Genomic DNA, 57,671 nt, shown 5'->3' on the forward strand with positions numbered 1-57,671 from the left:
CGCGCCGGGCGCGGACGGAAAATGTCATCGCCCGGCTCGATCGCTGCGCCCGTCATGGCACAGCGGCCCGACACACGCGCACGCGCAGAAACCCATAGCTGCTCGCGATAACAGCATTTCGTAGGATCACGCCAATCGAGCACGACGGTCAGTGCACTTGGCCGATCGATCACCGTCACGCACGGTTCCCACGTTGCAGCGTTACTCTCGACCGCCCTGCGGCGCAGAGGTTGATCGATGGGCTCTTCAATCGTGCACGATGGATCCGGACGCAAGGACAGAAGATTGATTGTCCGGGTCCACGGATCGACGAGGTTTGCGTCTAGCAGCATCTACGCCTCCATTCGACACTTGCATTCCCATGTCGGCGGAGTCACGAAGCGTGCGCCGCTGACACAGATTCCCCTTCAAACGAGGCCGCGCGTTGTCGCGGAGATGGTCCGCTATGGTCGTGGCTGGCGGATCACATGCGATACAGGCTGCAGGCGGGCTGTTTCAGGTGCACGGCTCGCAGCGAACGCGGCCCATTCAAGATATCGCCGCGTAGCGAGTGATGCCAGACCTACAAAGGGTTGCACCTCGTGAGGAAAATCGCCGGACCTTATACTTTTGGTTAGTGTGTCTTGACGGCGTGGCTCGCGACAGGCAAGAGAATCAGGTGCGGCGTGCCCGCGGATTCACGCCCAGCACCTGAGCGTGGCGAACCAGTTCGACCACCGATCGCACGCCCATCTTGCGCATCACCTGGCCGCGATGCAGCTTGATCGTGATTTCGCTGAGGTGCATTTCATCGGCGATCTGTTTGTTGAGCAGCCCTGCAAGCACGAACTCGAGGACATCGCGCTCTTTCGGCGTCAACGAATCGTAGCGACCACGCAGCTCGGCAATGGAGGACTCGAATGCCAGACGCTCGGCATCGCGACGCAGCGCCTGAGTCACAGCGTCGAGCATGTCCTGCTCGCGGAAAGGCTTGGAGAAGAAATCCATCGCGCCCGCTTTCATCGCCTTGACGGACATCTCGACGTCAGGAAACCCTGTGATGAAAAGAATCGGAATGTGAGGCGCGAGGCTGGCGATAGACTGCTGGAAAGCGAGTCCGCTTTCGCTGCGCAGCCGCACATCGAGGATCAGGCAACTTGGAATGCTTTCCCGACGAAACGCAATGAATTCGACGGGCGAGCTAAATGCCTCGACGCGATGTCCCACCGAGCGCAACAGACTGCCCAACGACTCTCTCACATCTTCATCGTCGTCGATGATGTATACGATCGACGGCGTCAGCGAACCGTCGCCATCAGCCGAAGTCGATTTCCCGGTGGTCGTCATTACGCTTTCCCTCTCACGCAATTCTTCGTCCAATTATCCGCTCGATGCGAGCGTTGCGCCGGGTGGCCCAGAATACGACCCTTTCCATTGTAAGGACCGGCTTCGTGGACTGTCCCTGCTCTGTCAGTACTCAGGCGATGTGTTTGCCAGCAATACCCATTACATCTTGGGCTGCGTGGTCTTACATAAAGCAGACGTATTTTTATACCAACGTATGGTTACTGCACTGAAGGTGACCCATTATTCTAGAACGATAACAGTTCACAACCCACAGGGTCGCCGTGCGTTCCACCTGTGGAACCCGTCCGAGGGAATCCCGTGACGCCCACCTCCGTTGTTTCGATAGTAGAAGATGACGAATCGGTTCGGGAGGCGATCGAGAATCTCATTCGCTCCATTGGGTGGGATGTTGCCTCTTTCGATTGCGCCGATGCATTTCTTCGCTCCGGTATCGCGCGAAACACGCGATTGCTGATCTCGGACGTCACCATGCCGGGCATGTCCGGCATTGAGATGCACGCGCAACTCGCTTCCGGAGGCATCGCGCCTCCAACGATTTTCATCACGGGATATCCGAACGTTCAGGACGAGGCCGTTGCGCTTGCCAACGGTGCGATTGCGTACCTGGAAAAGCCGCTCGATTCGAACGTGATACTCGCCAGAATCCAGCAGGCGGTAGGTAAGCCCTAGCTTGCTTGCGCACGCGCGTCACGCGCAACGATTGTTCGCCCGACACGGCAGCGCGCGTCGCGATGCGCTGTCAAAAACCACTAGCGCGCTAATGTACCCGCTTTACGCCTCCGCGTGATGACATCGAGGCTGCTCGCGTCAAAATCTATACGACGGTATAGGGTTCTGACGTCGACTTAAGGCGACGCCATACCCCGGTACTATTTTCTCGCAGCAGCCTGTCGCGCTAGTGTGTTGCCATCGAGAGCACTTGCATTCAGGGCTGACGTACACCTTTCCCTCTCGAAGATCCTTCGACCCCGACGGCTTCAAGGCGGAAAGTCGATCTCTGAAAACTGGCGGCACAAATCCTTGAGCGACGCCGTACTTTCTTGCGACGCGCACACGCTCCTCTTGCAATGATCGTGTGACGTTCCAAAGTACAGGCGCGCCTGGTTAAAGGTGATTTCGATGGATGCCAATGCGCTCGATCTGTCACGGCTGCAGTTCGCCTTCACAGTCTCTTTCCATATCATGTTTCCGGCACTCAGCATCGGGTTGGCCAGCTTTCTGGCTGTGCTCGAAGGCTGCTATCTGAAAACAGGAAAACCGCATTACAAGGAACTGTGTATCTACTGGTCCAGGATCTTCGCCGTTGGTTTTGGCATGGGCGTGGTGTCCGGCGTCGTCATGGCTTATGAGTTCGGAACCAACTGGTCCGGGTTCTCCAGTTTCGCAGGGCCGATCACCGGTCCGCTTCTGACGTACGAGGTGATGACCGCCTTTTTCCTCGAAGCAGGGTTTCTCGGAATCATGCTGTTCGGCTGGCAAAAGGTCGGACCCAAAGCCCATTTCGCCGCCACGTTACTGGTCGCGATCGGCACGCTGATTTCAACCTTCTGGATATTGTCGTCGAATAGCTGGATGCAAACGCCGCAAGGCTTTTCCATCGAGCACGGTCACGTCGTGCCGGTCGACTGGTTTGCTGTCGTATTCAATCCGTCTTTCCCGTATCGACTGGCGCATATGACGATGGCCGCGTTTATCGTCGCCGCACTGATCGTCGCAGCAACGGGCGGCTGGCATCTGCTGCACGGACGCCGCGATCCCGAAGTCAAAACCATGTACTCGATGGCGCTGTGGTTACTGCTGTTTCTTGCGCCCATTCAGGCATTTGTCGGCGATCAGCACGGGCTGAACACGCGTCATTACCAACCTGCAAAGATCGCCGCTATTGAAGGGCTGTGGGAGACCGAGAAGGGCGGCACCGCGCTGAACCTCATTGGTTTTCCCGACATGCAGGCGGAGGAAACCCGCTACGCAATCAAAATACCGCATCTGGGCAGCCTGATTCTCATGCACAGCTGGAATGGCGAGATTCGAGGACTGAAGGAGTTTCCCAAGGAAGATCGCCCGAATTCATCGCTGATCTTCTGGACTTTTCGCATCATGGCAGGTCTCGGCGTCTTGATGATATTGACTGCAATCGTCGGCGTCATCTTGCGCAGAGGCGGCAAGCTTTTCGAATTCCGGCCCTACCAATGGCTCACGGTGCTGATGGGACCGACGGGCATCATCTCGCTGATTGCAGGCTGGATCACCACGGAGGCCGGCCGCCAGCCATGGGTCGTCTACGGTGTGCTTCGAACGAAGGATGCCGTTTCGCCGGTGACAGCGCAAAGTGCCGGCGTGTCCCTGCTTGTGTTCGTGATGGTCTACTTTCTCGTATTCGGCACGGGCATCTACTACATCATGAAGCTCATCCACGCCGGACCAGGACAGACAGACCATGGCGCGCCAACGCCCGTGCACGTCGATCCCGCAGAAGCCAGCGGACGGCGTCCGCTCGCCGCTGCAACGGAATAGTTCGCCGCAGTCCACTTCAATCACGCATCCCGGAGCCTGGCATGGACGTTACCGTGGTATGGGCCGCCATCATTGCACTCGGCCTCTTTATGTACATCGCGCTCGACGGGTTCGATCTGGGCATCGGCATGATCTTTCCGTTCTTTCCAGTCGACAGCGAACGAGACATGATGATGCACAGCATCGCGCCCGTCTGGGACGGCAATGAAACCTGGCTGGTACTGGGAGGCGCAGCGTTGTTTGCGGCCTTTCCAATGGTCTATTCGGTCGCGCTATCCGGACTTTATCTGCCGATTACCTTCATGCTGGTGTGCCTGATCTTTCGCGGCGTATCGTTCGAAGTACGCGGCAAGGCCAATCGCACGAAGAACGTGTGGAGCCTTGCATTCATCTGCGGTTCGGCCGGTGCCGCCTTCTTTCAGGGCGTGATTCTGGGTGCCTATCTCCACGGCATTCCCGTGACGAACGGTGTTTTTTCTGGCGATCCATTCTTCTGGGTGACACCATTCAGCTTCTTCACAGGCATGGGTTTGATGGTTACCTACGCGCTGCAGGGAGCGACTTATCTGGTGCTCAAAACAGATGGGGAATTTCAGGAACGTCTGCGTGCGCTGGTATGGCCGCTGACGCTCGCGTTGCTGGGATTTATCGTGGCCGTCAGCATCTGGACACCGCTGACGGACGCGCAGGTTGCCGCGCGCTGGTTCGATTCATCGTTTCGCTACAGGCTGTATCCCGTGCCGTTTCTCGTAGCGATCACAACGGCACTGATGTATATCGCGGTCAAACGCGGCTCGGATCTCGCGCCGTTCGTGTTGTGCCTGGTTCTTATCCTGCTGGGTTACATCGGCCTTCTGATCAGCATATGGCCTTATGCGATACCCAATAGCGTCACGCTTTGGGACGCTGCGTCGCCTCGTCCGAGTCAGCTGTTCGCACTGGTGGGTGCGGTGATCATCATCCCGATCATCGTGGTGTATACGACTGCTGGTTATTGGGTTTTCCGCGGCAAGCTCGAAGCGGGCAGCCAATACCATTGAAGGAGATCCGTCATGTCCATTCCAACTTCCGATTCTGAGTCCACGACGGTCGGCAAACGCATGATGTGGTTTGTCATTCTGTGGCTGGTGGGCTTCGTTGGAACCATGCTGCTTGCCATGCCGTTCCACTTCCTCGTTGCAGCAGCGATGCGCCATTAAAGCCGTTGCGCTCGGGCAGCAAACCTCAAATGCGAAAAGCCGGCGGACTGTTGCGCCGCCGGCTTCGAGTCAGTCACTACACATCATATGCCTCGCGCGAGTGCATTCTCCGATCTGCCGTGTTTCGCCCGCCACCGGTGAGGCGTGTCGTCGACGTGACGCCGGAACACCGTCGTGAAATGCGCCTGAGTACGGAATCCGACGCTGAATGCGATATCGGCAACCGTCGATCTGGTGGTCGCAAGCAATGTCTTCGCATGTTCGACCCGTCTGCGCAGAATGAACGTATGCGGAGAAGTCCCCGTCGCGGCCCTGAAACGTGCCGCAAAGTGCATCGGCGAGAGTCCGACTGCGCCGCCTAGTTCCGCCAGAGTCAGACTTCCGTCGATCCGCTGGTCGATGAAATCGATCGCGATCTTGACGCGCCATGCTTCGAGCGGTGACACGGATGAAGCGCGGGCCGGCTTGATCGATGCGCGTGCAACGATGTTCTCCAGCAATCTGGCGAGGATAGACATCGTGATGCCGTCAGCGTAAAGCGAACTTGTCGAAGCACGGCCGTGCAAAGCACGCAAAAGTGTGCCTGTGAGCTTGATAACGACGGAATCCCGAACATGCAACGGCGCCGCGGCGAACAGCGAAGTGATATTCGGCGCCTCTCCGTCGTCGAGCCACTCCGTCAGCCAGTGCGCGGGTACGTAGACATGCAGGAAGTCGGCTGGCGTGTGAAACGTGCCGCTCACCTCAACACCGGATGGCAAAACAAGCGCCGCCCCGCGATCGAGCACGCCGTCATAGAAAGGCTTGTCGTTCGACACGACCGTGACAACCGATTGCCGCAAACAGAGGGCAACGAGCATGTGCTGGGGGTCGACCGTCGTGTTCCAGATTCGCGGTGCTTCACTCGTCCATCTCGACGCGACGAAAGAGTCTGCCTTGTGAATCGACTGACGGTCGATTTGCAGTTCAGCGCCCAGAATGGCTTTTTGCCGGTCGCCGGCCTGTTCGAGGCATGGATTTCGTGTGACAAGTCCGGACGGGTAAGAAGCGACCTTGGTAGGCTCGGTGTATAGACCGATAGCAAGTGATTCGTGCATGGATCTTCCCTCTGTTTCCGCTCAGAAGTAGCGCGAGGACACTCTGTGCCGAGTGACGCAGAGCTGTTTTCGTACACACCCGAACGCTTGGCGGTAAAGCCGGGGGTACGTACAAAAGATAGCGTCACCAGAGGAAGGCGAATAGTCTACGGCGGTATGGAACTGCCCTGGCGATCCCTCCAGACCCTAAACGAAAGTATGGGTAGAGAAAAAATCGTGTGTGTCGCGGAATCAGCTGGCGTAAGGTTATGAGGGGTCACTTGCCACGCCGCAGTGCAAGCAACCCGTGAGCGGGACATTACGACGAAGATTGCGCGAACCGTTGAAAGTCTGTGTAGCCTTCTGCTCCGCCGCCATAGTACGTTTCGACTGCTGCATCTGTCAGCGGCAATTCGTGGCGCAGCCTTTCCACCAGATCGGGATTCCCAATAAATGGTCTTCCGAACGCGATCATATCGGCGTAGCCCGACGTCACGGCTTCCATTGCCAGCGCGCGGTCGTAGCTGTTGTTAGCAATGTACTTACCGCCGAAGGACGCATGCAGTGCCTTGAAATCGAAATCTCCCGCTGCGTTCTTGCCGCGCGTTTGCCCTTCCACGCAATGCAGCCATGCGAGACCGAGCTTCCCAACGCGTTCCGCCAGAAATCCATAGGTTGCCTGTGGATCACTGTCCAGCGGCGTATCGCCGACAGCCCGCGTAATCGGCGACAGGCGTACGCCGACACGATCGGCGTTCCAGACGCCGGCCACGGCTTCGATAACTTCAATGGCAAGCCGCGTGCGGTTTTCGATCGAGCCGCCATAACGGTCGGTACGCCTGTTCGTGCTGTCGCGAATGAATTGCTCCAGCAGATAACAGTTGGCGGCATGCACTTCAACGCCGTCGAATCCTGCCGCCTTCGCATTGCTCGCAGCACGCCGATAGTCTTCGATGATGCCGGGTATCTCTCCCAGCTCCAGCGCGCGAGGCATTGAAGGCCGCGCGGGGCCGTCTACCGTAAAGACTTCGTCGTCCGCCTGAACGGCCGACGGCGCGACGGGCGCGGCACCGTCCTTTTGCAGGCTGACGTGCGACATGCGTCCAACGTGCCACAACTGAAGCACGATACGGCCGCCTGCTTCATGTACGGCCTGCGTGACAGCTGACCACGCGGCCACCTGCGGCTCTGTATAGATACCCGGCGTGAACGCGTAGCCGCGCGCCTGCTGCGAGATGTTCGTGGCCTCGCTGACGATGAGTCCCGCCGACGCACGTTGCCGATAGTACTCGACCGCGAGCGCCGACTGCACGCCATCCATCCCGGCGCGCGAGCGGGTCAATGGCGCCATCGCGATGCGATTCGCGACGGGAATGGCGCCAATCGACGTCGGAGAAAAAAGGCCACCGTGATCCATATCGACACTCCTTCGGTTACGTAAGAGGTTGGGGAAACTTATAACACCCGGCTCTCACGCAGCACTCCAAGCGGTTCAGATAGAAAAATTCCACGTTGAAGTGACAACGTATGTGGCCCGACGCAGCGGCGTGTCTCCTCCAGTGAGCGAACACCGTGTTTTTCGAAAGATCGTGCGTTCGCAGAATACGCGTCAGCCGATATCGGGGACGATATACGGGAGCGCGAGAGTGTCCCCAACAATGCCGTGTGACACCGGTTTAGGAAACATCCATGGATAGCCTGACACGACGGCAGTTCCTGAAGATTTCGGCTGCGACACTCGCCAGTTCGAGCGTCGCATTGTTGGGCTTTTCTCCAGGTGCCGCGATAGCGGAAGTTCGTCAATACAAGCTGAGTCGTACCACTGAAGTACGAAACACCTGCACGTATTGCTCGGTTGGATGCGGCATCCTGATGTACGCATTGGGCGACAACGCGAAGAACGCGAAAGGCAGCATCATTCACATCGAGGGCGATCCCGATCATCCCGTCAATCGCGGCACCTTGTGCCCGAAAGGCGCCAGCCTTCTCGACATCATTCACAGCGAATCGCGTCTCACGATCCCCGAATATCGCGCGCCCGGGTCGGACAAATGGACGCCCATCTCATGGGACCACGCATTCGATCGCATCGCGAAACTGCTCAAAGCAGATCGCGACGCGAACTTCGTTCATCAAACCCCCGAGGGAAAGACAGTCAACCGTTGGGTGACGACAGGTTTTCTCGCTGCATCCGCCGCGAGTAACGAAGCCGGGTACCTGACGCACAAGGTGGTCCGCAGTCTGGGAATGCTCGCATTCGATAATCAGGCCCGTGTCTGACACGGCCCGACGGTGGCAGGTCTTGCCCCGACGTTTGGCCGCGGTTCGATGACAAACCATTGGGTCGATATCCGCAATGCCGATGTGATCCTCGTGATGGGCGGCAATGCAGCCGAGGCGCATCCTTGCGGCTTCAAATGGGTCGTCGAGGCGAAAGCGCATCGTGGCGCGCGCCTGATCGTGGTCGACCCGCGCTTCACGCGCACGGCGTCGGTCGCTGATTACTATGCGCCGATCCGCACGGGTACGGACATCGCATTTCTGGGCGGCGTCATCAACTATCTACTGACCACCGGCAAAATCCAGCATGAGTACGTCCGCAATTACACGGACTTCAGTTTCATTGTCCGGAGTGACTTCGAGTTCAACGACGGTCTTTACTCCGGCTATAACGCAGAGAAGCGCGCCTACGACAAAAGTACCTGGGACTACGAGTACGGCGAAGACGGTTACGTCAAGACGGATGCAACGCTCTCCAATCCGCGTTGCGTCTACCAGCTGATGAAGACGCACTTCTCCAGATACACGCCGGAAATGGTGGAGAAAATCTGCGGCACACCGAAAGAGAAGTTTCTGCACGTCTGCGAGGTGCTCGCCAGTACGGCCACGCCCAATCGCGCGGGGACGCTCCTCTATGCACTTGGATGGACACACCATTCGATCGGCGCACAGATCATCCGCACGGGCGCGATGGTGCAGTTACTGTTGGGGAACATCGGGATCGCGGGCGGCGGTGTCAACGCGCTACGCGGACACTCCAATATCCAGGGGCTGACAGACCTCGGGCTATTGAGCGAAATGCTTCCGGGATACATGGTGCTTCCCACGGAAAACGACCAGGACTACGAAGCCTACATCCGCAAGCACACGCTCAAGCCATTGCGTCCTAACCAGCTCAGCTTCTATCAGAACTACCCCGCCTTCTTCGTGAGCATGATGAAGTCATGGTGGGGCGATGCGGCGACGAAGGAAAACAATTGGGCTTACGACTATCTTCCGAAACCCGACAAGACCTATGACGTCATCCAGAACGTCGAACTGATGGTACAGGGCAAGATGACGGGCTATGTCTGCCAGGGCTTCAACATGATCGCTTCAGCGCCGAACAAGGCGAAAGTCTTCGACGGGTTGAGCAAGCTCAAGTGGCTCGTGATCATGGACCCGCTGGCGACCGAGACATCCGAGTTCTGGAAGAACTATGGTGAGTTCAACGATGCCGATCCGTCGAAGATACAGACCGAAGTGTTCCGGCTTCCGACCACGTGTTTTGCCGAAGAAAATGGCTCGGTGGTAAGTTCTTCGCGTGTGCTGCAATGGCACTGGAAAGGCGCCGAGCCGCCCGGTGAAGCACTCAGCGACGCCGAGATCATGTCGAATATCTTCACAAGGATGCGTGAGATGTATCGCACGCAAGGCGGTGCATATCCGGATCCGATACTCAAGCTCAGTTGGCCGTATGTCGATCCTGAAAGCCCCACGCCTGAAGAACTGGCGAAAGAGTACAACGGCTCGGTAGTCAGCGATATCGTCGATCCGAACAGAAAAACAGTACTGAAAGCGGGACAACAGCTCTCAGGTTTTTCGCAGCTTCGCGACGACGGAAGTACCGCAAGCGGTTGCTGGATCTTCTGCGGCTCGTGGACGGAAGAAGGCAACATGATGGCTCGCCGGGACAACAGCGATCCGACGAGCATCGGACAAAGTCTGGGATGGGCGTGGGCATGGCCTGAAAATCGCCGCATCCTGTATAACCGCGCGTCGTGCGATATCAACGGGCAGCCGTTCGATCCTTCGCGAAAGATCATCCGTTGGGACGGCAAGAAATGGGATGGCGCCGACATTCCGGACTACAAGGAAAACGAAGCGCCTTCTCTCGGGATGGGTCCGTTCATCATGAACCCCGAAGGCGTAGCGCGCTTCTTCGCCCGGACACTGATGAACGAGGGACCGTTTCCCGAACACTATGAGCCCTTTGAAACACCGCTTGGGTTCAATCCGTTGCATCCGGATCGGCCGGATGTAACCAGCAATCCTGCTGCGAGAGTGTTTCCCAATGATCGCGCGAATTTCGGCTCGGCCCGAGAGTTTCCCCACACGGCGACGACCTATCGCCTCACTGAGCATTTCCATTTCTGGACCAAGAATGCGCGGCTAAACGCCATTGTTCAACCCGCGCAGTTCGTCGAGATCAGTGAAGAGCTTGCGAAGCAGATTGGCGTCGTTGCCGGTGATCGCGTGAAGGTTTCGTCGAAGCGTGGATACATCATCGCCAATGCCGTGGTCACGAAGCGGATCAAGCCGCTCATTGTCGACGGCAGGAAAGTCGAGACGGTTGGTGTTCCATTGCACTGGGGATACAAAGGTGTCGCGAAGCTCGGATATCTGGCCAATACGCTGACGCCATCGGTCGGCGATGCGAACACGCAGACGCCCGAGTTCAAATCATTTCTCGTGAAAGTCGAAAAAGTCTGAGGGCGAACCATGGCTTTGCAATCGCTGGATATCAAGCGTCTGTCGGCCACGACAGTGCTACCGCCGGGTGACCGGAATCCGGTCACGGGCACGGTCGCGAAACTCATCGACGTGTCCAAATGCATTGGTTGCAAAGCATGCCAGACCGCGTGCATGGAATGGAACGATCTGAGAGACGAAGTCGGCGACAACATTGGCGTCTATGACAATCCACGCGACCTGACCGAGCATTCATGGACCGTGATGCGCTTTACGGAATATGTGAATCCGAAAGGCGATCTCGAATGGCTGATCCGCAAAGACGGATGCATGCATTGCGCCGATCCCGGCTGTCTGAAAGCATGCCCGTCTCCAGGTGCGATCGTTCAGTACACCAATGGAATCGTGGACTTTCATGAAGAGAACTGCATCGGCTGCGGATACTGCATCGCCGGTTGCCCGTTCAATATTCCGCGTCTGTCGAAGACGGAACATCGCGTGTACAAATGCACGCTGTGTTCCGACCGCGTTTCCGTTGGCCAGGAGCCGGCGTGCGCGAAGACATGCCCAACTGGCGCGATCATGTTTGGCACGAAAGAAGATATGAAGGCGCAAGCCGCCGATCGTATCCGGGATCTCAAAGACAGAGGTTTCGACCAGGCCGGTCTGTATGATCCGCAAGCAGTGGGCGGTACACACGTGATGTACGTGCTGCATCATGCGGATCAGCCGTCGCTCTATCACGGTTTGCCGGACAAGCCGCGCATCAACCCGATGGTCGTTCTATGGAAAGGGATCGGCAAACCGATGGCGCTGGCCATCCTTTTCCTGACCATCATCACGACCTTTTTCCATTACATCAGGATAGGCCCCAACAAGGTTCACCCTGCTGACGAGGAGGCCGCCCGCGCCGACATGGAAGTGTACAAGGAGGATAGCGATGAGCGAGGACGGTAAGTGGACTCACGACAATCTGATCGAGCGCTACAACGCAAACGAAAGAACGATCCACTGGATCACCGCGATAAGCTTCGTATTATTGGCGCTCTCCGGACTGGCGCTGTTTCATCCCGCGATGTTCTGGCTATCGAATCTGTTCGGCGGCGGACAATGGCTGCGGATCCTGCATCCGTTCATCGGCCTTGTGATGTTTTCTTCGTTTGCGTGCCTTGCACTGCGCTACTGGCATCACAACCTGATCGAAATGAATGACATTCGATGGCTCATGCATATCCTCGACATTCTCAACAATCGCGAGGAAGGCGTGCCGGAAGTCGGGCGCTACAATGCCGGCCAGAAAATGCTCTTCTGGACACTGCTGCCCTGCATGATCGTGTTGTTGCTATCCGGAATCGCGATCTGGAGACGCTACTTCTCAGGTTATCTTCCAATCGACGTTGTCAGGCTTGGTGCACTTGCGCATGCAGCCGCGGCCTTTGTGCTGATTGCGGCTATCCTGGTTCACATTTACGCGGGAATCTGGATTCAGGGAACGCTGGGCGCGATGCTTCACGGTTATGTCACGCCGGGCTGGGCGAGAAAGCATCATCCACGCTGGTTCCGCTCGCTATTGAAATCCAGGAATACACACTAGCCGACGGGCTCGACCATGTTCTTACGCAACTGCCAACCAACAGGCAGTTGCGTAACAGGCAGCTCAGGTGCCGGCTTGATCGGCTACATCCACGCCGTGCACGACGACAGCGGTACGCTCCGCAAGCTCGCCGATACGGGACAGGTAGTTCTGGAAGTGTGGCGTTGCCCGATGCGAGACGATGGCGTCATCGCTTTTGTAAAGCTCATCGAGCACGAAACGGCCACGGTTATCACCGTCCTGCCACAGATCGTAGCGAAGGTTGCCAGCCTCAGCGCGAGAGAGCGGCACCATGCCGCGCAGCAGCGTTTCCAGTTCGCTTTCGCGCCCCTCTTTAGCGGTCAATATCGCGACGATCTTTACGGTTGTGGTCACGTGTCTTTCTCCTTGGAAGCAGTGAATGTTTAGCCCGATTGAGCCGGAATGCCCGGACCTGGCGCTTCCCTATTTGTAGCATACGTAGCATACGAGCGGCGTTCAGCGAGAACGCCATGAATCTGCGCCACGACAGCCGCGCCTTCGCCCACCGCGGCGGACACTCGCTTGATCGATTCCGCGCGCACGTCACCAATCGCGAAGACACCGTCGACGCTTGTTTCGAGGGTATGCGCGCCCGCGTTATAACCGCCGCGTGCTTCTGCTCCCGTCAGCACAAAGCCTTTGGCATCGGTCCGTACTCCGCAGCCCTTCAACCATCGGGTGTTGGGTTCGGCGCCCGTGAAAAGGAAAAGATGCCTGACAGAAAATGAAAGTGGTCCGCCCGGTCCTCTGCAACTGATCTCCGACAACCCAACGGCATCGTCCGACAGGGAGAGAACTTGCGTATCCGTATAGAGCGTGACGTTCGGGAGTCGCGCGATCCGGTCGATCAGATACTGCGACATATGTTCAGCGAGACTATGTCCACGTATGAGCAGATGCACGCGCTCCGCATGGGACGCGAGATACACGACGCCCTGCCCCGCCGAGTTTCCACCGCCAACCACGACGATCTCCAGACCTCTGCACAGCTTTGCCTCCACCGGCGAGGTCCCGAAGAAAACGCCGCGCCCCGTAAGCCGCTCGAGTCCTTCAATGACCGGCTTCACGTATGCCGCGCCCGATGCAATGACCACGGTGTGCGATGCGACGCGCTTTCCATTTTCAAGTTCGACTTCGAGGGGCGTGCACTCGCATCTGAGGATGTTGATGCGCGTCGGAATCGAAATGTGCACGCCGAATTTCTGGACCTGCACAAAGGCGCGTCCCGTTAGCGCCTGCCCGGAAATGCCGGCGGGAAACCCCAGATAGTTCTCGATCCGTGCACTCGTGCCCGCTTGCCCGCCCGGTCCCCAGCTGTCGAAGATAGCGACTGACAATCCTTCAGATGCTGCATACACTGCCGCCGCCAGTCCTGCGGGGCCGGCACCGACGATCACGGTGTCGTACACATGCGCGGGATCGAATTCGGGTAACCAGCCGAGCGCGGTCGCGACGCGGTTCTCATCGGGCGCGCGCAACACGGTCCCGTCCGGACAGATCACGATTGGGAAGTCGCTGGGTGTCGCCGAAATGCGTTGAAGCAGTGCCACCGTTTCGGGGTCGTCGCGTCTGTCGATCAACGAATAGGGATAGGAGTTTCTTCTCAGCAAATCCTGCAAGGCGATCAGTCGCGCGTCGGTCGAATCGCCGATCAGTACGGGACCGCTGCCCTTCTCGATCAATCCCACACGGCGAAGAATCAGCGCACGCATGATCTTTTCGCCGAGCTCGGCTTCCATCACGAGCAACCTGCGCAGATCCGCCGATTCGATCACGATGGCCGTCGTGTCTTCGACGACGAGGCCATCCCCCAGACACGGATGACCGAACAGTTGCGCGATCTCACCAAGAAACTGCCCCGGCCGATACTCGAAGACACGATGCACCCTGCCGACGGCATCACGTCGGGTCACCTTGACGAGTCCCTTCAACATGACGACGAGCCCGGGGCTCGGATGCCCCATGGTGAACATCACATCTCCCGCCGACCAGCGAACCTCCTTGCCGAAGGCGCGCGTCCGGTCGATTTCCCGCTCTGGAATAAACGGGAACATCTGATCCTTCCGGTTCGTGATCACGGAGACGGCAACATCCGATTCGATCACATTGACGAAACTCAGGTTGGGATCGTTTAGCGCTTCATTCTGCGAGCTACGATCGCTATCCATGGGCAAGTCTCCAGAGCCGGCGTTGGTCAGTCAGCTAACACTACTGAAATCACGTGATGCATGCCGATATCAGTGCTCGCTCGCAATGCAGTGCGAATTGGGAACACGATGCGCCACAAGAGGCTAAAAGGTCAGATCGTGAATGCGGCGCACACCATCCAATAGCCACTGAAGGAACGAATTCTCGGATTGCGTAGCAGGCGTAGGCGCACCGATCTTGTCGAGCATGCGTTGACGGCGCGACAGCAACTGGCACATCGCCTTTGCGACGTCGGGATTCTTCTTCAGGATCGGTGTCAGGTCTTCTTTCTTTAGCGTGTAGATTGCCGACGGCGTGAGCGTGGTGATCTTCACGCGAGCGGGCAATCCGGCAAGCAGCCCGCCCTCGCCTACTGCTTCGCCGGGACCCAGCCGCGCCACTTCGACTTGCACACTTCCCTCTTTGGCCACGGCGCAAAGCACACCTGAATCGATGATGGTGAGACTGTCGGGCACCGATTCCGGCGTGATCAGCACTTCGCCCGCCTCGCAGTCACGGCGCGCAAGACGCGGAGCGAGCTGCGCGATTTCGTCCGGCGTCAGCACCGCGAACATATCGACGCGCTGCAACAGCCTGATGCGCGCATCGTCCCGTCCGGGAAGCGCGCTTGCCGTATAGGGCACGCCCAGCGACCTGAGGTCGACGCCCGCTGCTGCGAGGTGCCGGTGACAAAGGTCGTACAGTTCGTTCGATACCGTGCGCTTTTTGCTCATGTCGTCGACATAGGCAGTTGCTTCGTATTGAAACGACTCCGTGCCAACAGACTTCACTTGCGCGTACGGTGCCGGGTCCGCGAGTACCGCACGCACACTTTTCAGCGCGTGGTCGAGAGCCTCCAAAACGACTTTCGGTCGTGCCTCAGGCGTGACTTCGAGCATGACAGTCACACCGTGAAGCGCGGTCGGGCGACTGCTGTTGACGATCTTCGTCTTCGCGGCGACGGCGTTCGGCACGATCACGACTGCACCTTGCGAGGTCAGCAGATGGGTGGCGCGCCAGTTCATTTCCATGACCTTGCCTTCTACACCATCGATGTTCACCCAGTTACCTACCTCATACGGTTCGGTTGTGTTGATCACGATGCCGGCGAAGACATCGCTAAGTGTGCTTTGGATGGCCAGACCGACGACGAGCGCAAGCGCGCCGGAAGTGGCAACCAGCCCGCGTATCGGCAGTTCAAGTACGAAACCGAGCGAAGCGACGATCGCGGCGAGAAATGCCAGCGCGCCGAACACGTCCTCGAACAGGCGCTGGCGACGCCATGTTTTGGGAAGGAGCAGCGTATCCAGCATCTTGCTGAGCAAACGCGCACCTGTTAGCCACCAGACGATTTCGAGCAACTGGCCCAGCATGTGCCGCGCCCAGGAATCGGCAAACGGGGCCTGCCTGAACGGACTCAGGTTCGATGCGAAGAGGAGCGCGCTGAAAGCCGCATAGATGCACAGTCGCACGGTCAGCCTCGCAACTTCGTTGCGAGGCATCACGCAACACCACACGAGGACGTCGAGCGCGACCAGTAGAAAGCCAAAGAGCAACGGGTTGTTCACGCAGGCTCCGGTACAGGCTGGACAAATCGGTGAATTGACGAGAGCCGGAAGTTGCGGCGGTCGGTCGGCGTCCGGGGAGAATCGTGATCGATTCCGCGTGGCTGCGTTTTTGGCAGTGCGGGTTGGGAAATCGGGTGGATTTGGGAAAAGGGGTTTCGGGGTGGGTTCGTGTTCAGTTGATGTGAATCGGCTTACACGGTTTCGAAGTGTGCGAGTCACACATGTGATCAACGCTCTGCTCTTCCTGTCGATGCTTTCCCGTGATCGTCAGCATTCTCTTTCTGACTTTTGGCTAGCGATACTTCGGCGATGAAATTCAAGGTCTGAATGCAATGAGCCGCATCCATTACTCTCAATAGCTCGCGTAGATTTGAAGTACAGAATACGTAACGTTTACTACGCCATAGTCTTGTTGCTTCACATCTAGACTCGATATCGCTTGCTTGAGGGCAGTTTTGGTTGCATACGGCCATTTTCGTGTGAAACATTCTCGAAAATTGCGATAAAACCCTTTTTAAACATAAACTTAAGCGATCTGCGATTCTTCGCTCAATGTTTCACGCGAGCGGATTACCGCGCAATTTGTCAGCAGTCGGAGCGGAGGCTCGGGCGATTTGCGTAACTCGACATTTTGAGAGCGGCGTTAGCGAAAACGCGTCCCGTAACACGATTATTGTGTTGCCCGGATTGAGGGGGTCGGCGCATGACCGACATTTGTGACGACAATCGTGCAGGCTATGTAGGGAGCCGATCGTTGTACACGGACATGGTTGACACTTGCAATTGGTCAAAAGGGCTTGAAGCTGTGATGCTTTAAGACAGCAGAGATGTCAGTGAATGCGGCGACGATTTCGTCTGCATGGTCGATCAGTTTCCACGGACGCGCCACGATGTCGCCCTGTTCCGCCCTCGCACTGGGTTGGCGTCAAGGGCCAGCGGTCGAACTACATCGGTGGGATCCCGTGGTCCTCTACGCAAATTGGGGCGAGATCATGTCCTCGGCTTTCGTTGCGTGCATTTCAAGTCGCTCCCACCCGGTTGTCAGGAGCGGCTCTTCAAATCGGGAGGCGGTCGTTTGGCTGTTGACCAGTGCTTCGTATTCACAGCACATCATCGCGCGAAGCGCCTGGCTGCGGGCTATCGCGCAATGGTTCATATGCCTTCGGGCGAACGGTTTGCCACGACCTGCGACTTCGCGAGGTCAACGCCGGAAACGTCCCAGCATGACTGCCTCTCCGTGCGAACATGAAGTCGAGTCCATTAGGCGATGTAGGCATGCTACGTCCGGGCGAATCTTCCCCAATTCGTTAGTGAAGGCCAGCGGCTTAGGTCCGTGGTACTGGTGCGGCATGTGTTCCCGATGCACACCAGCAGGCATCGCAGAAGTAGGATCGTCAGCGACAGATGCAAATCAACGCCCATCCGCGAGTCTAGTCTGTTGCTGCAAATCGGCTCCCGTCGCTTGCCCTGAACAAGTCCATGAATGCGGCGGCGGAATGATCGGTTCGGCCATACGATTTGATGGTCATGCGACGGATCACCCCAGCTTTGTCGGTCTGCGCAATGTGGTTCACTGTAGATGGTCCGACCGCGCGGAAGGCAAAGTTCGGAGAGGCGGTGATCTCATACGCTGACGCGAGCGCTCGAATGTACGGTCGTCGTCGATCAGCAAGCGAGACCAGATAGCGATTTGTCGATACGGCGATTGGTCTCAGGATGGCGACTTCGCGTCCGGAGTGGACGGTCTTCTACAGGACACGTTGCGCCCGTTAGACTTCAGAAGATCGTTGTCGAAAGTCAGATGCGATGAAGGGATCCGCTCGCAGTTTCTCCGGATATCCCCGATTTCAATCCGCGATTCGAACCCGCACCTCACGCTAGCGATATCCGGTCAGCGTATTCCCACAGTCGACTTTCGCTCATTCCATTTCGGCTCCCCATAAAGCCACTTAGAAGCCTCGAAGGCAAATGAGCGACCGTCTTTGATAAATTCGCCGGCGGTAGATGCCACGGTCTAAGCGTCTGTTTGGACGCGAGCCGTCGGTTGAAATGGCGATTCAAGGGAAAGGTTGGCGCGCATAACGGTGTCCGGCGGCAAACGTGCCAAGACCCAGTTGATTGCGCTAATTGCGTTGGTGACAGCAGATTCGGATTAGGCGCTTGGCTGGAAGCGGGTCTGGGGCGGAACAGCAAAACATCTTCGACGGAAACACATACGTTCCCTGAGAACGAAATCCGACACAGCACCCAGTGGTCACGAGACAGCATTCACCATGACATGCAGTGTCACCAATGGTGACACTGCACATATTCTCGACCGGCCGTCCTGATCAGTTTCCCTCGGCGCCGATCTCAGAACGCGGCCGTCTCTCGGACGGTATACCGCGTGCTTATGTAGTGCATAGCCAGACGACCTCGCCCGACGGAGGTGTCACCAATGGTGACACTACTATGAGCCTCGACTATCCCCACCGACAGAGATGCCGCACGACACCTAATCGCTCATACGCCCATAACACCCCCCATCAACCCAAACGCCGTACAACACACGCGGTGTAACCAATGGTGACACCGTCCGCCGGAGTCGCTCAGCAACGCATTGCCCAATGCAGACTCACAAAACAAAAAGGCCCGCATTCAGCGGGCCTTGGCGACATCGAGAGCGCTCAGTTGGAATGTGGCTGAGCAGAAAACAGATCCCCAATCATTTGGCGAATCTTGCGCTCCTGCTCATCGGTCAGCATATCGACCTTGATCCGGACGGTGAAGCTATTCGCGTCCTTCGTGATGTTGCCCGCTTGAGCCTTACCCGAAAAAAACTTATCGATGCTACGCCCAGCGTTAGTCGCACCTCCCGGAGTGCTAACCAGACTGGCGATCGCCGCGCCAAATTTTCCTTGCTGAAGACTACCGTTCACCACCTGCGGCCAAAGCTCTTTCGCAGCATCGACAGCCGCCTGTCCGTGCTTCTTCAGCACCACGCCGACATCATTGGCTGCGTGACTACCAAGCAACGTCGGCTGCAGATCAAGATCATGCTTAATGAAATCCGGCAGACCTTCAAACGAAAGAAACCGGTAAAGACCTTGCCGCGACATGCCAAGCGCCTCGGCGAGCCGCGTGCGATTCGGGAAATCCTTTTCTGTTTGACGAATCGAAACTGAGATCTCATAGTCGGACAGATCATCGCGGCTGACATTCTCCACCAGCGCGAGAACCGCCATGTCATGGTCGGAACATTCGATCACCACCGTCCTGATGGTGTCGATGCCGACCATCTTGTGCGCACGCCATCTCCGCTCCCCGGCCACGATCTGATAACCAGTGTCGGAGCGTCGCACAACAATCGGCTGCATGAGGCCAACCTCACGGATCGACGCCGCGAGTTCGGACAGTTTGGCCTCGTTGAATACGCGCCTCGGCTGCCAAGGATTGGGGACAATCTCTCCGACCGAGAGCTGCGACGGCGTACCGGAAGATTCCAGCTCCCGAACACGAAGTTGAGCAGCAGCGAGCGCGCCAGCCATCCCGGGAGCCGTTTCGGTGCGGCCCGCGCGACGGCTCGCGTCCGGGCGTCGTTCGTCTGTCGCTTTGATGCCAGCCGTTTTGGCAAGAAGTTGTTCTCGAAGATTGCTCACTGTGCCGGCCTCCACTGTTTGACGAACTGGTCATCGACCCATCGGCAGTAATCCATCAGCGGCTGCCTGACTCTGGCGAGGGATTTTGCCTGGCTATGCGTGCTGCTGATATCGAACACGGTCGTGAATGCGAGCGCGCCGGAACTCATGACCGAACTCGCCGGGACTTCATACTGCGACAGCCAGTGACGATACGCGCCGTGCGCCCACGTTCGTACGACTGGCGTGGCCGCAGTCGGTCCGTAATTGACTCGAGTCAGAAGGACGGACACGAAGTCATATTTCTTGTCCGCTTCGAAACGGATGAACGATTTCGCGACGTCTGAAAACAGTCGCCAGAACGACAGCGAACTGAAGAAGTCGAGATTCTCAGGGACCATCGGCATGATCATCGCGTCCGCGGCCATCAACGCATTCAGGTTGAGGTAGGAGAGCGAAGGCGACGTGTCGAGAATGATGTAGTCATAGTGTCGACGCAGTGGCTCCAGGCCCTCGCGCAACACCGTCCAGAACTTGAACCCCGGCACCTTCATCTGCATTGCGGGCAGGTGGTATTCGGCACCCACCAGTTCGGTGTGCGCGGGAATAATATCCAGACCGTCCCAATAAGTCGTCTGCACCTTGGACAGCAATCCACCGTCGATCTTCTGGTCATATACAAAGGGGAGAACGGTATCCTCCGGAAACACTTCCTTCTCGGCATACAACCCGCACAGTTCCGACAACGATGCCTGTGGATCCAGATCGACAACCAGTACTTTTCGCCCACGAAGACTCAGGCCTTGTGCAAGACACATCGTCGTCGTGGTTTTCGCCGAGCCGCCCTTCAGTTGGGAAGTGATGATGATCTTTCCGCTGAAATCATCGCTAGGGCCATCGACGAGGGGAGTCTGAAAAATGTCAGAAACCCGCTGCACCCACGTTCTCGCTTCTGCAAGCGTAAACATGCGACTCCGGCTACGCCCCGTCCCGGTCGACTGACCTTCCGGCAATACGCCGTCGCTTTTTGATACGAGATAATGGACCTGTTGACGCGTAAGCCCGCACAGCTCGGCAATCTCGCCGGTAGTCAACATCGGAGGGGTCTTGCGCGGCCGCGGTGCGAGGATCTGATCGCGGAGTTCTGTCGCGTAATCGGTCACGACGTCAGCGAAATCGCTGATTTGCGATAACGTGACCGTTAGATCGATTGGCATCGGTTGACTGACATTCGCCATTTAGAAGTTTTTCCTGAAAAATTCGGCTAAACGTAGAATACAGGAAAAATGGCAAAAGCTGGTTCCAGCGAAGGTGTTTTCTGCGTTTTCCGCTGCAAGTTCTTGATATTACGTCACATCAGAGCACGACGCCCAGGTCCAATTGCCCACTCGCTGCGATTTGACGCGAAAATCGACGGCCAAAATCTCTCACCTGCCAGTGGAAGTGCGCTTTTGAACAGGTCGCGATCTCCCAAGCATTCCCGGAACGGCGCTCGGTCATCCGCCGTTTCGATCCCAGATTTCACACCGACTACGGTAAACGGTGAGAGTTATTGTCACTGCAACACCAGTCCATTCCCTTGCCTGCGTTCAAGCGACAGAATCTCTCACCGTCAGGGCTCAGTGCCTCAGACCTGCCTCAGGCAGCTAACCCTTTAACAGCGACTCCGAAATTGAAAACGGATCCTCTTTTCAAAGCATGGCGACAACATCTCTCACCTTTGAAGCCACGGAATCTCGTTAACGACGGTTTGTAGGTGTTGAAGTAAACAAAAACAACGAACCAACTAACAAACAGAATGATGCAGCATTCTTTAGAATCAATACGTTAGTGCGCAAAGGTGAGACTTGATGACGCAAAGGTGAGATCCGTTGTCCGTCTAAGGTGAGAGTTGGTGGCGACATAGGGGAGATTCGTTGTATCTCAAGGTGAGAACGCCGCCCAACCCCGGACGAAAGGTGAGAGTTGATGTCGATACCTGTGGATAACACCGCCGATCCTCTCTGCAAGTGCGTTACAGCCCGCGAAAATCCTGCAATGGTGAGAGATGATGTCCCAAAGGTGAGAGCCATTGTCGAGCGCGTATCTCCGTCAGCGCCGAAGGTGAGAGGAGATCTTTGACATCTCACCTTCATGTGCTACATTCTGCGGAAAAATTTAGGGCGGGAAATTTGCGATAGCCATGAACAGCAGTCTCGAACGAAGAGTAACGCCGCTTCAGTACGCGCTGGATCTGTTCATCGAGAACGCTCCCGCCAAAACGGCCATTGATGCCGTTGAGTCTTCGCAAGACATCGGCTACCAGAAGAACAGAATATTCGCCCGCATCATCGGGCTCGGACTGTCAGCGCGCCGATTCGTCGATGCCGCGTATTTCATCGTCGCGCAGGAACCGGAGGTGACCGACACCTACGAAGTGTCCTTGAGCCTGTTCAAATGGCTCATGCGCTACGAGAGCCACAATAAAAAGCATTTCTCCAGCGTCATTCGCAGCGTGAAGTCTTCGATGCTCGAGGTAACGAGCGGCCCGGTCGTTGCCGTCGACGCGAAGGGCCGTCTGGTCGAAGACGCCTCCGAAGCGACGGAGGAGGACGAGGACGACGACAGCGCGTTTGAAGACGATGACGATAACGTCGGTGCACTCATCTCGGACGAGGAGGGTGACTGGCTCGAATTGATCGGTCGCGTGAGCGTGCGTAACGGGCGCATTCGCTTTCGTGTGCCCGTCGAACTGCAACGGCTCATCAAGGATCCGGAGAACTCGTACTGGACGAGTCTGCTGATCACGTCGAAATTCAAGCTCATCTACGCACGTGCAATTTACGACCACATCCAGCCTGAGGTCTCACACGGCAGAACAGACTGGATCTCGTTGGATCTCGTACGAAGCCTGCCTGGAAAATCGTGGGCGAACTCGGCGGAGTTCAAATACTTCAAGCGGGACTATCTGGAGCCGGCCATCAGGCAGATCAACGATCTGTCCGATATCGAGGTGTCTTACGAAACGCGCGCCAGCACGCCCGGTTCACGAAAGAAGGATCAGATCCGGTTCAAGCTCAAGCGAAAGGAAGAGGCGGGCGCGGCCGATGCCGACATGCTGGCTTCCGCGCCGCTCTATCTGTCGCTCTACAAGGAGTTTGGGTTGACCGACAAGCAGTTCGCCGAGATTCGCGCGAACCGTCATGTCTGGTCGGATGCCCGTATCGAGCAGGCGATCGACTATGTGCGCTGGCGGATCGCCAAGGGCGATCACATCCGGCGCGCATCCGCCTATCTGATGAATGCTTTGGCGGAGAACTACCGCGTCTCGGATGCGGACCGGCAAGTGTCGCTATTGCAGTCCCAACAGACGCAAGCGGCGAACGCGAAGCAGGCCGCGCAGACCGAACGGCAAAATGCCGTCGCCGCCAGCATGGCCGCGGCCGAAGCCGCGGCAGAGCAACGGCGCGACCACGAAATGCGCACGGCACGCGAATTCTTCGAAACCGCGGAGAAGAAAACTCGCGAAGAACTGGTGCGCAAATTTATCGCGTCGAGCACGATTGGCGTCAGAGCGATGCAACGCCAAGGTTTGACGGCCGCCGACGTGAACGAGTCGAATATCCTGCAGCGGGCCAGCATTGCGACGACCTTTGCGTCCTTCGTCGCGGCCGAGTTGCGAAAGGCTGCCCGCGGTCGGGCGAAATGATGCGAGTGCGCGTCTGCACGCTCATGGATCGGCACGACGACGCTACAGCGACGTCATAGGCAAACTGTCGAGCAGCGCTCGCGCCTCTTTCAGATCGGACGTGGCGAAGCCCTCGGTGAATTTTTCGTAGACAGCCAGCAACAGCGACTTCGCCTGCTTCGCTTTACCTTGCCGATGTTTCAGACGTGCAAGGCCCGTCGCAGCACGCAGCTCGAACGACAGCGCTGCCTGGCACCGCGCCAGTTCAATCGCCTGCATGTACAACGCCTCGGACACGCCTTGCGAATCGAGTGCGTCGGCCGCGCCGAGTATCTCGCCTTTGATGCGTAACAACTCCGGCAGGCACCACAATTCGTCGTGAGCATTCGACCACGCCAGCGCGGTCTCGATGGCAGCCTTCGCGTCCGCATCTCGTCCAAAGCGCAGCAAACCGCGCGCATACATGCCCGCGTACATCGGATAGCGCAGCCCGATATGTTCGTGTTCGAGTTGCGCCAACGCCTCGGCCAGCACACATAACCCTTGCGGATCGCTTTGATCGAGCAGCAACGCACCTTTGAGGCAACGCGCCATCGCGTCGAAAAGAACGAGACCGTGCGTCGCGACGTTGTCCTGCAACGCGATGAGTGCCTCTTCGGCTGCATCGATGTCGCCCGTGTATAGCCCGATCGGAATGGACGCGAACACGAGCACGTAGCCGACCGTCAACGCGTGGCCGCTTGCCTGTGCGTCGTTTCGCGCCTTCAGCGCGGTACGCAGTGCGCGCTCGGGAAAACCTTGCAGCCACAGGATGCTGGACAGCAGCGTACGCGATCCATCGCATCCGTCGACGTGGTTGTGCGACAGTTGAGAGCGCTGACGAGGCATGACCTGCCTGTCGAGAATGCTTTCGAGATGTTGCCGGGCTTCGTCCTGTCTGCCGATGTGGTGCCACGCAAACGCAGTCAGCCGGTTGCAGTCTGAAATGGCAACCGTATTGTTCGATGCGTTCGCGATCAGCCGGAACTTCTTCAGGAGTTCATCGGCGGCTCGCAGCTTGCCCGCGTACACGAGGCCGCAGCAGGCCGCGAACAGCGAGCGCAGCTGATACTCCCTGTCGCCGAGCTGTTCCGCCAGTGCGAGCGCGGTGGTCCACGCGGCGTCGACCTGGGAGACCATGCCGCGCGTGTACATCGCCGAAGCGGCGAGGGCGGTATTGAGCTTCATCCGCTGGTTATCGGCCGCGGGCGCGCCGGCCTCGATTCTGGCGAGCGCATGCTCGACGCGGCTTCTGCATTCCTCCAGCGACGAGAGCCGCACCCAGGCGGGAATCGCCGATACCGTGAGCGCAATGCCAAGCGACTCGTCGCCGCGCTCGGAAAATGCCCAGTTCAACGCAGACCGGAGATCGTCGATCGCCGCGATGTGTTCGTCCAGCCAGCGCGTATCGGGAGGTGTGCTCCAATACGCTTCGATGCGCGCGTACACGCCGCGACAATGCTCGGCATGGCGACGCGCGAGCATGTCGGCTTCATCGGCATCCGCGAGCTTGCGCCGCGCATAGGCGCGTGTCGTATCGAGCAGCCGATAGCGCACCGTATCGCTGCCGACATCCGCCGACAGCATCGACTTCGCCACGAGACTGGCAATCGCATCGATGACGCTGGCCTGCGGCAGGTTGTCGTCGGCGACGACGGCAGCCGCCGGGCCGAGGGCAAAGGCACCCGGGAAGATGCCAAGGCGGCGCAGCACGACCCGTTCGATGTCGGGCAGCAACTGATGGCTCCAGTCGAGTGTCGCGAGCAAGGTCTTTTGCCGTGCGGGAGCGGTGCGGCGTCCTTGCGCGAGCGTGAAGAAGCGGTCGTCGAGCAGATCGAGCAGTTCGCGCACGCCGAATGCGTTCAGCCGGGTGGCCGCGAGCTCGATCGCGAGCGCGATCCCATCCAGCCGCCGGCAGATCAGGGCCACCACGGGCGCGTCTTCATCCGATAGAACGAAGTCGCCGCAGGCGGCAACCGCCCGCTCCAGAAAGAGTTCGACTGCGGGATAGCGAAGCGCTTCGTCCACCGTCAGACTGGCCGAATCCGCGGGACTGTCGAGCGGTTCCAGCCGGTAAATGTGCTCGCCCGCCGCGCGCAGCGGCTCGCGGCTCGTCGCAAGCACATGCATCTGCGGGGAGGCCGAGGTCATGTGCTCCGCCATCACTGCTGCGGCTTCGATGACGTGCTCGCAACTGTCGAGCACGACGAGCTGCCGGCGATTTCTCAGCCGGAAGTAGTTGGCGAGCGCAGACGGGATGTCGTTCGAGTGCACAGTAAGGCCAATCGCATTGGCGACCGCATGCGGCACGAAGCTCGCGTCGGTGAGCCGGGACAGGTTGACGAACCAGACGTCGTACTCTTGTGCCTCGACCATCGCATGCGCGACGGCGAGCGCCACGGTCGTCTTGCCGATACCGCCGGGACCCGCAACCGTCAATAGCCGGATGCGCGACAGCCGTTCGAACAGATCATGGATCGTCGCCGCGCGCCCGATGGGTCGCACCAGCGCCACGGGTACATTGTGTGAAGCCTGCGGATCCATGTTGGCAGGCGGCGTTGCGTAGCACGACAGCACTTCGCGTTCGACGGGCGCGACGAACTGATAACCGCGGCCGACCACGGTTGCCACGAAGCGCTGATCCTGAGGGCCTTCGCCCAGCGCTTTACGCAGCGCCGCAATGTGAACCTTGAGATTGCTTTCCTCGACCACGGTTTGCGGCCATGCCCGCGCCATCAACTCCTGCTTGCTGATCAGTTCGCCGCGCCGCTCGACGAGCGCCGTCAACAGATCGAGTGCACGACTGCCGACGGGCACGCGTGCGTCTCCGTCCAGCAGAATCTGCTGTGACGGAATGAGCCGAAACGAGCCGAACAGGTAAGCCAGCCCTGCCGTGTCGATCGGATCAGTCACAAAGCCTGGTCTGTAGCCGCCCGGCAATGTATGCATGATTCGAGGCTGCTCCAGCCGACGACGGCGCACTGGCCGTCGTGTGCATGGTTCCTGTGTCGTGCCCAGACAATCATCTTTCACCTCACAGTTCCGTCATTCTCAAGGGCCGATGCAGCGCGACGTCGGGCGGCTTGCTCCAGCGTGCGGCCGTTGTTGTCTCGTTCGATGTGCGCTCAGACGGGCCGCGTCGAACCTCGCAAGATGACGTCGCAGCGGAGGCTCGTGGTGCTGAACGGCGTTTCCCGCGCGGTTCGAAGCCTTCGTTCGAGTACGTCGGCAATCGTCTGTGCGACGCCGTGGATAGGCTGGGCGACGACGGTGATGCTGGGCTCGTACAGCCCGAATAACGGCGGGTCGTCGAATGAGATAAGCGACACCTTTTCCGGCACGCGGATCTTCGCGTCCTTGAAGCAACGCAACGCGCCGAGCGCCATCACATAGTTCGCGCAGAAGATCGCGGTGGGCGGTTCCGGCAGCGACATCAGATGGCGCGTCGCGTCGTAGCCGCCGAGAATCGACCAGTGCCCGGGTCCGACGTAACGTGGATCGACCTCGATTCCGCGCTCGGCCAGTGCATCGCAATAGCCGAGATAGCGTTCGTTCGCCGCGCTGTCGACCAGTTCACCCGACACCATGCCCACGCGCCGATGCCCGATATCGAGCAGATGCCGCACCGCGTGCATCGACGCTTCCCGGTTGTTCACGAATACCCGGTCGGCTTTCAGACCGGCGAGGTCGTTATCGTAGAGAACCAGTGGGACACCGTCGTTGATCAGCTGGTCGACGCGGTCGAACAGGCGATCCACACCCGACATCACCAGCGCGTCGATGCGCTGCGTGGAGAAGTAATCGAGACTTTCTTCCATTAGCCGCGTGTCGCCGCCGTGGCAGTAGATGAGCAGTGCGCGACCGTCACGCCGCAGCGCGCGCGACAGATGTTCGAGCATGGCGCCGTGAAACTCGTCGAACGACGGCGCGAGCAGACCCACGACGTGCGTGACATCCGTTTTCATCGCAACGGCGGCCGCGTTGCGCTTGAAGTGCAGCGCCCGAATCGCTTCCTCGATCTGTTCGCGATTGGCGCGCCGGATCGGAAAGCCATTCAGATAACGCGACACCGTGCCGATCGCGACGTTCGCCCGTTTGGCGACGTCGACGATCGTCGGAGCGCGCGATTTACCGGCATCGTTTGAAGTATCGTCGTTCATAAGGCGCATCAGTCATTGCGGGAAGAGTGTTCGGACTCGAATGCCACGGCGGTATGAATGCGCATCCGGGGCACTGTGACCTGCACCGCGCCGTCCGCGGTGAGCGTCCATTCAAGCGCTTCACCCGACAGCGCGTCGTACGAGCGGGTTGGCGGATGCGGGAGGCGCACCGTCGCCGAAATGGGACCGATCGCCGGGATGTCCTCGATGATCTCCATCACGCGAGTCGCGCCACCATCGACCGGCATGGCCTGTCCCCGCAATTGTGGGGCGCCGTAGAGCAGATGCAGGACATGCCGCTGCTTGTCGGGCTGATGGGTCAACGTGACCCGGCCCGATGATGGAAGGTCCGTTCTGACAGTGGTTTGGGGCATTAATCGGCTGATCATCGCGTCGACGATGTAACGGTAGATCGGCTGTCCGATCGCGCGATAGAGCCGGAAGATCGGATAGGCCACATAGCCCATGCCGTGATGAAGCGACGCGGCGATACCCAGCGGTTGCGCGTCGATGTCATTCGGCGCATGCGCATGCGAACTGAAATGCCGATACGTGCGGTTGAAATAGGGCGCACGAATATTGCCGAGCACTTCGGCGCCGCGGGTACCGACGAGCAGCGCGTCATCGTAGAACACGACGGGACTCGTGGGGATGCGCGTGTCGAGGCCCGCATTCATTTCCACGTAGCTCGGCCAGAATCCCGTCGATTCCGCCTCGACGCTGAGGCCGAAGTCGAGCGCAAATCCGTTGTTGCCGTTGCTGCCGTTGCGTCCGGAATGCCACGACGCGAGCAGCTTGCCGCCACCGGCGACGTACGACTCAAGCCTCCGTGCAAGCGCATCGTCGACGGGAATGTCATCGGGCAGAACCAGCAGCCGGTAGTCTTCGAAACGCGCGCTGGCGTCGATGACATCGAACGGGCGATGCAATTCGAGAAGCATCTGGACCGCGCCATCGTCGCTGGGATGATTGCGACCCACGCCCGGATGCATGTGCTCCGCCGACAGAATGGCGATCTCGGACACCTGTTTCGCGCCTTCGAGAAAAGGCTCGAGTTTCGCGATGCGCGCATAGGCGGGCGCGATGCGTTCATAGGTATCGTGGTCGATGGCTCCGCCGGGATGCAGTGCGTCGCCGATAAGGCATCGGGAACCGAGCGCCGCCATCTGCGCGCATTCGTATTCGAGCGCGTCGGCATGCTTGAAGCCGCCGAACTCGCCCCAGCTCGAATGAAACTTGCCCGTGTGGGCCATGTACTCCAGACCGAGCGTCGCGGCGTAACGCGCGCTCGTCGGCAGATGGTTGTAGCCCCAGCCGCCCGTCGGCAGGCTTTCGAGTTCGAGGTGCGTGTAGTCCCTGTAACGTTCAGGCCCGCTCTTCGCGATGTGCCCCGCGTTATAGAACATACGCAGATGCGGGAACTCGGCGAAGAGGGCCGTGCTTGTTTCACCGCGAAACTGCGCGAGCACCGCTTCATCGTTCTGATGGCGATCGTGTGCGTTCTCGGGATCGAGACCGAGCGCGAGCATCCTGTCGATGCAGTTCGTGCACACGCAATCGTTCGCCATGACGATATCGAAGAACAGGCCCGGAATGTCGTAGCGGGTTGCGACTTCGCGTGCCTGATCGAGAATCAGCTTGCGCAGCGGGGCGTGGCTCAGGCAGAGCGTATGCCAGGCCGGACTGAGTTGCTTCGCGCTCGACCTGTCTGCGTCGCTGTCGTGAACGAACGCGTTGGTCGCGCTGAGCACGCGCCACTCCGGATGTTCGCGCGCCGTCTGCTCATCCCATTGCACGGTGAGGTAGACGGGGCTTTCGATGTCGGCATTTTTCAAGGCCTCGATCATGTCGCCCAGCAGGTCGGGCCGGCTGAGATGCGGATGAACATGACCCACTGTCGTCGGATAGTACGACCAGCCGTGGTGGCACTTGGCAAACACCGTGATCGAATCGACGTGCGCTTTCTTCAGCGTGGCGGCAAAGTCCACAGGATCGAAGTGCGCGCCAACACCAGGTATGTGCTCGGACGTGTGAAAGTCGAGATGAATCTGGCGGTAGCGCAGCGGTTTCGCGTGACGGGCCATGTTGTTATTCCTTGCTTGCGCTGCGGCTCAGCGCACCACTGGCGAACTGGCGTTGAAACACAATGAACACCACGAGCGGCACGATCGCGGTGATGATGGCCGCCACGGCGCGCAGATTCCAGTTCGCGTCGAACGTTCCGGCGATGCGCGCGAACGCGACGGGAAGCGGTATCTGCGAGCGCAGATAGAGCAGGGGAAGCAGAAGCGAATTCCAGGTCCACAGAAACTGCAGGATGCCGATGGCAAAAACCGGCGCGAGGGTGTTGGGCAACACGACGTAGCCAAACATCGCGAGAGGTCCGCAACCGTCGATGCGCGCGGCCTCGATCAGTTCGCGCGGAAATTGCTCGAGGAAGTTCTTCACCACCACGATCGACCACGCAAACGAGAGGCCGATATACGGGATCAGCACGGCGAGCATGTTGTCGATCAACCCCCATTCCCGCCAGAGCTGGAACAGCGGAATGATGACTACCTGCTGCGGCAGCACGAATGCGTTGACGATGATGATCAGAATGGTTCGGCGCAACGGGAAGCGCAAAAAGTGAAACGCGTACGCGGCGGCGGGCGTCAGCAACATCGTCGCGAGCGTGGCGATTCCAGCGAGTTTCAGCGATACCCAGCACGCGTTCAGCAACGGATAGTGCGTCCACACCGACCGCCATGCGTCGAATGTCAGCGTGACTTTGCTGGCGGTCCACCAGCCGAGTACCGCTTCGTCGACGGGACGAAGCGACGTGATCACGATGCCGATGATGGGCACGATCCAGACGATGGCGATAATGCTGACGAGCGCGGTTGCCCAACGCGAAGAGGCGTGTTTCATTTCGCCTCCGCCGTGCGTTTGAGGATCGCCGGGATCGACACGATCAGAACCGCAATCAGCAGAATGATCGTGGCGGCCGCGCCGTAGCCGAGCTTGAATTGCGTCATCGACTCGCGGTACATGAAGAAGCCAAGCGTCTCGGTCGAACGGACCGGTCCACCATTCGTCATGACGTAGATGGTGTCGAATGCACGCAGGCTGCCAAGCAGATTGATGAAGGTCGCGATGCGCACACCCGGCAGCGACAACGGCAGCACGATGTAACGCAAGATCGACAGACCGCGCGCGCCGTCGATACGGGCCGCGTCCAGAATCGCGCCAGGAATGGACTGCGTGGCGGCGAAGCACAGCATCAGCGGCAAGCCGACTTGCGCCCACGAGTAGGCGACAACGAGCGCACCGAGTGCCGTCGATTGATCGCCGAGCCACGCATGCGTGAAGTGACCCAGGCCGATTGCGGTCAGCCCCGCATTGAGCAATCCACCCGAATCGGGCCGGAAGATACCGAGCCAGATAAACCCCGTCACCGTTTCGGAGATGCCGTAAGCGGAGAAGATCAACACGCGCGGGATCAGCGTTGCTTTGGGCGCCAGCGAGCAAAGCAGCGCAAGCATCCAGCCGATGCCCACCGACAGGGCCGTCGTCGAGATCGTCCAGACGAATGTAGTCGAAAGCGCCTGCCTGAAGTTGCTGTCGTGGAATAGCTGCACGTAGTTGCGCAAGCCGACGAAGTGCGCGGCGCCGAGTCCGCGAATATCGAAGAAGCTCAGGCGAATCGTATCGACGAGCGGATAGGCGACAGCCAGACCGAAGAGAACCAGCACGGGCGCAATGAGCAGATACGCGGCGCGCACCTCATGCCACTGGAACGCGCGCCTGCGCGCCGGCGCACGTCCCGCGCTTCCGAGTCCATGCGCCGTCGAGCCATCGGCCTGCGATGCGCTCCGTGCGTAGCTGATGAACTGCGCGCAGCGATTGTCGTGCTCGTTCATTGCGTTCATGTTCCCTGGGCTCGCAATACATACGGCGATTACGCGTTGTCTCCTGCGAGTGGCAGAAGGCGTCCCTGACTATCTGTACGAATCCTTTGCCTTTGCTTCGACGGCGGCGAGCACCCTGTCGATGTTCGCGTCGCTCGGGTCCTGAAGGAAATGCTGGAGTTGCACGCGATATTCGTCGACAAGATCGCCCGGCAGCAGATCGCCGAGCACGAACTGTGTTCTGGACGATTTGACGGCATGGGAGGACGCAGTCGCAACGGGGCTGAGCAGTGCGTTATCAGCCTTGCTGGAAGGCGACACGAGACCGTTTCGGGCTTCGATCGCGGCGGCTTCGGCGCCTGTCATCCACGTCATGAACTGGTTGGCGGCAGTCGCGTTGGAACCGGACTTGAGCGCGAGGAATTCCTTGGTATCGACGCTCGTTGTGTCGTCGTGACCGAACCCCATCGACGGGAACTGGAACAGCGCGTAGTCCACGCCTTCCTTCATACCGTAATCGCTTTTGGCACGGTTGTTGACCCACATGCCGATCATGTCGTAACCGTGCGTGCCGCTCTTGAGCACTTCGTCGGCGGCGTTGTCCCACTCCGTGGCGAGCATCCGGTTGGGATCGTCGCAGCAGTTTGCCTTGAGCATCTCGGCGTACATCTGGAGCGCCATCTTGACGACGGGATCGGTCCACGCGATCTTGTGCGCCGCGAGCTTCGATGACGCTTCGACGCCGCCCACGCGCAGCAACATCGTCTCGAACCACTCTGCGTGAGCCCACGTTTTGCCGGCAATCGCGATCGGCGTAACGCCGACGGCGCGCAGCTTGCCGAATGTGCCGAGAAATTCTCCCCATGTTTTCGGCGGCGTGCCGATGCCGGCTTTTTTCATCACGTCGGTGCGATAGAAGATGCCGCTGCGATCGCCGAATGTGTAGGTGACGCCATACGTCACGCCCTTGTACTGCCCGAGGCGCTTCCATTCGTCGTCAAGATTGTCGCTCCACCTGTATTCATTCCACTCGGTGTCCAGCGGTCGAAGCATCCCCGCGTCGACGAGTTCGGCACGGAACGCGGGCCATGTGTTGATCAGCAGATCGGCTTTTTCTCCGCTCATGAGTGCGGCGCGAATGGCGCCGCGAGCATCGCCTTGCACGGTCAGACTGATTTCGCGGATCTTGATGGTGGGATGGCTTTTCTGAAAAGCGGATTCCATCGCGCGGATCGTGTCGCCTTCAGCGCCGGATAGCCAGTCAATGATGACGAGTTCGTTGCTCGCGGCAATCGCGGCGGAGGGAAGCAGAATGGAGAAGATGGCGGAGAATACAGCCCCGGGCGTGAGACGTCGGCATACGACGAACGGCACAGAGCTCACGCATGCCATCACGCATCTCCAGTGAATACGGTGAATCGCCAGGTGATCATTTCAATTTAATTGAAACGTTATCAACTGGACAAGGAAGGGTTTACCCTCCACGTCTATTGATGTGAAGATACGTGCAACACGAGGCTGAATTCGTATGTTCTGGCGCTTGATCGGGAAACTGCGCGAAAGCTCGCGTCGCTTATAACTCGACGGCAAATGAGTGCGTTTCCTTTCGCTTGCCCGGTGCGAAGTACCAGAGAGCGGCAAACACCTGAACGGCAATCAGACCAAACCAGACGTACTGATGAGCCGCAACAGGGTAGTGCCCATTGGTGACGGACCAGTGATTCAGTGCAGCGCCGATCGTGATCTGCGTGACGAAGATACCGACAAAGATAACCAGCGTGAAAGCGGTGTTCACGCGGCCGATCAACCGTGCGGGAAAGTGTTCGGCAAGAACCGCGTAGGTCAGGATGCCTGTGCCGCCCAACGCACCATAAGCCGCCCACAACATCACATCGGGAAGCGCAACGCGCGTGGCGAGTAGCGTCTCGACTACGACGAATGCCGCCATCGTCACACCCGAGAAACGCTGCACGCTAAGGCCACGCCGCTCGAGTGCGCGCGCGAGCGCACCAAAGCAGACGTTACCGACGATGAAAGTACCGCCGAGCACTGAAATGAGCGTACCGATCCGGGAAGCGCCATTCGTCATCGCCGACGACGTCATGTCGCGCAGGAAGACGCCGACCCAAAGCGATTGCATCGCATAGAACGCCGCTTGCGTGAGTGCGGAGAACGTCGCCAGTTTCCAGAACGCGTGGCTGCGCAAGACATGGAACGTGCCTTTGAACTGTTCGAACAGGCTTGCCTTCGATGCCGTGGCTTCCGTGGCAGGCGCGCCGAACCAGATGATGAGCGCGACACACGCGGTCAGCGCGGAAAGACCCATACTCACCGTTCGCCAGTGCGCGAGCGTCAGCAACAGCGACAGCGGCTCGCCGACCACCACGCCACCCAAGCCGCCGATCGCCATCACGATGCCGTTGACGAGCGTGAGTTGCGATACGGGAAAGTGATGCGCCGTCGCCTTGAACGCACCGCCAAGACATATCGACGCGCCAATGCCGATCAGCAGACGGCCGATCATCAAACCCGTCATGCCGGTCGACAGCGCAAACAGCAGCGATCCAGCCGCCGCGAACAGCAATACGCCCGCCGTCACGCGACGCGCGCCATAACGGTCAAGCAACACGCCCGCAGGAATCTGCGCGCCCGCGAAGCCGAGAAAATAGATGCTCGTGAGTGTGCCGAGATCGGTCGCTGTCAATCCTATTTCACGCGACAGGAACGGCGCGAAGCCTAGATTGACGCCCCGGAACAGAAACGAAATAAAGTAGCCGAGCGCGAAGACGGCCAGCACGCGCAATCTGAGGATACTCATACACTGCAGGAATCAGACGGAAATAGTCGTTGAAGCACCGATTATTTCGGATGAGAAGGGTACGAAGCCAGCGAGAGATTTGCGACGCGACTGTGAGTATAATTTGACGTCATGCCGCGCAACATTCCACCCCTGCAGGCGCTGCGAGCACTCGAAGCCGCAGCCCGGCGGCGCAGTTTCAGCCGGGCCGCGGAAGAGTTGCATTTGACGCACAGCGCAATCAGTCATCATTTACGCGGGCTCGAAGCCGAGCTTGGCGTTGAATTGTTCAAGCGCGTCGGCAGCCAGATGATCCCCACCGCGGCAGGCGCGCAGCTTGCGGACCGCGTGCGCCGCAGTCTGGATGACTTGCGCGATGCGCTCGACGCCACGCGGCCCGGAATCAACCGCGTAACGCGCCTCGAAGTCAGCGTAATGGCGGACTTTGCTTCGCTGTGGCTCATTCCCCGTCTCGGCGATTTCCACGAACGTCATCCCGACGTCGATCTGTCGCTGCACATGCATGCCGACGTTTCGCCGCCCGATCCGTATCCATTCGACGTCGGCATCTGGCATCGACGTGTCGATGAACCGGGTTTCCAGATTCGCAAGCTCCTCGATGACCAGGTTGTCGCCGTGTGCAGTCCGGGCCTGCTCGCGCGCTATCCGAAGTTCCGTCTGGAAAAGCTCGCAACCATGCCGCTACTGCGCTTCTCGCGGCGAGGCTGGCGAGACTTCTTCGATGCGGCGGGCGTGTCCGGCGACGAGCCCGTGCGCGGACCCGTGTTCGACGATGCCGGTTTGTTGCTGCAAGCGACGCTTGCCGGTCAGGGTGTGGCGACGGCGCGGCTGCAACTTGCGCGAGCCTTCATCGAGCGTGGCGAACTGGTGCAATTGGGCCAGGTGCGTATTCCTGCCGCGCTCGAGTATTTCTTCACCTGGCGCGACGGACATCCACGCGAAGATGTCATTGCACAGTTTTATCGATGGGTGAGGGCAGAACTGGCGAAGTAGACAGCTCGGCCGGCTGCGATATCGGTGTACCGCAGCCGGCGCTCCAACAACAGACGCTCAGGCAAGATCGAAGCGATCGAGATTCATCACCTTCACCCACGCTCCAATGAAATCGCGCACGAATTTTTCGTTCGCGTCCTCGCTTGCATACACTTCGCACAACGCGCGCAGTTGCGCATGCGAACCGAACACCAGATCGACGCGTGTGGCCGTCCATTTCAGTTCGCCCGACTGGCGATCGCGCCCTTCGTACACGTCATCGCCGGATGAACGCGGCGTCCATACCGTGCCGATGTCGAGCAGGTTGCGGAAGAAGTCACTGGTCAGCGCCTGTGGCCGATCGGTGAACACGCCATGCGAATCGCTGCCGGTATGAACATCCAGCACGCGTAGTCCACCGATCAGCACCGTCATCTCGGGCGCCGTCAACGTCAACAACTGCGCGCGATCAATCAGCAGATGCTCAGCAGGCACGCTGCATTTGCGTGTGATGAAGTTGCGAAAGCCATCGGCGAACGGTTCGAGCGCGCCGACGGACTCGACGTCGGTCTGCGCCTGCGATGCATCCATGCGGCCCGGCACGAAGGGCACGGTAACGCCGTGCCCGGCTGCCTGCGCCGCTTGCTCGATACCAACGCCACCCGCGAGCACGATCAGGTCGGCCAGCGACACTTTCTTCCCGTCCGTCTGTGCGCCGTTGAATCCGGCCTGGATACCTTCGAATGTTTCGAGCGCTTGTGCGAGCACGGCCGGCTCATTGACCGCCCAGTCTTTCTGCGGTGCAAGACGAATCCGCGCGCCGTTTGCGCCGCCGCGCTTGTCAGAGCCGCGGAACGTCGCAGCCGATGCCCACGCCGTCGAGACCAGCTGCGCAACAGACAAACCCGAAGCGGCAATCCTGTTCTTCAGAGTTCCGATATCGGCTTCGTCGATCAGCGGATGATGGACATGTGGAATCGGATCCTGCCAGATCAATTCTTCAGCCGGCACTTCCGGGCCCAGATAACGCGCGCGTGGACCCATGTCGCGATGAGTCAGCTTGAACCATGCGCGGGCAAAGGCATCGGCGAATGCATCGGGGTTCTGCATGAAGTGTCGAGAGATCTTCTCGTAGACGGGATCGAAGCGCAGCGAGAGATCGGTCGTTAGCATGGTTGGCAACAGCTTCTTCGACGGATCATGCGCGTGAGGAACCGTTGCGTCCGCACCTTTCGCGACCCATTGATGCGCGCCCGCCGGGCTGCGCGTCAGTTCCCATTCGTAGCCGAACAGATTCAGGAAAAAGCCCATGCCCCATTGAATGGGCGTATTGCTCCATGTGACTTCCAGTCCGCTCGAAATGGTATCGGCGCCTGCGCCCGTGCCAAAGGTGTTCTTCCAGCCGAGCCCCTGGTTTTCCAGCGCAGCGGCTTCCGGTTCGGGGCCGACATGGCTGGCGGGCGCCGCACCGTGCGTCTTGCCGAATGCATGGCCGCCCGCGATCAGCGCGACGGTTTCTTCGTCGTTCATCGCCATGCGGCCGAAGGTTTCGCGTATGTCGTGCGCTGCGGCGACAGGATCCGGATTACCGTCGGGCCCTTCCGGGTTCACGTAGATCAAGCCCATTTGCACGGCGGCAAGTGGATTTTCCAGATGCCGTTCGCCGACTTTGGCGTATCGGACATCATCGCCCAGCCAGGTCTTTTCGTTGCCCCAATACACATCCTGGTCCGGCTCCCACGTGTCCTCGCGGCCGCCTCCATAACCGAACGTCTTGAAGCCCATGGTTTCGAGCGCAACGTTGCCAGTGAGAATCAGCAAGTCCGCCCAGGATATCTTCTGCCCGTACTTTTGCTTGACCGGCCAGAGCAGGCGACGAGCCTTGTCCAGATTGACGTTGTCCGGCCAGCTGTTGAGCGGCGCAAACCGTTGTTGTCCGCGTCCGCCGCCGCCTCGTCCATCGCCGATGCGGTAGGTGCCCGCGCCATGCCAGGCCATGCGGATGAAGAAGGGCCCGTAGTGCCCGAAGTCCGCAGGCCACCATGCCTGCGAAGTCGTCATCAGCGCGGCAAGGTCTTTCTTGACCGCCGACAGGTCCAGGCTCCTGAATGCGTCCGCGTAATTGAACGCTTTATCCAGCGGACTGGATTTGCTGGAATGCTGACTGAGCAGATCCAGTCTCAGCTGGTTGGGCCACCAGTCGCGAATGGACGTGCCGACGCCGGCTGTATGAGTGAAGGGGCATCCTGCATCGGTTGACATGCACTATCTCCTTGGAAAGACCATCCGTCTGCGCATCCGATGAACTTCATCGCTCGTGAGTCGCTTCAACGAGGCATTGCCATGCGACGGGAGTGTCTGCCTTGCTTGCGTGGTTGCATTGGCAATCGCTCGTCTTGAGCAGACGACCGTGCGCGGGTTCTTCATTCGGTGATTGCGCGCTTTGCGTCGCCAACGCGCAGGCTTCTATTCGACTCGCACCGGCACCGTGATAGGTCGTGACCGTGTAGGCATGAACGGGAGCAAAAGAACATGCAAGCGCTAGCGCCAGGCCTAAGGCAATACTGGACAACTTCATGTTGGCCTCTCCAGGATGCAGTCGATACGGAGTGTCCACAAGCTTAGGGCAATTGCCTGAAGCAGTCTGTCTCGCGGCATGTTCGTAGCGGTTTGCAATGCGTTTTGAACAACGCGAATTCGCGCTTCGGTTATCGGATTGCATCGCTATTTCGCAATCGAACGCGCACCGGAACCTTTCGACTGAATTGCACTAAGTTGCGTGAAGCGGGTTCTTCAATGCCTCGGGTACTTGTGTGGGTGTTCGGGGAACCCGACTGTCAACAACGCACGGAAGTGCTTCACGCATCAGCACAGGAAAGGACACGCATATGAAAGCAGCGCGCATGCATGAATATGGAAAGCCCCTCGTCCTGGAGGATATTCCCGTTCCTGATATCAAGGCCGATGAGATTCTGGTGGAGGTGAGAGCGTGTGGAATGTGCCGCTCCGACGTTCAACTCATCGACGGGTATTTCCGGAAATACGCGGATATTCCGACGCCCATCACACTCGGTCATGAGATCACGGGCGTGATCAGCAAGATTGGCAGCATCGTGCCCGAGGCAGCTGGTTTCCACGAAGGCGACCACGTGGTCGTCGCTCCTGGATGGGGCGATGGTATCTGTCGTCATTGCCAGATCGGCAACACGCATATTTGCCCTAATGTCCGTTGGCCAGGGTTCGGGCCTGTGGGCGGATTCGCGGAGTTTCTGCCTGTTCCCGCTCGCTATCTGATCAAGGTGGATAAGCGCCTGCCTTTCGAAACGCTCGCGCCGCTCACGGATGCGGGGCTGACACCTTATCGCGGCATCAAGAAGCTGCGTGATGGCGGCGCTTTGGGTCCGGACCGGATCATGGGCGTGTTCGGCGTGGGCGGCCTCGGCGGCTATGCGGTCCAGTACGCGAAGATTCTCGGCGCAGGCGCAAAGGTCGTTGCGTTCGCTCGCAATTCGGAGAAGCTCGAAATCGCGAAAGAGTACGGCGCCGATCATATCGTCAACGTCAAGGGCAAGTCGTCGGCGGATATCGGCAACGAACTGAACAAGCTGGTGGGTCGTCACGATCTCGATGCCGTCATCGACTGCGCGGGTGCAGAACAGATGGTGCAACTGGCAATGAGTCTGCTGTCGATCAGCGGCCATTATGTCGACGTTGGCCTCGTCGGCGATCGCATCGATGTTCCGCTCTTTCCGCGCGTGTCGCGCGAACAGACCGTGCAGGGATCGTTCTGGGGCAACAACACCGACCTGACCGAAGTCATGGCGCTTGCAGCGGAAGACAAGATCCGCCATACCGTCAAGACGTTCAGGTTCGAGGAACTCAATGACTATATCGACCGGTTGAGAGTGGGCGAGATCGTCGGCCGGGCGGTGATGAAGTTCTGACTGGCGACGCATGTTCCGCAGCGGTGCCGTTCAACATGCATGATGAACGGCGACGAATGTTGTCGTAGCGGCATATGATGTTGCTAATGGCTGACTGCTCCTTCATAGGAGGCTTCCATGTGCCGCTTTCTTCCCGTTGTCGCTGCTTTTTGTTGCGTGTTATCGCTGCCCGCGTTGGCGCAAACAGGTGCTTCGCCCGCTTCTGCCGCGACTTCTCAAACCCGTACGGCCGAAACAAAAAAGTCGGACAAAACCCTGGCTCGCGACGTTCGTCGCGCTCTTGGGAATACGCACGACTTGAATGCACAAGGCATTCGCGTTACGGCCCGAAACGGGTTTATCACGCTGAGTGGAACGGTCCGCACGGCGGATGAGATGAACGCAGCGGAGCAGGTGGCGCGAAGCGTTCGCGGCGTACAGTCGGTCACGAACAGACTGACGCTGTTCCGGGGCGAAAACGGTTAATCACCGTTGCGCGAAGTCGCCCGGCTGCAACTCGATATTCGATGCAGGCCGCGCGGGCAGTTTGCGCTCGGCGATGGCGCGGATGCGATCATAACCGTCGCTGAAGGCCTTCAGGATACGCGTCTCGCTGGCGCGTGGTTCCAGCATCCGCTGCAATCTGCCGCTCAATCAGCCATTGCCGCCATGAAATAACGCGAGCTTGTTCGTCACAGAAGTCACGCCCTGAACCGATCTGGTGATGTCTTCCGCTTGCTGGATCTGCTCGCCGCTCTTGACCGAGCCGCTGAGTGTCACTGCGCCGCCGCGCGCCCGCACGAACACGCCTGATACGTCGAAGCCTTGTGCCCTTGCCAATGCGCGACGCACGGACTTGCCGAGCGCGCGATCGGCGGGCGTGGCTTTCTTCGACGCGTGGGTGGGTTGGGCGTTGGTCGTATCGCTGGCCTGTGCGTGACATGCAATCGACACAGTCATCGACATGCCTACCAGCAAGGCACGCAGCAAGTTTCTGTTCATCTCGACCTCCGCTTCGGTTAGACGGAGCAGCACGCCGGTTCGCATCGAACCTTTCCCACCGACTCGTAACAGTCAAATCGGAAGACGGTGCAGCATCATGTTGTGCATGATTGTCTGGGTGCCGTGTCGTATGGTCTTTTCCGATAGCACGTTATTTGTAATCGCTAACGGTTCTGTTCGTCAGCTTCGACTGTCATTCACGCTTCGCCCGTCTGCTTGCCAGTTAGTGCGTCGATTAGCAGGCGAGCGCCAGGCGAGAGAGGCGCACCCTTGCGTGTAACCAGTTCATAAGGCTCGCTTCGTGAAGCGAGCGTGAGCGGAAGGCTGCGGGTCATGCGCTGACGGGAAAAGAACTGCGCGACGTCGATCGACACCAGCGCTACGAACGACGGATTGTTCTGCAACAGCGTCAGCGTGGCGAAAATCGAGGTCGTTTCCAGCAGATGCAGCGGGAAGCGAATGCCGGCATCGCGAAACTCGCGCTCCAGCAGCAGTCGCATCGGCATGTTCGCGCGATACACCACCCAGCGATATTCAGCGAGTTGCTTGAGTGTCACTTTCTTCGCCGTTCCCAGCGGATGCTGAACGTTGGCGATGACGGCCAGTGTCTCGTCCTGCAGCTTGATGCTCTCGTAAAGGTCCGGCGTCTGACTGATGGTCGTGCGGCAAATGGCCAGGTCGAGCCTGCCGGCATCGATCTGGCTCAATAGCGTCGCGCTCGTGTCTTCGACGATCTCCACGGACATTTCCGGGTGCCGCTCGACGAGTGCCGTGATGGCTTCCGTCAGCAACGGCACGGCGCCCATGATGACGCCCACCGCCACGCGACCTCCATGCCCGCGCAGGATACCAACGATCTCTTCGCGCAGATGCGCGACATCGGTGTGAATCAGCCTTGCGTAGCGGATCACGCAGTGCCCGACCTCATTGGGCTCCAGGCCTCGGTTCGTGCGGTTGAACAGCGCCGTGCCGAACGTGGTTTCGATTTCCTGCAGCGCCTTGCTGGCGCCGGGCTGTGTGAGCGCCACCTGCTTCGCCGCTTTGAGCAGCGACCCGTGATCGCCCAGCGCAATCAGCAATCTCAACTGCTTGAGATGCAGGCGCGACACGATGGAATTCAGCGATGGTGTCATTCTGAGTTGAGGAAAAGCTATATCAGTATCAAATGCTCTCAATTTCGGCGAAAGGCGAACCTACCTATACTCAGTCGCAACAGGCCTTTCTTTGGGCGCCATTGCGGAATCTGCGAGATGTCTTCGTGAGTCGATTCGCTCCGCTGCAATCGTTTCAACTATAACGGAATCTCATTTCCATGTCTCTCATCACCTATATCACGCATATTCAGTTCGAGTCCGGCGCCGTGCGCCTGCTGAAACAGGAATGTGAACGCATTGGTATCCGGCGTCCGTTGATCGTGACGGACAAGGGCATCAAGGCTGCGGGCATCGTCGATACCGTGCTGGGCGCGCTGGGAGACGGCGTGCCCGTCGCCCTGTACGACGGTACGCCGCCGAACCCCAATGAAGGTGCAGTGCGCGAGGCGGTCGCCGCCTATCACAGCGGCGATTGCGATGGAATCATCGCGGTGGGCGGCGGTTCGTCGATCGATCTCGCGAAGGGTGTCGCCGTTTGCGCCACGCATGATGGTCCGCTGAAGAGCTTCGCCGTGATCGAAGGCGGGGCGGCGCGTATCACCGCGAAGACGGCGCCCGTGATTGCTGTGCCCACGACAGCGGGAACGGGCAGCGAAGTAGGCCGGGGCGCGATCCTGATTCTCGACGACGGTCGCAAGGTCGGCGTGATTTCGCCGTTCGTGGTGCCGAAAGCAGCGATCTGCGATCCGGATCTCACGCTGGGTTTGCCGCCCGTTCTGACGGCTGCCACGGGAATGGATGCGATTGCGCACTGCCTGGAAACCTTCATGTCGCCGGCCTTCAATCCGCCGGCCGATGGCATCGCGCTCGACGGTTTGTGGCGCGCGTGGGCGCATATCGAGCGCGCAACGCGCCAGTCGGACGACCGCGTCGCGCGCATGAACATGATGAGCGCGTCGATGCAGGGCGCGCTGGCATTCCAGAAGGGCCTTGGATGCGTGCACAGCCTGAGTCATTCGCTGGGCGGCATCAATCCGCGTCTTCATCACGGCACGCTCAATGCGATCTTCTTGCCGGCCGTGATCGAGTTCAACAGGGAATCGGACTCGATGCGCGACGAGAACAAGCTCGAACGCATCGCGCAGGCGATTGGTGCCGGCAGCGGCGCTGAAGTGGCTGCGTCGCTGAAGGCCATGACACAGCGTCTTGGTTTGCCGACGCACCTCGAAGCGCTTGGCGTGACGCGCGATATGTTCCCCGCGATCATCCAGGGCGCGCTGAAGGATCACAGCCACAAGACGAATCCGCGCATTGCGTCCGAGGACGACTACCGCGCGATGCTGGAGGCGTCGTTCTGATGCGTGGCCGCATGTGACGGAAATGCGGCCCCAGCGATGTCGGCGGACTGACATGCCCGCGAGTTATACCGCTATCGATTTTCGTCAATTCTTTTCACGGGCTCCCGAGCGTATGCTCGCGAGCGCGACGAATTCAGCATCTCACAGGCCACACAGATGGCCGTCGACAAAAAGCAAACGGAGACATTTTCATGCAAGCAAGCAAAAAGCTTCGACGCATTCAACGCGTTTCGATTTTCTTTCTGACATTGGCCGGCTGTATCAACTATCTCGACCGGAGTGCGCTTTCCGTCGCAAATAGCATGATCCGGGGCGAGATGGGACTGACGGCATCGCAAATGGGCATGCTGCTGTCCGCGTTTTCGCTGGCATACGCGTTTTGCCAGTTGCCTGTCGGCGTGATGCTCGACCGGCTCGGCGCACGGCTCATGCTTGGCGCGGGCATGTTCGCGTGGTCCGTCGCGCAACTGTGCGCGGGCTTTGTCGGCAATATCCAACAGTTCTTTATCGCGCGGGTGTGTCTGGGCATTGGCGAAGCACCGCAATTTCCGGCTGGCGCGAAAGTGATCGGCGAATGGTTTGCGGTGCGGGATCGCGGCACGCCGACAGGCATCTTCGTCGCGTCGAGCACCATCGGGCCCGCGCTTGCGCCGCCCATTCTCACGGGTCTGATGCTCGCGCTCGGCTGGCGTCAGATGTTCATCGCAACCGGCGTGCTGGGTATGTTCGTCGCGCTCGGCTGGTATGTCGCCTATCGCAACCGCAATGAGGTGCAGCTCACGCGTGAAGAGGACGCGTATCTTGATCAGGACAGCGCCGAACAGACGAATGCGAAGCCGTTGAACGCCGCACAGTGGCGCAACCTGTTCAGCCAGCGCACGACGTGGGGCATGCTGTTCGGCTTCATGGGCGTGATCTATATGGTGTGGCTCTATCTGACGTGGCTTCCCGCGTATCTCGAACATGAACGCGGTATGAGCGTTGCGCGTACTGGTTGGGTCGTGTCGATTCCGTATTTCGTCGGCACCATCGGCATGCTGTGCAGCGGTTATATCGCGGACAAGCTGTATCGCCGTGGCATGGCGCCCATCACGAGCCGCAAATGGCCGATCACGGTTGGTCTCGTCGGCGCGGCGCTGTTCACGGTGCCGGCTGCGCTGACGCCGTCTGCGTCGCTTGCAGTGGTCTATATCTCGCTGGCGATGTTCTTCATCAATCTGGCTTCGGGCGGCGCGTGGTCGCTTGTCAGCATCGCGGCGCCGCGACACGTGGTCGCTTCGCTGGGCGGGATCCAGAACTTCGGCGGCTTTCTCGCAGGTTCGGCTGCGCCCGTGATTACGGGTGTCGTGGTGGACCGCACGCATTCTTTCGTGAATGCACTGATTGTCAGTGCCGTCGTCGCGTTGCTTTCCGCGCTTGCTTATCTTTTCATGGTGCGTCGTCCCATTGCCATCGAAGAAAGCCCGGCCGATTTCACGACTGCATCGCTTTCTCCGGCCCGGCAAGCGGAATGACGCGCGGATCACCGCACGCATTAGGGCCAGTTTCGTTCTTGGTCAGTATTAGGGATTGACATGCCGCTTATCACCTGTGTTGAAGATTTGCGCGTGCTTGCGAAAAGGCGCGTACCCAAGGCGTTTTACGACTATGTCGACAGTGGATCGTATTCGGAGTCCACGTATCGCGAGAACAGCGCGGCCTTCCGGGCGCTGAAGCTGCAGCAACGCGTTGCGGTCAATGTCGAACGCCGCAGTACGGCGAGCACGATGGTCGGCCACGATGTGGCAATGCCCGTCGCCATTGCGCCGACGGGACTCGCCGGCATGCAATGGGCCAACGGCGAAATTCTCGGCGCACGAGCGGCACAACACTTCGGCGTGCCGTTCACGCTGTCGACGGTGAGCATCTGTTCGATTGAAGACATTGCGCGCGAAACCACGGTGCCGTTCTGGTTTCAGCTCTACGTGATGCGTGATCGCGGCTTCAATGCGTCGCTGATCGAACGGGCGAAACGCGCGGGCTGCTCGGCGCTCGTCGTCACGTTGGACTTGCAGATCAACGGTCAACGGCACAAGGACATCAAGAACGGCATGACCGTGCCGCCGCGCCTGACGATGAGCAACGTGCTCGACTTTGCTTCGAAGCCGGGCTGGATGCTGCGCGCGATGTCCGGTGCGAAGACCTTCGGCAACCTCGCGGGTCACATCAAGGGTGGCGACGATGTGATCGCGATCAGCAAATGGGTCGCATCGCAATTCGATCCGACGCTGAGCTGGGACGATATCGCCGCGATCAGGCAACAGTGGGACGGCAAGCTGATCCTCAAAGGCATTCTGAGCGCCGAGGACGCACGCGTGGCGGCATCGGTCGGTGCGGACGCGATCGTCGTGAGCAATCACGGCGGACGGCAACTGGACGGCGCACCGTCGACGGTCGACGCATTGCCCGCGATCGTCGAAGCGGTTGACGATGACGTGGAAGTCTGGATGGACGGCGGCATTCGCAGCGGCCAGGACGTCATGAAGGCACTGGCGCTCGGCGCCAAAGGCACGATGGTCGGCCGCGCGTTCATGTATGCGCTCGGCGCGATGGGCGAAGCGGGCGTCACGCGGATGCTGCAGATCCTGCAAAGCGAGCTCGACGTCAGCATGGCGCTATCCGGCGTACGGCAGATCGGCGAGATCGGTCGACACAATCTTTTTCAGGGCGGATCGAACCCATCGCCGCGGCACGCGCGCGTTGCATTCGAACCCGCTATTCCTGCATTGAACTAGTTGGAGGAAACACACATGAATCTGGACATTGAAGGCCGCTGGGCACTCGTGTGCGCGGCGAGCAAGGGACTCGGCAAAGCCAGCGCGAAGGCGCTCGTGCAGGAAGGCGTGAACGTCGTGATTACGGCGCGCGGACGCGAAGCGCTCGAGGCGACTGCGCAGGAACTCAGGCAATGCAATGCCGCTGTACAGGTGATCGCCGTGGCAGGCGACATCACGACGAACGAAGGCCGCGCGCAGGCGCTCGCGGCGGCGCCTCGCATCGACATTCTCGTGAACAACGCGGGCGGTCCGCCGCCAGGCGACTTCCGCACGTGGTCGCGCGAGGACTGGATCGCCGCGCTCGACGCTAACATGCTGACGGCCATCGAACTGATCAAGGCAACCGTCGACGGCATGACGGAACGCGGCTTCGGCCGGATCGTGAACATCACGTCTGGCGCGGTCAAGGCGCCTATCGATGTGCTCGGGCTGTCCAATGGCGCGCGCTCCGGACTTACGGGCTTCATCGCGGGTATTGCGCGGCAGAAGCGCATTGCGGAACGCAACGTGACGATCAACAACCTGCTGCCGGGACTGTTCGACACCGACCGTCTGCGGCAATCGACGGACGCGGCGGCCAAAGCACAAGGCAAGAGCTACGACGACGCAAGAGAAGCAAAGCGCGTGTCGATTCCCGCAGGCCGCTTCGGTTCGCCCGATGAATTCGGCGCGTTTTGCGCCTTCATGTGCAGCGCGCGAGCAGGCTATCTGACGGGACAAAACATCCTGCTGGATGGCGGCGCGTATCCGGGCACTATGTGAATCACTATCGTTCAGGGTGACGGAATGACTATCGCAGGCAATCTTTTGATCGGCCACTCGGCAGTACGTGGCAACAACGGCGCGTCATATGCCATCGACGCATTCACCGGCGAGCGTATCGAGCCCGCATTCGGCGGCGCAAGCATGAGCGATCTCGATGCGGCGTGCGCGCTTGCGTGGGCCGCGTTCGATGCGTACCGGGAAACGAGCCTCGAATCGCGCGCGCGTTTTCTGGAAGCAATCGCCAGCAACATCATCGAGATCGGCGATGTGCTGATTGAACGCTGCGTTCAGGAATCGGGCTTGCCGCGCGCACGTATTGAAGGCGAACGCGCTCGCACCGTCGCGCAACTACGGATGTTCGCCGGCGTGGTGCGTGACGGCGATTTTCTGGGCGTACGCATCGACCCCGCGCAACCCGACAGAAGGCCGATGCCGCGCGTCGATCTGCGGTTGCGGCACATTGCACTCGGCCCAGTCGCGGTGTTCGGCGCGAGCAATTTCCCGCTGGCGTTTTCGGTGGCGGGCGGTGATACGGCGTCCGCGCTCGCTGCGGGCTGCCCGGTCATCGTCAAGGCGCATTCGGCGCATCCGGGCACGTCGGAACTCGTGGGTATGGCTGTGCAGAAGGCCGTCAAAGACTGCGGCATGCCCGAGGGCACGTTCTCGCTGCTGTTCGGCAGCGGGCGGGAAATCGGACAAGGTCTCGTGCGCGACGCACGCATCAAGGCGGTCGGCTTCACGGGTTCGCGTGGCGCGGGAACCGAACTGATCTCGATCGCGGCGGCGCGGACCGAGCCTATCCCCATCTACGCGGAGATGAGCAGCATCAACCCCGTGTTGCTGTTTCCTCACGCGCTGGAACATCGAGGCGAAGCGATCGCGCGTGCGTTTGTGCAATCGTTGACGCTGGGTGCGGGGCAGTTCTGCACGAACCCCGGCCTTATCCTCGCGGTGGATGGCCCGGCGCTCGACAACTTCTTGCGCGTTGCGGGCATAGCGCTATCCGATACGCCCGCCGCGACGATGTTGACGCCCGGCATTCATAAGACCTATGAACAGGCGGTGAGCCGGTTCAACGGGCATCCTGACGTGAGCACGGTGGGCCGGGGTGCGGGCGCAACCAATCCCAATCAGGGGCAGGGCGCACTTTTCTCGGCAACCGAAGCAGCGTTCCGCGCCGACAAGCTGTTGCAGGAGGAAATCTTTGGTGCCTCGTCGCTCGTCGTGCGATGCCGCGATCTGCAATCGATGCTCGAACTCATCGAACAACTGGAAGGTCAGTTGACGTCGGCCTTGCATATCGATGCCGAAGATCACGAAGCGGCACGCGGCTTTCTGCCTGCGCTCGAGCGTCGCACGGGACGGATACTGGTCAATGGCTTCGGCACGGGCGTCGAGGTCGGACACGCGATGGTTCATGGCGGACCGTATCCATCGACAGCGGACGGGCGTTCGACTTCCGTCGGCAGCCTGGCGATCCACCGCTTCCTGCGGCCCGTCAGCTATCAGGACATGCCGGATGGGTTGTTGCCGGCTGTGCTGCAAGAGGCGAATCCGCTGAACGTCAACCGACGCATCGACGGCAAGCTGTCGCTGTCGTCACTACAGGCTGCCTGATCGGCATTGCAAACACTGCTGCTCGGAAAAGCGCGCCATATTTCGCGTTCAAACGCCGGCGCGCTTTTCCGGACGACGGCTACATTCGGCGCAAAGCACCCGCATTGCGAGGCAGGAGATCATGGAGTGCGCCTTTCCTTACCTGGGCTATTCGATCAAGGTGTACGCCCAGGCACCAGCGGAGCCCGCTGCACGCAGCATGATGTTGCATGACGCGGGATTCGTGAGTGTCGTGGAGATTTTCAGCGCGAACGGACGCGTGCCCGCTTTCCCTCAGTTTCGCGTGACGGACGAAAACGGTCGCGGCTTCGATTCACAGGTCGACGCGATGTTGAAGGGCTTTACGGCAGGTCAATCCATTGTCGACGAACTGTTGCCCGTTGCCGCCATCAACTGATTCGAGCGCCGCGCAGCATACGGCGGGCCTCGGCGCCCTGGCGGGCACTCACTCCCGCAATATCTTTCCGGCCCGGATAAAACAGCGCATGCGCGGCGCAAACGCACCCTCTTGCTGGCGAAGGATGATAGAAACGCGCAGAATCGCGAAAGAACAGAGTTCGCAATGAGACAACATGGATTACATGGATCTCACCGGATACGAGCTGGAGTCGCTACGCGCCGATGGAGATTTCTCGTTGTACCGTGCCCGGCAGCCCGGCAATCCCGTCTCGGTGTTGACACTGGTCGCGGCCCGGCCTGCGTCCAGAAGCGTCGCGCGCCTTGAGCGCGAATTCGCCTTAGCGCCCGTTCTCGATCCTCGCTGGGCCGCTCAACCGCTTGCGCTCAGCCATCACAATTCACTGCCGACGCTGGTTCTCGACGATCACGGTTACGAGCCGCTCGACCGTATCCTGCACGGACCACTCGAACTCACGCGCTTTCTGCGTCTCGCGCTCAATCTCGCGATTGTCGTCGGCCAAATGCACCGGTCGGGATTGATCCATAAGGACATCAAGCCCGCAAATGTACTCGTCGATGGAAACGACGAGATCCGTCTGACGGGCTTTGGCATCGCGTCCCAACTGCCGCAGGAGCGGCAGCCGCCTACGCCGCCTGAGGTTATCGCGGGCACGTTTGCCTATATGGCGCCGGAGCAGACGGGACGCATGAATCGTTCGATCGATGCGCGCAGCGATCTGTATTCACTGGGCGTCACGCTGTACGAGATGCTCACGGGGACGCTGCCGTTCAATGCATCGGACGCGATGGAATGGATCCATTGCCATATCGCCCGAAGACCGCCGCCGGCGGGCGAGCGGGGCGGCGCGATCCCGGCTGCCGTCGAAAGCATCGTCATGAAACTGCTCGCCAAGACGGCCGAGAACCGCTATCAGACCGCGGCGGGCGTGGAAGCGGACCTCAGAACCTGTCTTGCGGCATGGGAAGCGAACCGGCGCATCGACCCATTTCCGCCGGGCACGCACGACGCGTCCGACCGGCTGCTGATTCCCGAAAGACTCTATGGACGCGAAGCCCAGATCGACGCGCTGGTCGAGGCATTCGACCGTGTGGTGGCCAGCGGCAAGGCCGAGACGGTGCTCGTGTCGGGCTATGCGGGCATCGGCAAATCGTCGGTGGTGAATGAATTGCACAAGGTGCTGGTTCCGCCACGTGGCCTGTTCGCGGGCGGCAAGGTGGATCAGTACAAGCGCGATATCCCGTACATGACGCTGGCGCAGGCTTTTCAATCGCTTGTGCGCGAACTGTTGGGCAAGAGCGACGAAGAAGTGAGCCAGTGGCGATGTGATCTGATGGAAGCGCTGGGTTCGAATGGTGAGCTGATGGTGAACCTCATTCCCGAACTGGCGCTGATCATCGGCGAGCAGCCGCCGGTGCCGGTGCTATTGCCACGCGATGCGCAAAGCCGCTTTCAACTCGTATTCCGCCGCTTTCTGGGCGTGTTTGCGCGGCCCGAACATCCGCTTGCCCTGTTCGTCGACGATTTGCAGTGGCTCGATATGGCGACGCTCGATCTGATCGAACATCTCGCGACGCATCCGGAGGTCGGTCATCTGTTGCTGGTTGGCGCGTATCGCGACAACGAAGTCGGACCGTCGCATCCGTTCATGCGCACGCTCGGCCTGATCCGCAGCACAGGCGGGCGCGTGGAGGAAACCGTGCTCGCTCCGCTGTTGCCCGAGAGCGTGACCGAACTGATTGCCGATTCACTCCATTGCGAGCGGGAAGAGGCGCGGCCGCTTGCGCAACTGGTGCATCAAAAGACGGGCGGCAATCCGTTCTTCGCGATCCAGTTTCTGAAGACACTGGCAGAAGAAAAGCTGCTCGCGTTCAACGCCAGTACGGCGACGTGGACCTGGGATTTGCCGCGCATTCGTGCGAAGGGTTTTACCGAAAACGTCGCCGATCTGATGGCGGCCAAGCTTGGACGTCAGCCTGCCGCCACGCAAGATGCACTAAAAGAACTCGCGTGCCTTGGCAACATTGCCGAGGTCGCGACGCTCACGCTGGTGCAAGGCGGCACCGAAGAGGAAATCGACGCGAAGCTGTGGGACGCCGTCAGCGCGGGCCTCGTGTTCCGCGTGCAAAGCGCCTACAAGTTCGTGCACGATCGCGTGCATGAAGCGGCCTACGCGTTGATTCCGGAGGGCGAACGTGCCGCAGCGCATCTTCGTATCGGCCGCGTGCTCGCGTCGCGCAAGGCGCCGGAAGAACTCGAAGACGGCATCTTCGATATCGTGAATCATCTGAATCGCGGTGTCGCACTCATTACGACGCAGGAGGAGCGTGAGCGGGTTGTCGAGCTGAACGTGATGGCCGGAAAACGCGCCAAATATTCGACGGCTTATCTGTCCGCGCGCAATCATTTCGCGCAGGCCGCCGCGCTGCTTTCGGCGGATGCATGGACGCGATGCTATTCGCAGACCTTCGATCTCTATCTCGAACTCTCCGAATGCGAGTACCTGGTAGGTAACTTCGATACGGCCGATGCGATGTTCGACATGATCCTGGGTCAGGCGCACTGCAAACTGGATCGGGCCAAGGTGTACAGCCTGCGCATCAAGCTGTATCAGGTGGCGAGCAAGTACTACGACGGCTTTGCCGTTGCGGTCGGCGCGTTGCAGGATTTCGGGCTGGTTCTGCCAGAGAGCGACGACGACATTCAGCGCGCGGTCGAAGCCGAATTCCGCGACTTCTCCGCGATTCTCGGCGAGCGCGCCATCATCGATTTGCTCGATGCGCCAATGGCGACGGACCCGACGATGCAGGCAATCATCAATCTGCTCGTCGACGCAGTACCTTGCGCTTATATCGGGCGCCCGACGCTGTATCCGCTGGTCACGCTGAAGGCGGTCAATCTTTCCATGCGGCACGGCAACACCGACCAATCGGCGTTTGCGTACGGCGTGTATTCGCTGATGCTGGTTTCGGTTGTCGGCGACATCTCTTCCGCATTCCAGTTTTCCGAATTGTCGTTGCAGCTCAACGAAAAGTTGGGAAACGTACGCTTGCGGGGCACGCTGCTTCATCTGCACGGCGATCACGTCAATTTCTGGCGGCATCACTTTGCGACAGGCGTGCCCATTCTGGAGCGGGCTTTTACTGCATGCCTCGAAGTGGGCGATTTCGTGTACGGCGGTTTTCTCGCCTTCGAAACCGTATGGCAACTGATCGAGAAAGGCGATGCACTCGAGGATGTGCAGGCACGATCGGCGAAATACGCGGCATTCGCACGGCAGAGCCATAACGATGCCGTCTACGAAACGATCCGGCTCGAACAGCAGTTTGTCGCCAGTTTGCAGGGCAGATCGGCAAAACCGTTGAGGCTTGGCGACAGCACGTTCGACGAAGCGGCAAGCTTCGCCACGATCGTCACGGCGACGTTCGGCTGCGGCATCGTGTTCTATCACATCATGAAGCAGATACTCGCTTTCCTGAAAGGCGAGTACGCGGAATCGCTCGACTGCGCATTGCTCGCCGAACCCGTGCTGCCGGCTGCGATGAGCATGCCGATCGAGGCGACGTTTCACCTCTTTCATGCACTCGCGTTGACGGCGCTTTATCCGACGGCATCGAGCGCCCAGCAGCAGGCATACAGAGAGATCCTCAGTGCGAAGCTGCGCAAGTTCGAACTCTGGACCGCGAATTGCCCGGAGAACTTCCGCAATCGTCAGGCGCTGGTCCTGGCTGAGATTGCGAGGATAGAAGGGCGAGTCGCGGAAGCGATGGAGCTTTACGAAGAAGCGATTCATTCGAGTCATCAGCATGGCTTCATACAGAATGAAGCGCTCGCGAATGAACTCGCGGCGAGCTTCTATGCGGCGCGCGGCTTCGAGACGATTGCGAACACCTATCTCCGGAATGCCCGGTCGTGTTATCTGCGTTGGGGCGCGGATGGCAAGGTGCGCCAACTCGACGAGACGCACGCCGCATTGCGACAGGAGTTGCCGTCGCGTGCGGAAAACACGATCGCGACGTCGGTCGAGCAACTGGAGCTTGGGACGGTCGTCAAGGTTTCGCAAGCCGTGTTCAGCGAGATCGGCCTGAACGAACTGATTCACACGTTGATGGTGCTCGCGCTCGAACATGCGGGCGGCGACCGCGGCGTGCTGGTGCTGCCGGACGGCGACGAGCTGTGGATCGAAGCGGAGGCGACGACGATACGCGACACGGTGGATGTCCGTATGCCTCATGCGCGCGTCGCGCCTGCGGAAATGCCCGAGTCGATCTTGCGATACGTGATTCGCGCGAGAGAAAGCCTGCTGCTGGACGATGCAGCAGAACAAGGCCCTTTTTCAGGCGACGAGTACATTCAGCGGCGGGGCAGTCGTTCTATTCTCTGTCTTCCGCTTATCAAGCAGGCAACGCTGATCGGTGTTCTGTACCTTGAAAACACGTTGACGCCGCATGTCTTCACGCCGTCTCGCACAGCGGTGCTGAGACTGCTGGCATCACAGGCCGCAATTTCGCTGGAAAACGCGCGGCTTTACGCGGACCTTCAACGCAGCGAGCATCGCTATCGGCATCTCTTTAGCGAAACGCCGGTTGGCTTATGGCAGGTCGAGGCTCAAACGCTGATTACCATGCTGGCGGAGTTGCGCGCGCAGGGCGTGGAGAATCTGTCGGCGTATGTCGCTGAGCATCCGGAGTGGCTGGCGCGCGCGGCAGAGGCGCTGATTATCGAGGACGTCAACAACTACGCGATACAGATGTTCGGCGCACGAGACAGGAACGAGATGCTCGGCTCATTCTCATGGGTCTGGCGCGAAAGCCCCGCGACATTCGTTCATGCGCTGGAAAGCAGGTATTACGGCGAAGCGCTCTTTCAGGAAACGACGAAACTGCCGACCTTCGACGGCCGGACCATCGACGTGTTGTTCACCGTCGCGCGCCGTCGCATGAGCGACGATAAAGGCATGGCCGTGATCAGTCTGGTCGATATGACCGAGCGCATCCGTGCGCAAGAGATGCTTCAACGCGTGCAGGAAGATTTCGCGCACGCCGCGCGTATTTCGATGCTCGGCGAATTGACGGCATCTATTGCCCACGAACTGAAGCAACCGCTCGCCGCGATTGCGATGAATGGCCAGGCGAGTCTGAGCTGGCTCGATCGGGCTACGCCCGGCATTACGGAGGCGCTGGCTACGAACCGGCGCATCATCGCCGATGCACGCCACGCAGTGGACATTATTGGCCGCATTCGCGCGATGGCCGTGCGGCGGGCACCGGAACGTACGCTGGTGTCTCTCGACGATCTCATCGACGAGGCGCTCGTATTTTTGCGTCATGAAGTCAACTCACGTCATGTCACCGTGAAGCGTCAACTCGCCGATGGCACGCCCAAAGTACTCGGCGACCGCATCCAGTTCCAGCAGGTGATCGTGAACCTTGCCGTGAATGCAATACAGGCTATCGATCAGGCGCGCAGCCTGCAACGAGAAATCGCCATCACAGTCGCCGTGCATGATTCCGCCACGTTGCGGTGCTCGGTCGAAGATAGTGGTCCGGGTATCGCGCCTGAACATCTGCATAGCCTGTTCGAAAGCTTTTTCACGACCAAGGAGAGCGGCATGGGTATGGGTTTGCCCATCTGTCACTCCATCATTGAGACGCATGGCGGGACCATTTCCGCCGACAACGAGTCGGCCCTGGGCGGCGCACGTTTCTATTTCACGCTGCCGCTGGCGAGTGACAACCCGTGAAGGTGTGTGTGTGCTATTTCCGCAGGACTTTTACGTACTCTGTTTTTCTATCGTGTAACGCAGCCAGACCGCGCCGTGTTCCAGTTTCTCGATCGACTCGAGACTCAGATAGGTTGGCGCATGCCACTTGTCCATCGCCACTTCGAATGACGACGGATGTTCACAGCGGGCATCGACGAGCGGGATCAGCAATATACTGACTTCATCGACCAGCCCCGCATTCACAAAAGCGCCGCTCACGCGCGATCCGCCTTCCACAATCAGTTTCTTGACGCCGAGTTCAGCCGCCAGTGTTTGCACGACATGCGCGAGATCGATCTCGCTCTTTCCACCAAACATGTAAGAGACATTGATGGACTGGAGATACGCCAGGTAATCATCGGCGACTGCTTCCGTCACGACTTCGACGACGTGAGACTTGAGCGCAATATTGCTCTTCCATGCCACACGCCCTTGCGGATCAATGGAAATCGCGTACTGGCTCGCATTGCGGTCGACAAAATGGTTGGTGCGCGGGATCGGCGCCCTGGCGAGTCCTTTGGGATAGTCGTCGCCATGTGACACCTCCTGCATGGTCACACGGCCGCATATCCAGCCGTCCGCTTCGAATTTCGCGGCCGTCTCTTCGTACATGCCGAAAACGTACTTGCGTTGCCAGCCGTCGGTCAGACTGCGGCCATCGACGGAGGACATCATATGGGCGACTATATAAGGTTTCATGTCTGCACGTTCCATATCAGTTCGTTCGAATGGGTCCGAACGCGGGTTCAAACGCGCCGTACTAGTGTCGCGGCCTCAGATGAACTCCACGATTTGCCGGATCGCCTCGCCTTCGTGCAGAAGATCGAAGCCGTGATTGATGTTCTCGAGCGTCAGACGACCGGTAAGCAGCCTGTCGACGGGGAGGCGTCCTTGCATATACATGCTCATGTAGCGCGGAATGTCGCGTGACGGAACACACGTGCCGATATAACTGCCCTTCAGATTGCGCTCTTCTCCAACCAGTTTCGCCACCGACAGCCCGAACGTCGACGTAGGCGGCGGCAAACCCGCGGTGACCGTGACGCCGCCTCGACGCGTGACGTTGTACGCGAGACTCAGTGCGGGAATCGCGCCCGCGAATTCGAGTGCCCGGTCGACACCGCCAGAAGATACATCACGGATTGCGGCTTCCGTATCGGGGTCACGCGCATTGTAGACATGTGTCGCACCGAGAGAGCGCGCAAACTGCAGGCGCGAGTCGGCAAGATCCACCGCGATGACCTGTCGCGCGCCGGCCGCGATTGCGCCGATGAGCGCAGCCATGCCGACACCACCGAGACCGATGACAGCAATCGACATACCCGCCTTGAATTCGGCTGTGTTGATCACGGCGCCCATGCCTGTCAGTACCGCACATCCGAACAGCGCGGCCGTGTCGAGTGGTATGTCCGGGTCGATCTTCACAAGCGATCGACGCGATACCGTCGCATACTCCGCGAACACCGAACAGCCCAGATGATGATTGATGGGCTCCCCGTGATAATGCAACCGGCGCTCACCGGACAGCAGTGTGCCAGCAGTATTCGACTGCGCACCGGGCACGCAGAGCGCCGGCCGTCCCTCCGCGCACGGTTCGCAGTGACCGCAACTGGGAACGAAAACCGCGATTACATGATCGCCCGCCTGCAGATCGGGGACACCTGCTCCGACTTCTTCAACCACGGCCGACGCTTCGTGCCCAAGCGCCATTGGAAGCGGCCGCGGGCGGTCACCATTGATCACTGAAAGATCAGAATGACACAAACCGGCCGCCGAAATCTTGATGAGAACCTCCCCGGGGCCAGGTCCCTGCAGATCGAGCGTCTCGATGGTTAGAGGCTGGCTGTCGGCATATCTGGGTTTGGCGCCCGCAGCATTCAGCACGGCGGCTTTCACTTTCATGGGATCTCCAGCGCGGGCGTTCACATTGATGAGGCGGGACTGTTACGTGCCTGATTGCGACCCCCAACTTAGCGCACTTCACGAGAGGGTGTTGGCGCAAGTGCGTAGTGGCAAAGCGTGCGCTTTAGTAGAGTGTGCTTGAGTGCCTGATTCGTCTTGCCCGCCAAAGCGACGGCTGGGTACTGATGAGAAGTTATATCTGTATCAATTCCTCTCAATTATCTTGCGACATCGACCTGCCTATACTGGACCGCGCTGACGAAGCTGCTCGAATAATTAAGGAGACGATCATGTGCGAAAGAAAACCGGCCAACGACGCTGATGTAAAGCAACTCCTCGAAGGGTTGCCGACCAATTGGGGAAGATGGGGCGAGGACGATGAGATCGGTGCGTTGAACTACCTTCAGCCTGCTCAGGTGCTGCGCGGTATCCAGTCAGTTCGCAAAGGAAAGACCTTCACGTTGCAGGTCGAAATCGGGCACGAAAAAGGCGAACCGTTGTTTCCCGGACGGCGTCCGTCGATGCGCATGAACGTACTGGACAAAGGGCATTATCTGGCAGGAAAAGCACATTTCGATGGCAATGTCGAATATGCCGACGATGTGATCTTCATGCATGTTCAAGGCTCGACCCAATGCGACGCACTCGGGCACGTCTGGTACGACGACAAGCTATGGAATGGCTACGATGCACTCAGCACAATAGGCGGCCTGAGCAAGGCAAGCATTTTGCCGATTGCTCATCGTGGGATCGTGGGGCGCGCTGTTTTGATCGACATGGCGCGCTTTCGGGGCAAGCGGGTTCTGGAAAAGGGTGAGACATTCGATCATCTGGACCTGATGGAAGCGGCTCGCGCGCAAGGCGTCACGATCGAACCGCGCGACATCCTCGTTATACGAACCGGACTGATCGGCTCTTTCTACGAACGCGATTCGAATGAGTTCTATGAAGACTTCATCGAACCGGGTTTGACGTTCAGTCGTGAACTCGTCAACTGGTTCCATGAAATGGAGATTCCGTGCCTCGTCACTGACACGATGGGCAATGAGGTCACTGTCGATCCGGTATCGGGCGTCATGATCCCGCTTCACAACGCGTTGATGCGCAATCTGGGTGTCGTCTTTACGGAAGTGGTTCTTCTGGACGAACTGGCTGAGGACTGCGCGCAGGATGGTCAGTGGTCGTTCTTCTATGCCGCGGCGCCGCTGAAGATCGTAGGCGGTACGGGTGCGCCTGTGAATCCTGTTGTTGTGAAGTGACTGCACGCATCTGAACCGCGGCGCGACCGGCAGGGAAGTGTCATTCCGGTTAACCGCGGTTAATTTGAGTAAATCAGAAAGCGCTCGCGATCAGGCTGCATCGAGAGTGAGACATAAACCCGCGCGGAGCGCGCAGTACCCAATATAAGCACTCAGGTCATCGCTTGCTTCGAAAGTATAAAACTTGTACGTTGAGTCCATACTTTGATTGGAGACCAGCGTGACGCGTCCTTTGCGCACAAGAGCCGAACTGCTGACGTATCTCGTCATTTCGCAGATATTGCAAAAGAGCACAACTGCAGAGTGGCTGTCAGATGAACAGGTGGTTCTGGCCGCGCGCAGATGGCATCGCG

Annotated in this window: 41 protein-coding genes and 1 pseudogene (2 of these 42 running past the window's edge); 20 read left to right on the plus strand and 22 right to left on the minus strand. The window is 59.3% G+C overall.

Annotated features, from left to right (window positions below; translation table 11 throughout):
• Together G3O01_RS12205 and G3O01_RS12210 are read right to left on the minus strand one after the other, a co-directional pair.
• Positions 1–332 carry the 5' portion of a DUF3331 domain-containing protein gene (locus G3O01_RS12205; RefSeq protein WP_205804903.1) on the minus strand. Its footprint begins 157 nt before the window's first position, so 332 of the gene's 489 nt are visible here — the first part of the coding sequence; its start codon is at positions 330–332; its stop codon lies beyond the left edge, outside the window.
• Positions 333–654: 322 nt separating this feature from the next.
• Entirely contained in the window at positions 655–1,326 is a 672-nt protein-coding gene (locus G3O01_RS12210) for a response regulator (protein ID WP_205804905.1), read from the minus strand.
• Positions 1,327–1,644: 318 nt separating this feature from the next.
• Here G3O01_RS12210 and G3O01_RS12215 point away from each other — a divergent pair, with 318 nt between their 5' ends.
• From G3O01_RS12215 to G3O01_RS12230, 4 genes are all read left to right on the plus strand, one after another.
• A complete protein-coding gene (locus G3O01_RS12215) occupies positions 1,645–2,016 on the plus strand; it encodes a response regulator (RefSeq protein ID WP_205804906.1) in 372 nt (123 codons plus the stop codon).
• A 444-nt stretch (positions 2,017–2,460) separates the two neighbouring features.
• On the plus strand, positions 2,461–3,861 hold the full coding sequence (locus tag G3O01_RS12220; protein WP_346779178.1) for a cytochrome ubiquinol oxidase subunit I: 1,401 nt from the start codon (positions 2,461–2,463) through the stop codon (positions 3,859–3,861).
• Between the two features lie 41 nt (positions 3,862–3,902).
• Positions 3,903–4,901: a cytochrome d ubiquinol oxidase subunit II gene (gene cydB / locus G3O01_RS12225; RefSeq protein WP_205804908.1), complete on the plus strand. Its 999-nt coding sequence runs from the start codon at positions 3,903–3,905 to the stop codon at positions 4,899–4,901.
• Between the two features lie 12 nt (positions 4,902–4,913).
• Positions 4,914–5,060 (plus strand): hypothetical protein, encoded by a 147-nt coding sequence (locus G3O01_RS12230; RefSeq protein ID WP_205804909.1) that lies wholly within the window; start codon positions 4,914–4,916, stop codon positions 5,058–5,060.
• A gap of 83 nt (positions 5,061–5,143) precedes the next feature.
• On the opposite strand, the gene G3O01_RS12235 is transcribed toward G3O01_RS12230, so the two are convergent.
• Positions 5,144–6,157: an AraC family transcriptional regulator gene (locus G3O01_RS12235; RefSeq protein ID WP_205804910.1), complete on the minus strand. Its 1,014-nt coding sequence runs from the start codon at positions 6,155–6,157 to the stop codon at positions 5,144–5,146.
• Between the two features lie 298 nt (positions 6,158–6,455).
• The gene (locus G3O01_RS12240; RefSeq protein WP_205804911.1) at positions 6,456–7,553 is read right to left on the minus strand and encodes an alkene reductase; all 1,098 of its coding nucleotides are present in this window, start codon (positions 7,551–7,553) and stop codon (positions 6,456–6,458) included.
• A gap of 272 nt (positions 7,554–7,825) precedes the next feature.
• Between G3O01_RS12240 and fdnG the strand changes: the two genes are divergently transcribed.
• Genes fdnG through G3O01_RS12255 form a run of 3 tightly spaced genes read left to right on the plus strand, consistent with a single transcriptional unit; the run spans position 7,826 to position 12,461 of the window.
• Entirely contained in the window at positions 7,826–10,888 is a 3,063-nt protein-coding gene (gene fdnG / locus G3O01_RS12245) for a formate dehydrogenase-N subunit alpha (protein WP_205804913.1), read from the plus strand.
• Positions 10,889–10,897: 9 nt separating this feature from the next.
• Positions 10,898–11,824 carry a formate dehydrogenase subunit beta gene (gene fdxH, locus G3O01_RS12250; protein WP_205804915.1) on the plus strand — a complete coding sequence of 309 codons (927 nt, stop codon included), beginning with the start codon at positions 10,898–10,900 and terminating at the stop codon, positions 11,822–11,824.
• On the plus strand, positions 11,808–12,461 hold the full coding sequence (locus G3O01_RS12255; RefSeq protein ID WP_205804917.1) for a formate dehydrogenase subunit gamma: 654 nt from the start codon (positions 11,808–11,810) through the stop codon (positions 12,459–12,461). Before fdxH ends, G3O01_RS12255 begins: the two co-directional genes overlap by 17 nt.
• Positions 12,462–12,524: 63 nt before the next feature.
• On the opposite strand, the gene G3O01_RS12260 is transcribed toward G3O01_RS12255, so the two are convergent.
• From G3O01_RS12260 to G3O01_RS12280, 5 genes are all read right to left on the minus strand, one after another.
• Complete coding sequence (locus G3O01_RS12260; protein WP_205804918.1) at positions 12,525–12,836, minus strand: putative quinol monooxygenase; 312 nt, start codon at positions 12,834–12,836, stop codon at positions 12,525–12,527.
• A 29-nt stretch (positions 12,837–12,865) separates the two neighbouring features.
• Entirely contained in the window at positions 12,866–14,650 is a 1,785-nt protein-coding gene (locus G3O01_RS12265) for an FAD-dependent oxidoreductase (protein WP_205804919.1), read from the minus strand.
• 123 nt (positions 14,651–14,773) lie between these two features.
• Entirely contained in the window at positions 14,774–16,237 is a 1,464-nt protein-coding gene (locus G3O01_RS12270) for a mechanosensitive ion channel family protein (RefSeq protein WP_205804920.1), read from the minus strand.
• A gap of 2,666 nt (positions 16,238–18,903) precedes the next feature.
• Complete coding sequence (locus G3O01_RS12275) at positions 18,904–19,875, minus strand: ParB/RepB/Spo0J family partition protein (RefSeq protein ID WP_205804921.1); 972 nt, start codon at positions 19,873–19,875, stop codon at positions 18,904–18,906.
• Complete coding sequence (locus G3O01_RS12280; protein ID WP_205804922.1) at positions 19,872–21,092, minus strand: AAA family ATPase; 1,221 nt, start codon at positions 21,090–21,092, stop codon at positions 19,872–19,874. The genes G3O01_RS12275 and G3O01_RS12280 overlap by 4 nt, the downstream gene beginning before the upstream one ends.
• A 944-nt stretch (positions 21,093–22,036) precedes the next feature.
• Between G3O01_RS12280 and G3O01_RS12285 the strand changes: the two genes are divergently transcribed.
• The gene (locus G3O01_RS12285; protein WP_205804923.1) at positions 22,037–23,542 is read left to right on the plus strand and encodes a replication initiation protein; all 1,506 of its coding nucleotides are present in this window, start codon (positions 22,037–22,039) and stop codon (positions 23,540–23,542) included.
• A 42-nt stretch (positions 23,543–23,584) separates the two neighbouring features.
• Here G3O01_RS12285 and G3O01_RS12290 read toward each other — a convergent pair whose 3' ends face one another.
• From G3O01_RS12290 to G3O01_RS12320, 7 genes are all read right to left on the minus strand, one after another.
• Complete coding sequence (locus tag G3O01_RS12290) at positions 23,585–26,509, minus strand: winged helix-turn-helix domain-containing protein (RefSeq protein ID WP_205804925.1); 2,925 nt, start codon at positions 26,507–26,509, stop codon at positions 23,585–23,587.
• Positions 26,510–26,685: 176 nt separating this feature from the next.
• Positions 26,686–27,720 (minus strand): LacI family DNA-binding transcriptional regulator, encoded by a 1,035-nt coding sequence (locus G3O01_RS12295; RefSeq protein ID WP_205804927.1) that lies wholly within the window; start codon positions 27,718–27,720, stop codon positions 26,686–26,688.
• Between the two features lie 8 nt (positions 27,721–27,728).
• Complete coding sequence (locus tag G3O01_RS12300; RefSeq protein ID WP_205804929.1) at positions 27,729–29,804, minus strand: alpha-amylase family protein; 2,076 nt, start codon at positions 29,802–29,804, stop codon at positions 27,729–27,731.
• A 4-nt stretch (positions 29,805–29,808) separates the two neighbouring features.
• Positions 29,809–30,630 (minus strand): carbohydrate ABC transporter permease, encoded by an 822-nt coding sequence (locus G3O01_RS12305; protein ID WP_205804931.1) that lies wholly within the window; start codon positions 30,628–30,630, stop codon positions 29,809–29,811.
• Complete coding sequence (locus G3O01_RS12310; RefSeq protein WP_205804933.1) at positions 30,627–31,631, minus strand: sugar ABC transporter permease; 1,005 nt, start codon at positions 31,629–31,631, stop codon at positions 30,627–30,629. Before G3O01_RS12310 ends, G3O01_RS12305 begins: the two co-directional genes overlap by 4 nt.
• Positions 31,632–31,700: 69 nt before the next feature.
• A complete protein-coding gene (locus G3O01_RS12315) occupies positions 31,701–33,002 on the minus strand; it encodes an ABC transporter substrate-binding protein (RefSeq protein WP_205804934.1) in 1,302 nt (433 codons plus the stop codon).
• A gap of 181 nt (positions 33,003–33,183) precedes the next feature.
• The gene (locus G3O01_RS12320; RefSeq protein WP_205804936.1) at positions 33,184–34,428 is read right to left on the minus strand and encodes an MFS transporter; all 1,245 of its coding nucleotides are present in this window, start codon (positions 34,426–34,428) and stop codon (positions 33,184–33,186) included.
• A gap of 111 nt (positions 34,429–34,539) precedes the next feature.
• Here G3O01_RS12320 and G3O01_RS12325 point away from each other — a divergent pair, with 111 nt between their 5' ends.
• Positions 34,540–35,421 carry a LysR substrate-binding domain-containing protein gene (locus tag G3O01_RS12325; protein ID WP_205804938.1) on the plus strand — a complete coding sequence of 294 codons (882 nt, stop codon included), beginning with the start codon at positions 34,540–34,542 and terminating at the stop codon, positions 35,419–35,421.
• Between the two features lie 57 nt (positions 35,422–35,478).
• Here the strand turns inward: G3O01_RS12325 and katG are convergent, their stop codons facing one another.
• A complete protein-coding gene (gene katG, locus G3O01_RS12330; protein ID WP_205804940.1) occupies positions 35,479–37,662 on the minus strand; it encodes a catalase/peroxidase HPI in 2,184 nt (727 codons plus the stop codon).
• 626 nt (positions 37,663–38,288) lie between these two features.
• On the opposite strand from katG, the gene G3O01_RS12335 reads away from it, so the two are divergent.
• Together G3O01_RS12335 and G3O01_RS12340 are read left to right on the plus strand one after the other, a co-directional pair.
• Positions 38,289–39,344 carry an NAD(P)-dependent alcohol dehydrogenase gene (locus G3O01_RS12335; protein WP_205804941.1) on the plus strand — a complete coding sequence of 352 codons (1,056 nt, stop codon included), beginning with the start codon at positions 38,289–38,291 and terminating at the stop codon, positions 39,342–39,344.
• 117 nt (positions 39,345–39,461) lie between these two features.
• Positions 39,462–39,809, plus strand: coding sequence for a BON domain-containing protein (locus G3O01_RS12340; RefSeq protein ID WP_205804942.1), 348 nt, complete (start codon positions 39,462–39,464; stop codon positions 39,807–39,809).
• Here G3O01_RS12340 and G3O01_RS12345 read toward each other — a convergent pair.
• The 3 genes and pseudogenes from G3O01_RS12345 to G3O01_RS12355 all read right to left on the minus strand — a co-directional run.
• A pseudogene (locus tag G3O01_RS12345) lies at positions 39,810–39,953 on the minus strand (DUF1488 domain-containing protein); the annotation flags it as partial.
• A gap of 24 nt (positions 39,954–39,977) precedes the next feature.
• Positions 39,978–40,325 carry a BON domain-containing protein gene (locus G3O01_RS12350; protein ID WP_205804944.1) on the minus strand — a complete coding sequence of 116 codons (348 nt, stop codon included), beginning with the start codon at positions 40,323–40,325 and terminating at the stop codon, positions 39,978–39,980.
• Between the two features lie 197 nt (positions 40,326–40,522).
• Positions 40,523–41,458, minus strand: coding sequence for a LysR family transcriptional regulator (locus G3O01_RS12355; protein ID WP_205804945.1), 936 nt, complete (start codon positions 41,456–41,458; stop codon positions 40,523–40,525).
• A 179-nt stretch (positions 41,459–41,637) separates the two neighbouring features.
• On the opposite strand from G3O01_RS12355, the gene G3O01_RS12360 reads away from it, so the two are divergent.
• From G3O01_RS12360 to G3O01_RS12390, 7 genes are all read left to right on the plus strand, one after another.
• Positions 41,638–42,777: an iron-containing alcohol dehydrogenase gene (locus tag G3O01_RS12360; protein WP_205804946.1), complete on the plus strand. Its 1,140-nt coding sequence runs from the start codon at positions 41,638–41,640 to the stop codon at positions 42,775–42,777.
• 191 nt (positions 42,778–42,968) lie between these two features.
• Positions 42,969–44,291 carry an MFS transporter gene (locus tag G3O01_RS12365; protein WP_205804948.1) on the plus strand — a complete coding sequence of 441 codons (1,323 nt, stop codon included), beginning with the start codon at positions 42,969–42,971 and terminating at the stop codon, positions 44,289–44,291.
• A gap of 60 nt (positions 44,292–44,351) precedes the next feature.
• Positions 44,352–45,551, plus strand: coding sequence for an alpha-hydroxy acid oxidase (locus G3O01_RS12370; protein WP_205804949.1), 1,200 nt, complete (start codon positions 44,352–44,354; stop codon positions 45,549–45,551).
• 15 nt (positions 45,552–45,566) lie between these two features.
• On the plus strand, positions 45,567–46,355 hold the full coding sequence (locus G3O01_RS12375) for an SDR family oxidoreductase (RefSeq protein ID WP_205804950.1): 789 nt from the start codon (positions 45,567–45,569) through the stop codon (positions 46,353–46,355).
• 24 nt (positions 46,356–46,379) lie between these two features.
• Positions 46,380–47,975: an aldehyde dehydrogenase (NADP(+)) gene (locus tag G3O01_RS12380; protein ID WP_205804951.1), complete on the plus strand. Its 1,596-nt coding sequence runs from the start codon at positions 46,380–46,382 to the stop codon at positions 47,973–47,975.
• Between the two features lie 121 nt (positions 47,976–48,096).
• Positions 48,097–48,372, plus strand: coding sequence for a hypothetical protein (locus G3O01_RS12385; protein ID WP_205804952.1), 276 nt, complete (start codon positions 48,097–48,099; stop codon positions 48,370–48,372).
• 175 nt (positions 48,373–48,547) lie between these two features.
• Positions 48,548–54,136 (plus strand): AAA family ATPase, encoded by a 5,589-nt coding sequence (locus G3O01_RS12390; protein ID WP_346779175.1) that lies wholly within the window; start codon positions 48,548–48,550, stop codon positions 54,134–54,136.
• Between the two features lie 30 nt (positions 54,137–54,166).
• Here G3O01_RS12390 and G3O01_RS12395 read toward each other — a convergent pair whose 3' ends face one another.
• Both G3O01_RS12395 and G3O01_RS12400 read right to left on the minus strand, forming a co-directional pair.
• Positions 54,167–54,856: a dihydrofolate reductase family protein gene (locus G3O01_RS12395; RefSeq protein WP_205804953.1), complete on the minus strand. Its 690-nt coding sequence runs from the start codon at positions 54,854–54,856 to the stop codon at positions 54,167–54,169.
• Between the two features lie 75 nt (positions 54,857–54,931).
• A complete protein-coding gene (locus G3O01_RS12400; protein ID WP_205804954.1) occupies positions 54,932–56,059 on the minus strand; it encodes a zinc-dependent alcohol dehydrogenase family protein in 1,128 nt (375 codons plus the stop codon).
• Between the two features lie 290 nt (positions 56,060–56,349).
• Between G3O01_RS12400 and G3O01_RS12405 the strand changes: the two genes are divergently transcribed.
• Both G3O01_RS12405 and G3O01_RS12410 read left to right on the plus strand, forming a co-directional pair.
• Positions 56,350–57,318, plus strand: a complete 969-nt coding sequence (locus G3O01_RS12405; RefSeq protein WP_205805168.1) for a cyclase family protein — start codon at positions 56,350–56,352, stop codon at positions 57,316–57,318.
• Positions 57,319–57,538: 220 nt separating this feature from the next.
• Positions 57,539–57,671, plus strand: the 5' end (the start) of a protein-coding gene (locus G3O01_RS12410; RefSeq protein ID WP_205804955.1) for a hypothetical protein. 221 nt of this gene lie beyond the right edge of the window; 133 of the gene's 354 nt are visible here — the first part of the coding sequence; the start codon lies at positions 57,539–57,541; its stop codon lies off the right edge, out of view.

Source organism: Burkholderia sp. Ac-20365 (genome assembly GCF_017104715.1).
Lineage (GTDB): Bacteria > Pseudomonadota > Gammaproteobacteria > Burkholderiales > Burkholderiaceae > Paraburkholderia.

Bases quoted from the DNA above. Each gene is read 5' to 3' on its own strand.
- G3O01_RS12230 (WP_205804909.1), top strand. From the start codon at position 4,914: ATGTCCATTCCAACTTCCGATTCTGAGTCCACGACGGTCGGCAAACGC.
- G3O01_RS12325 (WP_205804938.1), top strand. From the start codon at position 34,540: ATGCCGCGCAACATTCCACCCCTGCAGGCGCTGCGAGCACTCGAAGCC.
- G3O01_RS12290 (WP_205804925.1), bottom strand. From the start codon at position 26,509: ATGCATACATTGCCGGGCGGCTACAGACCAGGCTTTGTGACTGATCCG.
- G3O01_RS12210 (WP_205804905.1), bottom strand. From the start codon at position 1,326: ATGACGACCACCGGGAAATCGACTTCGGCTGATGGCGACGGTTCGCTG.
- G3O01_RS12405 (WP_205805168.1), top strand. From the start codon at position 56,350: ATGTGCGAAAGAAAACCGGCCAACGACGCTGATGTAAAGCAACTCCTC.
- G3O01_RS12350 (WP_205804944.1), bottom strand. From the start codon at position 40,325: ATGAACAGAAACTTGCTGCGTGCCTTGCTGGTAGGCATGTCGATGACT.
- G3O01_RS12375 (WP_205804950.1), top strand. From the start codon at position 45,567: ATGAATCTGGACATTGAAGGCCGCTGGGCACTCGTGTGCGCGGCGAGC.
- G3O01_RS12305 (WP_205804931.1), bottom strand. From the start codon at position 30,630: ATGAAACACGCCTCTTCGCGTTGGGCAACCGCGCTCGTCAGCATTATC.
- G3O01_RS12395 (WP_205804953.1), bottom strand. From the start codon at position 54,856: ATGAAACCTTATATAGTCGCCCATATGATGTCCTCCGTCGATGGCCGC.
- G3O01_RS12255 (WP_205804917.1), top strand. From the start codon at position 11,808: ATGAGCGAGGACGGTAAGTGGACTCACGACAATCTGATCGAGCGCTAC.
- G3O01_RS12285 (WP_205804923.1), top strand. From the start codon at position 22,037: ATGAACAGCAGTCTCGAACGAAGAGTAACGCCGCTTCAGTACGCGCTG.
- G3O01_RS12265 (WP_205804919.1), bottom strand. From the start codon at position 14,650: ATGGATAGCGATCGTAGCTCGCAGAATGAAGCGCTAAACGATCCCAAC.
- fdxH (WP_205804915.1), top strand. From the start codon at position 10,898: ATGGCTTTGCAATCGCTGGATATCAAGCGTCTGTCGGCCACGACAGTG.
- G3O01_RS12280 (WP_205804922.1), bottom strand. From the start codon at position 21,092: ATGGCGAATGTCAGTCAACCGATGCCAATCGATCTAACGGTCACGTTA.
- G3O01_RS12235 (WP_205804910.1), bottom strand. From the start codon at position 6,157: ATGCACGAATCACTTGCTATCGGTCTATACACCGAGCCTACCAAGGTC.
- G3O01_RS12360 (WP_205804946.1), top strand. From the start codon at position 41,638: ATGTCTCTCATCACCTATATCACGCATATTCAGTTCGAGTCCGGCGCC.
- G3O01_RS12320 (WP_205804936.1), bottom strand. From the start codon at position 34,428: ATGAGTATCCTCAGATTGCGCGTGCTGGCCGTCTTCGCGCTCGGCTAC.
- G3O01_RS12335 (WP_205804941.1), top strand. From the start codon at position 38,289: ATGAAAGCAGCGCGCATGCATGAATATGGAAAGCCCCTCGTCCTGGAG.
- G3O01_RS12295 (WP_205804927.1), bottom strand. From the start codon at position 27,720: ATGAACGACGATACTTCAAACGATGCCGGTAAATCGCGCGCTCCGACG.
- G3O01_RS12310 (WP_205804933.1), bottom strand. From the start codon at position 31,631: ATGAACGCAATGAACGAGCACGACAATCGCTGCGCGCAGTTCATCAGC.
- G3O01_RS12365 (WP_205804948.1), top strand. From the start codon at position 42,969: ATGCAAGCAAGCAAAAAGCTTCGACGCATTCAACGCGTTTCGATTTTC.
- G3O01_RS12315 (WP_205804934.1), bottom strand. From the start codon at position 33,002: ATGGCATGCGTGAGCTCTGTGCCGTTCGTCGTATGCCGACGTCTCACG.
- G3O01_RS12300 (WP_205804929.1), bottom strand. From the start codon at position 29,804: ATGGCCCGTCACGCGAAACCGCTGCGCTACCGCCAGATTCATCTCGAC.
- G3O01_RS12370 (WP_205804949.1), top strand. From the start codon at position 44,352: ATGCCGCTTATCACCTGTGTTGAAGATTTGCGCGTGCTTGCGAAAAGG.
- G3O01_RS12400 (WP_205804954.1), bottom strand. From the start codon at position 56,059: ATGAAAGTGAAAGCCGCCGTGCTGAATGCTGCGGGCGCCAAACCCAGA.
- G3O01_RS12390 (WP_346779175.1), top strand. From the start codon at position 48,548: ATGGATTACATGGATCTCACCGGATACGAGCTGGAGTCGCTACGCGCC.
- katG (WP_205804940.1), bottom strand. From the start codon at position 37,662: ATGTCAACCGATGCAGGATGCCCCTTCACTCATACAGCCGGCGTCGGC.
- G3O01_RS12380 (WP_205804951.1), top strand. From the start codon at position 46,380: ATGACTATCGCAGGCAATCTTTTGATCGGCCACTCGGCAGTACGTGGC.
- G3O01_RS12340 (WP_205804942.1), top strand. From the start codon at position 39,462: ATGTGCCGCTTTCTTCCCGTTGTCGCTGCTTTTTGTTGCGTGTTATCG.
- cydB (WP_205804908.1), top strand. From the start codon at position 3,903: ATGGACGTTACCGTGGTATGGGCCGCCATCATTGCACTCGGCCTCTTT.
- G3O01_RS12385 (WP_205804952.1), top strand. From the start codon at position 48,097: ATGGAGTGCGCCTTTCCTTACCTGGGCTATTCGATCAAGGTGTACGCC.
- G3O01_RS12355 (WP_205804945.1), bottom strand. From the start codon at position 41,458: ATGACACCATCGCTGAATTCCATCGTGTCGCGCCTGCATCTCAAGCAG.
- G3O01_RS12240 (WP_205804911.1), bottom strand. From the start codon at position 7,553: ATGGATCACGGTGGCCTTTTTTCTCCGACGTCGATTGGCGCCATTCCC.